Origin of the sequence: Herpetosiphon llansteffanensis (assembly GCF_003205875.1) — a bacterium.
Taxonomy (GTDB): domain Bacteria; phylum Chloroflexota; class Chloroflexia; order Chloroflexales; family Herpetosiphonaceae; genus Herpetosiphon; species Herpetosiphon llansteffanensis.
Genome location: NZ_PUBZ01000102.1, coordinates 1 through 49,209 on the forward strand (window position 1 = coordinate 1; position 49,209 = coordinate 49,209).

Consider the following 49,209-nt stretch of genomic DNA (forward strand, 5'->3'; position numbering starts at 1 on the left):
ATAAGTATCGGGGATCGGGGGTTGGGGATTGGGGATCAGAACATTTTGGATGCGTTTCGTGAATGAGCTTTAACGCAGAGGCGCAGAGAAACTTTAATTCTCTGCGCCTCTGCGTTAAGTGCTGACCCTTTAACTTTTCATCCCTCAACCCTCATACTTCATCCTTTAATTAGCGAGTTCAGCAATATCGCTTGCAGCGCGTTCAGCAACCGAGCCAATTGAAAAGTATTTGGCATCGGGGTGGTGCACGACGATTGCAGCGGTGCTTTGCTCAGGGTCAAGCTGGAAGGCCGAGGTCAAGCTAACGCCAATTTCTTGGGCTGGCAAGACGCTGAACAGCTTGGTATGCTCTTCGAGATCGGGGCAGGCTGGGTAGCCCCACGAGTAGCGTTTGGCCTGATAGCTTAATCCTAGGCCTTGGCTAATAATTTTGTTAGTAAATTCGGCCACTGCTTCGGCGTAGGTTGTGCTCAAGCCATGGCTAAAGAACGATTCGCTGTAGTCGCTGGCTTTTTGCAAGGTCTCAACGCGCTCGGCTGCGACATGACCCATCGTCACGATTTGTAAGCCAACCACATCGAACTCACCGCTCTCGATTGGCCGGAAATAATCGGCCAGACACAGGCGTTCGCGGCTTGGTTGGCGTGGGAAGGCAAAGCGCGTCAAGACGGTTTTGCGATCTTTGGGATCGTACACGACCAACTCTTCGCCAGCAGCTTGAGCAGGGAAATAGCCATAAACTGCTTGAGGTTGCAACCAGCCGTTGCGCTTGGCATCGTCGATCATGCGGCGCAAGCGCGGCTTGAATTCATCATTAACTACCCGATCGTATTCTGGGCCTTTGAGATTTTTGATGCCCCAACCCAAGCGCCAAAGTGTATTCAAATCGAGATAGGGAGTGACATCATCGAGCCGAATTTTTTTGGCAACTTGCACGCCCCAGAATGGTGGGGTTGGCACAGGATTATCGTTGCGAATTGCTGAACGCACGCCGCTTGGATTATCTTTGCCCAGTTTTTCGAGCACAGTGCGACCGCGTTCTGGCGCTTTTAACGATTCGCGGGCTGCTTCTTCCATCACGCTCATATACTCTTCGCGGGCGGTTGGGTCGGAAAGTTTATCCATCGTTTCGAGGCCTTCGAAGGCATCTTTACAATAGAAAACGCCGCCAGTGTAGGCCACTTCTGGCTCGGGGAAGAGAATTCGTTGGCCATATTGGCGATTGATCGCCGCGCCACCAACCAGCACTGGAAAGGCTAAATTGCGTTTGTGCAGCTCTTGCACGCACAATGGCATTTGCTTCGATGTGCTGACCAGCAAGGCCGAAAGCCCGATTGCATCCGCGCCAACTTCGAGCGCTTTTTCGATGATTGTATTGACTGGAACTTGCTTGCCCAAATCGTAAACGGTGTAGCCATTATTCGACAAAATGGTGTAGACCAAGTTTTTGCCAATGTCGTGCACATCGCCATAGACTGTGGCGAGTACCACTTTGCCCTTGGTCGTGCCTTCCAAGCGATCAAGAAATTGTTCGAGGTGGGCAACTGCACGTTTCATCACTTCAGCAGATTGCAACACATAGGGCAAAATCAATTCTCCAGCGCCGAATTTATCGCCAACTTCTTTCATCGCTGGCAGCATCACGCCATTGAGCACATCGATTGCAGCTTCGCCTTGGGTTTGGCCGCCAGCCTCGCGCCATGCCCGCGATTCGTCGATGTCGGCTTCGATGCCATCTTTTTTGCGATGCAGAATCTTCCAGTGAATCCGCTCTTCGGCGTTCATGGTGGCGGTTGGGTCTGCTTTGGCTTCGCCTGCAACTGCTGAATTGGCCTCGAAATATTGGATGAAGCGGGGCAACGCTTCTTCATCACTGTTGAAAATCACATCTTCGCAGACCTTACGGGTTTCGGCTGAAATCTCGGCAAATGGCATAACGTGGGCAGGGTTGATAATCGCTGCATCAAGTCCAGCCTTAACTGCGTGATACAAAAAGACCGAGTTGAGCGCTGAACGAGCGTGCGGCTGAATCCCGAAAGAGAGATTCGAAACGCCTAGCACAGTCATCGCACCGGGAATTTCGGCCTTGATCCGGCGAATGCCTTCCAATGTTTCTTTGGCCGATTCGCGCAATTCTGCTTGGCCAGTGGTTAATGGGAAGGTCAGGGCATCAAACAGCCACGCATCATTCTTTACGCCATAATCTTGACGACCCAACTCGGCCATACGCTTGGCTATAGCAACTTTGGCTTCAGCAGTATGCGCCATGCCTTCTTCATCAATTGTCAAAGCAACGATTGCTGCACCATAACGGGCGACCAACGGCATGGTTTTGTCGAATTTCTGTTCGCGCCCGCCTTCGAGCGAAGTTGAGTTGATGATTGCGCGGCCTGGATACATTTGTAGGGCTGCGTCAATCACCTCATACTCAGTTGAGTCGATGACCAAGGGCAATTCAACGCCCATAGATAACTTCTTGAGCAACTTTTGCATTTGCTCTTTTTCATCGGGACGTTCAGTTAGGGCCACATTGACATCGAGCGCATGCGAGCCACTATCGGCCTGTTCGCGGGCAATTTGTAATATCCCATCATAATCATCTTTGAGCAACATTTTTTTGACTTTGCGTGAGCCAGTCGAGTTAACCCGCTCGCCGATGATGAATGGGCCTGGATTTTGGTGCAATGGCAGGGCACGCATGGCCGATGAAACTTGAGGAACAATTGGCGCTTGATTGGGCTTTGGTGTGTAATCGTTACCAATTGAATCGACCAAGGCGCGGAGGTGAGCCGGCGTTGTGCCACAACAACCGCCAACGACACGCACGCCCAAATCCTTGACAAACTCGGTTAACGATTTGGCAAAGCCTTCTGGCTCCAAGGGGAACACGGTTTCGCCGTTGACTTCCATTGGCAAGCCAGCGTTGGGAATACACGAAATTGGCAATTTGGAATTGGCTGCCAGATAGGTAATTGCTGGCCGCATATGCTCAGGGCCAGTCGAACAATTTAAGCCAATCACATCAACATCGGCCAACGCTTCGAGCGTGACCATCGTTGCTTGAATATCGGTGCCAAGCAACATACGCCCTGAAAGATCCAAGAACACTTGGGCTTGAATCGCAATGTCGGGGCGATTGAGTTCAGCCAAACCACGCCGAATGCCGTCGATTGCTGCTTTGACTTCGAGAATATCAACACTGGTTTCGACCAAAAGCACATCAACGCCACCTTCGACGAGGGCAATCGTTTGCTCTTTGAAGGTATCCGAAAGTGCATCCCAGGTGATGTTCGAGAGCGTTGGATCGTCGGAAGAAGGCAAGAAGCCAGTTGGCCCCATCGAGCCAGCGACGAAGCGTTTGCGGCCATCTTGGGCTTGGTAGCGGTCGGCGACGCTGCGAGCAAGTTGCGCCGCTTTGAAATTTTGCTCGTAGGTTTTATCGGCCAAACCCCATTCATGCAAGCGAATGCGAGTTGATTGGAAGGTATTGGTTTCCAACACATCAACGCCAGCTTCCATAAACGAGCTATGAATTTGTTCGATAATGTCGGGGCGCGTCAGGGCGAGATAATCGCGTGCGCCGAAGTACTGTTCGCCGCCAAAATCCTCAGGCTTGAGATCGTACAAATCCAAGCTAGTACCCATTGCGCCGTCGTAAATCAGAACACGTTTCGCCAATTCGGCGATGTAAGGTTTTATGCTGGTCATGACGCATTCCCTTTGTATGGATCGCGCTGCCAAAGCGCAGAACCACAGTTAAAAAAAACTCCTCGCACACTGGCGAGGGCTTCAATCATTGAGTTGCCACTCATCTATCAGCGCGATTGCTGCTGGAAGAAGCACCTTTCTCAGTGAGACGGTTGCTGGAGCGTCATCGGGCCAGATCCCTCGGCTCCTCGTGATGAGGTATTCAATTAATCGCAGTATAGCAAATCTTAGCGAAAAATCAAAGGAAGCATAGGGATCAGTTGTTAGGGATCGGGGATCGGGACGTTTTCGTCTTTGCATGCGTTGTGGATTGATTTTCAACGCAGAGGCGCAGAGCGACGATGGCTATAGGCTGTTGGCTATGGGCTATCGGAATGAATAAGCTGGTAAAGGTGGGCAAACTGCGGCTAAAATAGGGGTCAAGGGCTGGGGATCAGTTAGTTATCCTAGAGCTACGCCCTTCGCGATCTTCGCGTACTTCGCGGTTTCGTCCTTCGTGACCTTCGTGTGCTTCGTGGTTTCGTCCTTCGTGACCTTCGTGCGCTTCGTGGATCATCATACGTTGCCTTTTGCCTTCATAATTCATCCCTCATCCTTCATATTTTTTAATTAGTGTGATATTGACAAAAAGCAGAATCGCGCTATACTACTTTGCACTTGGTGTCATAGTGACTATTAATGGAAGGAATGGCTATGCAACGGGTTGGGCTTTTGGGCGGAACCTTCGATCCCATTCATCATGCGCATTTAGCAATTGCCGAGGAAGCGCGAGTGGTGTTGGGTTTGAATCGGGTCGTGTTTATGCCAACGGCCCAGCAGCCTTTGAAGCAACAGCACTATAGCTCAGCCAACCAACGCCTTGCCATGACCGAACTGGCAGTAGCCGATAATCCCGCCTTTGCAGTTTCCAACATCGAAGTTGAACGTAGCGGCGTTTCCTATACCATCGACACCGTGCATGAATTGAACATTATTGAACCAGCTGTGGAATGGTGGCTGATTGTTGGCGCTGATAGTTTGGCAACTTTGCCACGCTGGCATGCCGCCAACGAGTTAGTTCAACTAGCCCATTTTGCTATTTTAGAACGGCCTGGCTTCGAATTGGATTGGCAAGCCTTGCTCGACCAATTTCCCAGCCTTGCCACGCGCAGCATGCGAATTCAAGGCCCACGCATGGATCTTTCGGCGACTGAATTGCGTAGTCGCTTGCAGGCTGGCTTGCCTGTGCGCTATCTCGTTCCCGATGCCGTTGCCAGCTACATTGCCGAGCAGCGGCTTTACTTTGCCCAACCTAGCGCTTAACCACGAAAGGATTTACCCGTTCTATGAACGATTATATTATTGTTGGCTCAGGCATCGCAGGCTTATACACCGCCCAATTGGCAGCTCAACATAATCTCAAAGTTGTTTTAGTAACCAAAGAGGCGGTTGAGGAATGTAATACGCGCTATGCCCAAGGTGGCATTGCCGCCGCAATTGGCGAGCACGATTCACCAGAATTGCATATTGAAGATACTTTGGTTGCTGGTGCTGGCATCAGCGATCCTGCCGCCGTGCGGGTGTTGTGCGAAGAAGGCCCAGCTCGTGTGCATGAGTTGATCAATTTGGGCGTGCCGTTTGATACCCATAATGGCTCAATTGCCTTAACTCGTGAGGCTGCCCACTCTGAGCGGCGTATTTTGCACGCTGGCGGAGATGCAACTGGCGCAGCTATCGAAACTACCTTGGCAGGTGTGGTTGCCAATACCAATGTTGATGTGCGAGCTTGGACCTTGGCGACCGAAATTATGTTGGAAAATGGCCAAGCAGTTGGCGTGCGCACGCTTGATGCGCGGACTGGCGAACGCGGCGAAGTTCGAGCCAAGCGGATTGTGCTGGCAACTGGCGGTGCTGGTCAGCTTTTCCAAGCCACGACCAACCCAACCGTGGCAACTGGCGACGGCGTAGCCTTGGCCTATCGGGCTGGGGCTGGGGTTTCAAATATGGAATTCTTCCAGTTTCACCCAACAGCTCTGCGTTTGCCAGGCGCGCCGGGCTTTTTGATTTCTGAGGCTGTGCGTGGCGAAGGTGGCGTTTTGCGCAACGCTGCTGGCGAACGCTTTATGCTCAAATTACATCCCGACGCAGAATTAGCACCGCGTGATGTGGTAGCGCGGGGCATTGCCGCCGAAATGGTTTCGACCGATGCGGATCATGTGTATCTTGATGTGACCCATTTGCCAGCCGATTTGGTGCTGTTGCGCTTCCCCACGATTGCCAAAGTCTGCCGCAGCCATGGCTTAGATATTACCAAAGAGCCAATTCCGGTTGCGCCTGCTGCTCACTACATGACTGGCGGCGTGGTGACCGATTTGCATGGCCGCACCAGCGTCCCCAATTTATTCGCGGTTGGCGAAGTTTCGATGACCGGCGTGCATGGCGCGAATCGCTTGGCCTCAAATTCGTTGCTTGAGGTCTTGGTTTGGGCTAAACGAGTGATTGAAGCTCCTGATGGCCCAATCGAAGCGCCAACATTTCCTCAAACGACCCAAGCCATCACCATGGCTGCCGAAGCCGATGAAACGCCATTTAGCCGTGCTGCGTTGCAACGCCTGATGTGGCGTAACGTTGGCATTGTGCGCGAGGCCGATGGTTTGGGGTCTGCGCTACGGCAGTTGGTGGCATGGCGTGATGTCCAAGCCGAGCCAAGCACTGTGCGCGAGTATGAAGATGCCAATTTGTTGATTGTGGCAACGCTTTTGACCTACGCTGCCTTGTTGCGTGAGGAAAGCCGTGGTGCACATGCCCGCCGCGATTTCAGCGAAACCCGCGAGGTGTGGCAACGCTACTTGGTACTAAAACAAGGCTAATTGGGGATTGATCAAGCGTAGATATTGATCATTGAACTTAAATATCTACGCTTGATTATTCGACTGCTAAGTTTAATAAATTAGCCAAAAATAGCCGAATTGCTTGAATTTCTGGAAGATTTTGCGTTTTTTCACTAATCCAACTATTATCACTTAACGATACTTGGATCGTTTTACTTGGACGCAAAACGTTCACAATACTGCCTACGATTGCTTTATTTTTGCCAGCAGGTTTTTTGAAATATTTTTTATCAGACGCGACAAATTCTGCTGAATCTAAATTAACTTCATTGATAAACTTCTCTGCTCCTGTATAAAGCGACGGATATACCTGTCGAGCACATTCAAGCAAAATGGTTTCTAAAGTACCTTGATGTTGATTATTTGGTAAAATATAGCAACCAATTTTTGGTGTGCTTTGACTTATTTCATGCATTGATTTGGGAGGATCAATCTTTTTGATTTTGAGTAAGTTAGAAATTTCGCTAAAACGTTCACTTGGGGTTTTATCATAATCACAATCGAGAATAATTCCGATACTTGCTAAGATTGCCGTATCAATTAGCGATAGACTTTCTTCAATCGTGTTTACAATACCAGAATCACCTTGAGCGCTTTGAATCGCAAGGCTATACCCTTCTTTTTGTAAAAAATAGGGTACTGGAACACGGCGTAGTAAGTCATCATTATATGGAAATTTAGTTGGCACTAATTTATGCCAATATGGATCAAGATCAGGATATTTTTTAATTTTCTGAAAATTATAAAAATATTCGAGTATTTTAACAATAAATTCAGTATCATGTGGCCCTTCAACCACAACATAATCAAATTGAGTCATTAGCGTACATCCAATCCACGTTCATAACGTAAACGCTGGAGTAAATCGCCATTATAGCGTTTAACTATAGTTTGATGATCTTTTGTATCGAGATGATACGCACTAATTGCAGAAAGATCTGATTGATTAGCACTAATCAAGGCATCAACTGCTTCTAAGCTATGGGTTGTAACAAAAAGTTGAACATCGTATTTTTTGCATAAACTGACTACTTTCGTGAAAATAGAGCCAAGTACTGACTGATGAATAGCCGTTTCTAATTCATCAATCAGTAGTACTCCGCCTTTGACTGATTGGATTGCTAAGGCAATAGTCAAAATACGGCGTAATCCATCACCAAACGTATTAATTGGTGCTAGCCCAATTTTTTTATGCTCAACATAAAATTTTGCAGCTGAATTAGCCAATTGTAAAATTTCAATATTTTTGATATTAGGCTCAATTGCGTGCAAAATATCAATAAGTTCATTCCGGTTATTTTCAACAACAATTTCGGAAAAGGTATTTTTTTGTGTTTCTTCAAACCAATGACTAATTGGTGAAATAAAGTAGCTTGAAAGTAATGTTTGGATTGGTTTTAGGCTACGATAACGAAAAGGTTCATTTTCCCAAATTTGAAATTTAGTATGAATTGGATTATACGGACTACCGCTAAATAGTGAATGTTGATTTGTATATTGATTGGCTTCAATCAATATATCAGCGCCTTTTTGCTCATAAATATCATTTGAATTTGATTCTTGATCAATCATTTTTTGATTGTAGCCGATAAACTCTTTGAAATTTGCATTTATATGATGAATATTAAATTGACCTTGACTAGATAAAGCAATTGAGCCTTCATAAAATTGATTTGAATCGATTTTTGTCTGTGGAAATAGCCATTTTATTGATTCTAAAATAGTTTCGCGCGCAAGAGAATTACCACGACCATCACGGCGTTGCGCTACCCGAATCCATTCAATTGGATTATTAGCTTGGCAGTAAACTGCTAATGCTTCTAAAATACTTGTTTTTCCACTATTATTCATACCAACAAGCAAGTTAACCTGACCTAATCCTTGAAGAGTTAGCTCACGTATGCCTCTAAAGGTATGAATAGTGAATTGATCGAAATGTTGCATACGACACACCCTTACTATGCTTATGCTTATTAGTGGTATTGTGCTTAAATTCAAAGTTATTGTACAGAATAGACTATACAGTAATTTTGGTCAACTCTTGTTGCAATCATTGCCATCAATGTTCATCTTTTGTGCGCAGATTGGTGCTTGGTTTTAGCCTCAACATCGCAGATGATGAGCGTTTGATGCGGTAAAAAAAGGATGTGGCCAATGCGGCAGTGGTGGCTATGGGTGGAATTATTGGCTTTATTTGGTGGTGTGCCATTGATGCTGCGCTTTGCTGTGCCTGCCAGTTGGTGGTTTGGGGTGCTTGGTTTGGCGGCGCTGGGGTCGTGGTTTTGGTTGCGGCGGCGCGGCGTGCCAATTGGGCTGTGGCAAGAGCGCTTGAATCCGCGCGAAAAACATAATCTTTGGCGCTTGCTTCGGCGCTTTGGGCTGGCAAGTCTGCTGGCGGTGCTGTTGGTATGGCTCTGGCAACCAGCCAATTTATTCAATTTGCCGCGCCAGGAACCATGGGCTTGGCTGATTATTATTGTGGCGTACCCGATTGTTTCGGTGTATATTCAAGAATTGGTTTTTCGGGGCTTGTTTTTCGAGCGCTACCGCGATTTGCTGAGTGCTGATTGGCTGTTGTTGCTCAATGCTGTAGTGTTTGGCTGGGCGCATATTATTTTTCGCAATCCCTACGCTGTAATCTTGACGATTATCGGCGGCTGGCTGTTTGGTGATACCTATCGTAAAACCCGTTCGCTGCGCTTGGTGTGTTTGGAGCATGCCTTGTATGGTAATTTGATGTTTACGGTTGGGCTAGGGCATTATTTTTTCAGTCGTGGCTTGGGCTAAGTGGCAATATGATGTGAAAATTGCTGCCCTTGCCAAGCGTGCTTTCAACCGTAATTGTGCCAGCGTGAGCCTCGATAATTTGCTTAACAATCGCTAAGCCCAAACCACGCCCGCCAGTATCGCGATTGCGCGAGGCATCGGCGCGATAGAAACGCTCGAAAATATGCGCTAGATCATGGGCTGCAATACCCTCGCCAGTATCCTGAATGTGCAGGCTAATCTGCTCTTGATCGCTGGTGCAGTTGAGCACAATGCGGCCATTGGCTGGGGTATGGCGAATTGCATTTTTGAGCAGATTGCCCAAGGCTTGCACAATGCGCGTGCGATCAACAGCGATGCTTGGCAGTGGCTGTTCGATCGTTAGTTCGAATTGAATGCCCGCGTTGAGTGCAGGCTGTTGCCAACGCTGGTGCGTTTCGCGCAACAACTGAGCAAAATCAAGCATTGTTTGGTTAAAATCGAGGCTCTGCGACTCAGTTTTGAGCAGCAAGGTTAAATCATCAAGCAAACTAACGATCAATTTAATCTCATGTTCAACGTGATGTGCAGCCTCGTCGGCGCTTTGTAGCTCGTCAGCCAAGCCTTCCATTTCAAGCTGAATCACGCTGAGCGGCGTATGCAATTCGTGGGTCAAATCGTGAATTAAGCGGGTTTGCAGCATGCGCTGTTGGGCTAGCGAATTGGCCATATGATTGAAGGCACTGCTCATTTGGCCAAGCTCATCGTGCGAACGAATTGGCACTTGGGTTTGCCAATTGCCAGCAATAATGTGCTTGGTGGCTTGAGTTAATGCCAAAACTGGCGCAGTAATCGTGCGCACCAGCACAAAGCCCAGGGCCAAAACAACCATACCAACGATTACGCCGCTGATAATTAATGCATGGCCTGTGCTGCGTAAAAATGCGCCTTGTTGCTCGGTATAAGCGTGGGTTCCAGTCACCATCAAGGCCGAGCCAATCAATTCGTTGCTAATTAAATCGTAGAGTGGAATCGCATGTTGGCGCAGATCGGCGGCTAATTGCTGATCATGGTTGAGTTGCTGAGCGCTATCATAGGCCACATTACCTGCTGGATCGAGAATAATCAGCCGTTCATCGCCATGCAACACCGCTTGCAAGGCCCATTGTAGCAACAAACTATCGTGGTGAGCAAAACCAAACTGTTGCGTAATTGGTCGATGCAGTGCTTGGGGATCGATAAAATTCCAGGCCGATTCAACGATCATTGGCAATTCATTCAAAATGCTGCTCAGCGAGATACTGGACATCGATTTGAGCCGTTCAAGTTCGGCGGCAACGATAGTTTGCACCAGCGCTTTTGGTTCGGTTTGGTAGTTTTGCGCCAAGGCCACAAAACCTTGGGGATGCGTCAAGCCTTGCTGAATCTCACTTGGGCTGGCAGCTAGCTTTTTTTGAATCAGATTAAGCCAATCAGGGCTGGTTTGATATTCTACAAAATAACGAATTTGCGATTTTAGCGCCGTGTCAGCGCCTATCGCCGGAACTCCAGCCATGGCGAAGGTCATTGGCATGGTGGCATGCGGCAGTTGAATTTGCTCAAGGCTTACGATCAAATCTTCAGGATTAAGATTATGCGCAATCGCCACGCTTTCGATACTGCCCGCGCTGCCAACCTCAACTTGCAAATGTTCAGGGCTGATGCCAATTGCCTCGGCGCTCTGTTGCCAAAGTTGGCCGCTACTGACGCTGATTAATGCTGGTGCAAGCGGCATGGTAACGGTTTGGCTGAGCGCTTCACTTTGTTCTAATAACGCTGGCAGCGCCGACCAATCGGCATTATAGGCATGGCTGGCTTCGAGCCATGGCGCAAGTTGGGCGGTGCGCATTTGGCTTTGGTCGCCAACAAAAATATCGAAGCGCTGCGTTGTAAGCAAATAGGCGCTTAGCCCGCTCAACAAGAGTGTTGCCCCAATGACGAGGCCAAATGCTGCACCCAATTTCCAACGTACTGATCGAAGCATAGCACCCTACCAAATTAATCAACGAATTTATAGCCAAGCCCATACACGGTAATAATATATTGTGGATTGGTGCGATCGTGTTCGATGCGCTGGCGCAAACGGGCAATATGCGCATCGAGCGAGCGATCAAAGCCAGCATAATCACCAGCAAAGACTGCCTCAAGCAATTGTTCGCGGCTGAGAATTTGGTTGGGGTGGCGCATAAAGGTTGCCAGCAAGGCTAATTGAATTTTGCTCAATTCGACAGGCTGGCGATTGACCATGCATTGATGCTGGGTCAAATCAAGCTCAATCAGGCCGCGTTTGAGGGTTTGGCTTGGTTGCATCGGCTGACTACGGCGTAAGACTGCCCGCACACGGGCCACCAATTCGCGGGCGTTGAAGGGCTTGCCTACATAATCATCGGCCCCAAGCTCTAGGCCCTGAATTCGTTCTTCGTCGCTGCTACGCGCAGTTACCATAATAATTGGCGTATTGTTGATTTGGCGAATGGCCTTGAACACCGCGAGGCCATCCAATTTGGGCAACATTAAATCTAAAACGACTAAACTTGGCTGATGCTGCTGCACCAAAGCCAAGCCAGTCAGGCCATCGCTTGCCAAATAAGTTGCAAAACCAGCTTGCTCAAGATACAACTGCATCCAATGGGCAATCCGTTCTTCATCCTCAATAATCACGATTAATTCCGCCATAGTGCTTCCTTCGCCTGCAATGAAGTTGGCTGGTTGCAGGCGTGGTATCTACTGCAACCAGCCAATGATTTAGCGACTTGGTTCGGTTACTGGTTCGAGTGGCAAGGCTGGGATTGCTTCAACGGCTTCGCATTCGACAGCTTCTTCAACGCTTTCGGTTGTACCAGCAGCGTCATCAGCAATCTTGAAGCATTGAACGCCTTCGCCAGCAACAAAACTTGGCACATTGCTCACAAAATGCTCAATCATGGTGGGCAAATCGTTGGTAAAGAGTTCAGCATCTTCGGCGTTTAGTTCGCCATCAGCCACCAATTGATTGATGTTGGCGGTTTCAGCAGCCACAATTGCATCGATAACCGCCTGCTTACTTACCCCGTTGGCTGCTGCTTGATCGGCAATGCTTTGCTCAGCTTCGATGCCTGCGTGCAGTTCTTCGCTGCTAATGCCAATGGTTGCGGCGGCTAGCTCAAACCAATCGATGCCAGCGACTGCGCCAATTGCCACAACCGTTCCACATTCGCCTTCAGCAGTTTCTGCATTGATCGTCACAAATGGCTTGGTGATTTGCTCACTGGTTGCTTCGGTCGTTGTTTTAAGCTGGTCGCTGCTTGCTGCTACACTATGCTGAAGATGCAATGCACCGCCAACAGTTTGTTTATGCAGTTGCGTTGGCTGGCTCAAATGCTGTTGGCTCATTGCTGAATGATGCAATGGCGCAACCCCAGCCACGCCCGGCACATGACATTCGATGGTAACATCATCAGCATTTGAACTAACTGTGATGCTATGCACTGGTTGATTGTTGCTGGCCGCCGAAGCCGCATTATTTGTCCAAAGATAGCCGCCACAAGCCAACGAAACAACTCCAACCGCCACTGCTAAATGTTTACGCATGTCCGAACTCCTTGTCAATCACAAATTACTTTCAATGGCGGTACTATAAAAAACAATTGTGATATAAATTCGACAATTGGCAACACGAAGTTAATAATTTGATGAGTTGCTGGTGGTTTGTGCTAAGCTTTTGCTAGTGTTTTGTTGATTAAGGAATAACCCAATGGCGATAGATGTACTGCATTCTGGCTTGACTGAACGCCAGCAAGCCTTTGTTCAACTTGGACGCGACATGGCGGCTCTGGTCAAGCCAACCGCAGCCAAGCATGATCAGGCTGCCAGCTTTCCCTTCGAGCATCTGTCGGTAATTTTTGCGGCCAAATACCAGGCCTTGAGCATTCCAACTGCTTTTGGCGGCCATGGAGCTAGTTTATTTGAGGCAATTTTGGCCCAAGAACAATTGGCCTACGGCGATGGCTCAATTGCCTTGGTTTTGGCAATGCCGATTCATGTGCTTGGCGGGATTATCGAAGGTCAGGCGTGGCAACCAAGCCAGATCGAGCGGCTTAGTCGTTTGGTAGTTGAACAGTCGGTTTTGCTCAATTCGGCGGCCAGTGAGCGCGAAATGGGTAGCCCAGCCCGCGGCGGTTTGTTTGCCACTGCTGCCCAGCCAGTTGCAGCTGGTTGGTTGCTGAATGGCCGCAAAATTTACACAACTGGCGCTCCTGCATTAACCCATGCCCTGATTAGCGCCACAATTGCCGACACCAGCGATACTGCGATCTTTCTGGTTGATCTCAAGCAGGCAGGCGTGACGATTGAACCAACTTGGCATGGCACGGCAATGCGGGCGGCTCGCAACGATGATATTGTGCTTGAAGACGTATTTGTTGCTGAAGCAAATCTTTTGCAACGTCGCCAACCAGGTTTGGTTGATCCGAGCCGTAGCAATGCTGGGGCTTGGTTTCAATTGAATATCGCGGCGATCTATTTGGGCATTGCCCAAGCTGCCCGCGATGTTGCCAGCAACTATGCCCGCGAGCGTCGCCCAACCGCGTTGGCTGGCAAAGCCATTAGCGAGCTAGAATCGATTCAGCGTCAGCTTGGCAAGGTCGAGCAATTGCTGCTGAGTGCGCGGAGTTTGCTCTATCAAACAGCCCAAATCTGGGAGCAAGCGCCTGCTGAACGCGGCAATTTGCGCACCTTGATTGCTACCACCAAAGCAACAGCGATTGAGCATGCAGTTGCTGCGGTTGAACAAGCCATGATTGTGGTTGGTGGAGCTTCGCTCTCGCCAGATTTGGCGCTCGAACGCTACGCGCGCGATGTGCGGGCAGGCCTGTTTCACCCGCCGACCATGGATGCGGCGCTCGTTGGCTTAGGGAGTTGGTTGGTCGAATAACTATTTTTGGTGGCGACTAGCCCAGCCTTCGATCGCATCGGCAACCAACGGCCAAGCTGAGTCAAACATTAAATCATGGGCTGCCTGCGGCACGATAATTAATGGTGCTTGATAGGCATTGGCCAACGAACGCTGCTCCGCGAGGGTAAATACGCGATCACGCTCGGCAGCAATCACCATGCTTGGGGTTTTGATTTGGCTTGGTTTGGGTTTATGTATGAGTGCATCAAGCAAAACCCTGAGCGATTCGTTGCCAAGTTGGCTGTGGATAGTTTGGGTTTCAGCGGCGGAAGCGTTATCACGTAAAAATAAATATTTTGCCAAGGCTGGTGTACGCACAAAACTATAGCCATTGGCCGTTGCCAAGGCACGAAACACGACACTTGGTTGCGTGCGCAGGCTGCGCAACGTAAAGCCCAACGGGCCTGTATGCGGCATGCTGGCCAGCAAAACTGCGGCGGGCAATGGGCGCTGCATGATGGCGTGTTGGACAATATAGCCGCCGAGGCTATGGCCTACGACGATTGGCGCTGGTTTGAGGGTTTCAACCAGCGCCAGCAAATCGTCGATATAGTGGTTTAAGCCAATTGTGTTGAAATAGCGCGGCATACTGCTGTAGCCATGGCCGCGTAAACTCAGCGTATGCACCACAAAGCCGCGTTCGGCAAAATCGTGAGCGGCATTATCCCAGCACCAAGCACCATGCCAAGCGCCGTGGAGCAGCACCAACGGTCGCTGATACAACAGCGTTTTCGGTTGGTAGCAACGATGTTCAAGCGTGTTGCTGGTCATTGGCTTCCTCTTGCGCCGCAGCCCGATCCCGTTCTTCGCGGATGAGCCGCAAGGTTGTGGTTTTATCATCGAGCGCATGGAAAATTGCCTGCATGATAACGGTATCAGTTGGGTCAAGATCTGCCAAAAGCCGTTGGCGATTGCTGTCGCCTGCAACCAGCAAACGGATGCGTTGAGCGAGTGCTTGCCATTGAGTTTGCGCTTCAAGCTGCGGCAAGAAGCCATCAAGGTCGGTGTAGGCGTGCTGAACTCCAAAGTAGGCGGCGGCTACGGTTAAGATAATTGGCCGCCATTCGCCGATCAGTTTGCTCAAACGCGCTTCTTCTAGGTCGGGCGTTTGGCTGACCGCCACCAAAATGGCCTGCACAATGGCTGCACTATTGGTATCGAGGCCAGCGCTGAGTTGGGCGAAATCGCGTTCGCCCGCCCAAATCCGTTCAACCGCAGCCTGAATAATCCAGCCGTTGTTATCAATTTGGGGCAATAAAAACTCGACCTCGGCGCGGCGCGTCTCGTCGCCATGGGCAATCGCGGCGATGACCTCAATTAATGGGGCAAAATGGGCAACCGCATCGCTGGTAGCGCGTTCAAAGGTCGGGTGTAGATCGAGCATGTCGAATATCCTTACTAGTAGTGAACAACACAAGAGCCTTGGTTCGCTGCACGAGTCCAATCAAGGCTCTGTGTATAATAGGCGATTGAGTGACTTTGTGTCAATATAACACCTATTAAGAACAATAAAACAACGAGCCATCCTCATTGATGCCTCGTCGTTTGTAGCTGGTTTAAGTGTAGACCACCGAATTCGCACCGCCAAACTCGTTTGGCTCGTAACGATCAGCGCTCCAATCGTTGAGCCAGCGTCCATCGGCAAGATAGCGATACTGGTAACTGTGATTGGGTGGCAGATCCATGGTGGTACTCCAGCCTTCCCCGGAACGCAACAGCGGGGTCGCCGTTTCGCTCCAATTATTGAACTCGCCAACAAGCGTGATCGTCTGGGCGGTGAGTGGGGCTGGGATGTTGAAGGTTACCCTCACGACCGTACCCTCGAGGCGTTTCTTCAGCATTAGGGCACTCCTTTGTGCGTTACAAAAATACAACGGCTTCGTTGCATTTCCTCTGCGTCCGAATCCTTGTATCTACCATCCTACTCGGCTTTCAAAGCAAGATCAATACCCAAAGCATTGGCATTTCCTAAGAAATCTAGGCCATCTTGGTCTGTACTACATAGGACTAAAGAGCTAGCACCGATGCTTGCGATTTTAGGCGATCGGCTTCACCTCTGCGAGGAATTGACGTGGTTCGATCTGACCTGCTTTGAGCTGTTCAAAGAGCGCCAAATTGTCTTGACGCATAATCTGTTGTTGAAAAGAGGCAATTCGCGAATCTAGGCTATGCACTTGACAAGGTATCTATTTAATGATACTTTGTATCATTATAAAACGTGATTCGGCACCTGGTTTATGCCGAGCACCAATTCCAACATGGAGACCTGGGTTATGAATGAGCGTAGTACTGGCACGGTGGCGTGGTTCGATCCTGAAAAATCGTATGGTTTTATCACAACTCATGCAGGAGCATCGTTGTTTGTCCATCGACGGGCGCTTGGTGATGGACGACGATGGTTGGTTGAGGGTGAAGAAGTAAGTTTTGTGGTGGTTCGCGGCATGAAGGGTGATGAAGCCAACGATGTTTTAGTGACCAACGCGTTACCGCCAACGCCGCGCATTCGGGCCTACGAGCAACGCGAGGCTGGGGGCTATGGTGGTGAACGCTCGTTCGAGCGCCGTGATCGTTTTGCTGGTCAATGCCGACCAAGCAATAACGGCCCGCGCCGCGAGTGGAGCAATGGCCCGCGCGAACGCAGCCGTTCGTTCAGTGGTAGTGCTCCTGTTGGCCTGATTAACGCTCGGGTTGATTATATCGACCCCCAAGGGCGCTTTATGTTTGTGGCGCTCAGCGATAATCACGGCGATGCCTATGTACATTCGAGCTTGTTTAATCATGGTGGCAATCGGGTGCAAGTTGGCGATAGCGTCCGCGTCAGCGTTTCGGCAAGTGATCGTGGCTTACGCGCCAACTCACTTGAAATCTAAATTTGAGTTTTGCATATCCACTCAAGCAACAAGGCCGACTCGTATGAGTCGGCCTTGCTGTTATTGGAGAAATAGCTCGAAATTTGGTTTATGGTCGCGGCCTGTGAGGCGGCGGAACCCGCGCCCGATGGCTCGTACTGTATCTTCACCCAGCGAATACGCCAAGATCGAACCGAGAATCAAGCCTAAGGCGCTGCCTGCTGCTGCTCCAAGCGCAAAGACGACATAGCGTTCGCGTTGTGTGGATTTGTTCATGATGTACCTCGCACGTGATCGTCCTTGACCCGCCGATTACTGAAGAACGACAACTGGCATAGCTTTTTGCCACAATTTATCGAGCTTGTAAAAATCGCGTTGTTCAGGGCTAAAAATATGCACAACCACATCGCCAAAATCGAGCAAAACCCAGCCAGTTTCGGGTGAACCTTCGACTTTGGGTGTCGGTGCGCCTTCTTGGACTAACTGATCATCAATTTCTTTTACGACTGCTCGCAGCATACGCTCATTGCCAGCGGTACAAATCACCAAAAAATCGGCGAACGTGGCTAATGGGCGAACATCAAGCATGATAATATCATTTGCCTGCTTCGAGTCTGCTAAATCAACAGCACGGCGGGCAAGAACTTGCGCTTCGATAGGTGGACCTCCACATTTCTAGAACAGATTTTTTCTGCTTCCAATATACCATGAAACCTTAAATTAGCTGCATACTCCGCCCAACATGTTCGAAGATAGTGAGCGCTTCCGCGAGATCTACATTGCTATGGCTGGCAGTGACAATTGTGCGCACCCGACCTTTGTCGCGGGCCACGGTTGGGAAGGCGATGCCTTGGGCAAATACGCCTGCCTGAAACAGCTGATCGGAGAATTGCATGGCCTTGGCGCTCTCGCCAACAATAACTGGCGTGATCGGGGTTTCCGAGATGCCCGTGTTAAAGCCAAGTTGTTGCAATCCAGCCTTAAAGAACTTGGTATTTTCCCAAAGTTGTTGATGCAATTGCGCGCCTTCTGGGCTTTGCAAGAGCTTAACTGCTGCAATACAGGTTGCAGCCACCGCTGGCGGATGCGATGTGCTGAACAAAAATGGCCGTGAGCGATGCTCCATCAGCTGACGCAATTTGCTCGACGTTGCCACATACCCGCCCAAAGCCCCAATCGCTTTGGAAAGGGTACCAACCTGAATATCCCAATCTTTGATGCCATAATGGCTGACCGTGCCGCTGCCGTTGGTGCCAAGCACGCCCGATGCGTGAGCATCATCGACCATGGTGATGGCCTCGTAATGCTTGGCTAGCTCGGCGATGCGTGGCAAGGGCGCAATATCGCCATCCATGCTAAATACGCCATCGGTCACAATCAGCGTGTTGCGATATTTACCTTGATTATCCTGCAAGACCCGTTCCAAATCGGCCATATCGTTGTGGCGATACACGGCACGGGCTGCTTTGGTGAGGCGAACACCATCGATGATCGAGGCATGGTTCAGCTCATCGCTGATCACCAAATCGCCATCGTTGAGCACAACCCCCAAAACCGCTGCATTGGCCGTAAAGCCCGATTGGAGCACCAACACCGCCTCAGTATGCTTGAATTCGGCCAAGCGTTGTTCAAGCTCCTCGTGGATGCTCATTGTGCCAATAATCGTGCGAACTGCACCTGAACCAACCCCCAATTCCTCGATTGCTTTAATTGCTGCTGCTTTCAAGGCTGGATGATTGGCCAAGCCTAAATAATTATTTGATGAGAGATTGATCACCGATTTGCCATCGATGGTTGAACGTGGGCCGGTTGGGCTTTGTAATTCGCGCAATTTGCGAAAAATCCCTTGCTCACGCAAACTATTCAGTTGCTCATCAAGATATGCTTCAAACGAATGCGGCATCATCGCCCCCATACATAGCTATTCGCAACTATGGCTCAGCGCCATATGTTTCAGATGCATTATAGTGCATAAGCGCGCTTTGTAGATGCGATTGAGGGCTGATTAACCTGCGTTTGGCAATTGCAATACTTATGCTGCATTGTTGCGAGGATTGTGCATGTTGCACACGCCGATTCAAGACTACACTCAATCCAACCCATATTGGGATGGTATGAAATGAGGGTGTTGTGCGAGAACTGATTAAATTTTTGATTGCAGGCTTGTTGGTGATTGGCAGTTGTATCGGCATCTCGTTCTGGGCATGGGGGCCGCCAATCCGCGACGATCTGCCTGTATCGCTCCACGAAGGTGGTTTATATGATGAGTGGCAGCAAATCGAATCAGCTGATCCGACGCGCCTTTCTTTTGAAGTTAAGCTGTATCAAACCGAATTATGGAAGAACGTTACCATCGATCCCCGCAGCAAACCAGCGCTTGATTTGCAACTAGAACCATTGGATACCGATCAGATTCGACCATATGCGGCGTTTGTTGTCCGCGGCTCAATTTTGCGCGAATTTGCCTTGTCTGAGGATTCAATTGAGTTGGCATTGCATGGAATGAATGGCCAAAAAGCCCGCACAATTTGGCTTGATCGCCAATTGATGCTTGATCAAAAGACGCTGATCTTGCGCTAGATTAAACATTCCCTCACCCCCCAGCCCCTCCTTTCAAGGGTAGGTTTTTAACAATTGATGGTGGCATGAAGCGTTCCCTCACCCCCCAGCCCCCTCGCCCACTGGACGCGGGCGAGGGGGAGTCAATGCTGGTTTCCCAGCGATCTGGGGGGAAAAGCTCCTCAACCACAAAACACGGGCGAGAGTGAGCACCCCGTTTCCCCCGATGCATTGTGCAGAACCAGCGGGTTAAAGCCCCTCGCCCGCGCACGGGAGAGGGGTTGGGGGTGAGGGGATCTTAACTACCCTTGAAAGCCAGCCCCCTCGCCCACGAAAACGCGGGCGAGGGGGAGCGCCCGTTTTTACCGACGAATTGCATAAGAATCGCCGCATTTAAACACCCCTCGCCTGCATTCAGTGAGAAATTAGGTGAGGGGAATCTGCTAATAACTCGGTTTGCTGGTGGCGTAGGCTAAGCCGCTTTGCACATCGCGGAAGGTGCGAATATGCGCAATGTCGATGCCAGTATCGAGCAGTGCTTGCACGGTTTCGCTGCGCAAGCCAACGACGACTGGCTCGGTGCCAAGCAGTCGCACCGCGCTCAAGGTTTGCACCAACGACTCGGCCACCGCTTGATCGATTGTGTTGAGACCAGTTAAATCGATCAAAATTGTATGTGGGCGGCGTTGATAAATGGTGTTTAGCAATTCATCGCTTAGCAACGCAGCCCGTGTCAGATCGATGCTGCCAACTAGCGGCAACACCAACACTCGTTCGGCAATCGGCAGCACTGGCACGCTCATTTGGCGAATGGTTTCGCTGGAGCGTTGCAGTTCATCAAGCGCTTTTTCGAGGTAGAGCGTGCGTTTTTGCACCCGCTCTTCAAGCACGGTTTGGTTGCGCTCAAGTGCTTTGCTATGTTCGATGCTACTTTTCAGCAGCTGACGTAAGCGCCGTGCCGTAAACGAGGTTGTTGCTGCTGCGGTGCCAAAACAGCCGCCAGCAAACAGCAGATTCAGAATCGTAATATTTAATGAAAATGGCTGAGGGCTAAGCAGATCGGTGCTAACAAAAATAACGACAGCAATCACTGCATAAATCATACTCCAACGCGCTGGCAACAATAATGCCGCTGCCACAATTGGAATAAACAAACCATACATCCCGCGACTGGTTACGCCAACTGGGATTGCAACCACCAAAATAAGCGCAAAGTAGGGGATAAACATCGCATGAGTTGCCAACTCTGGTTGATCGATGCTGACCAACCAGCCTGAAACTCCGGCGGCGACCAAAATGCCAAACAAACAGCCAAGCGCTATTTGATTGCGTCCAACGCTAAGATCAACGCCTAAAACATAATACAGAATCAGCAACACAATAAAACTACTGCCGGTGATCAAAATGCGGCGTAAAGCCCGCTTACGCTGTTCGCGTTCTTCATTCCATAGGGCAATCAGTGGATCAGCCATGTGTGGTACCTGTGTAAATTGGCTATGGCGCATTATATCAGGCTTTTTTTCTGATGATTCAATGGACTGCCAGCATGCGACCGTCTGTGCTATAATCGCTGTAGGAGGATGCCATGTCCGATGCGTTTGATCAAGCTCAACGAATGATTTCACCCAAGCCTCGCGAAGAGGATCAAGTGGTGGAGAAAAGTTTGCGGCCAAAAAAATTGGCCGAATATATTGGCCAAGAAAAAGTGTTGGCCAACCTTAAAATTGCGATTGCTGCTGCTCAACAACGCAAGGAGCCGCTTGATCATACGTTGTTTTATGGCCCGCCTGGCTTGGGCAAAACCACGCTTTCAACCATTTTGGCCAACGAAATGGGCGTGAATATCAAAATTACCTCTGGCCCAGCCATCGAGCGGGCTGGCGATTTGGCAGCAATTTTGACCAACCTTAAAAAAGATGATTTGCTATTTATTGATGAAGTGCATCGCTTGAATCGCGCTGTTGAGGAAGTGATGTATCCAGCCATGGAAGATTTTGCGCTGGATATTATTGTGGGTAAAGGCCCGAGCGCCCGTAATTTGCGCCTGAAATTACCCCGTTTTACCGTGGTTGGGGCGACGACGCGGCTTGCTTTGCTCACTTCGCCCTTGCGCGACCGTTTTGGCTCGGTACATCGGCTTGAATTTTACTCGCTTGAAGCCATGACCGATATTGTGCGCCGTTCGGCGGCCTTGCTGAAATCGCCAATGGATGAGGCTGGTGCGCTTGAAATTGCCCGTCGTGCTCGCGGCACGCCACGGGTGGTTAATCGTTTGCTGCGGCGGGTGCGTGATTTTGCCTTGGTTATGGCCGACAATCACATTACCCTCGATGTTGCCAAAGCCGCCCTTGCCAGCCTCGAAATCGACGATTTGGGGCTTGATGAGAATGATCGGCGGGTATTGCGCACCTTGATCGAAACCTTCAATGGCGGGCCGGTTGGCCTAACGACCTTGGCCGCCGCAACCGCCGAAGAAGTTGATGCCATCGAGGATGTCTACGAGCCATATTTGTTGCAACTTGGCTTTCTTCAACGCACACCACGCGGGCGGATTGCCACGCGCCGCGCCTACGATCACCTCGGCGTGAGCTTTCCCGAACCGCCGCGACCTGTTGATAACCAACAATCAACCTTTAATTTAGAATAATTATTGTTGTTTGACATAAAAACAGGCTGCTAGATTTGCTAGCAGCCTGTTTTCGTTTATTTGGCGATGGCCAGATCGTAGCGTCGCCCGACTTCGCTCCAATTAATCACATTCCACCAAGCGCTCAAAAATTCGGCGCGTTTTTGGCGGAATTTCAAATAGTAGGCATGTTCCCAAACATCAACGCCGAGCAAAGGCGTTAGACCTTCCATATACGGGCTATCTTGGTTGGGGTAACTGGCGAGGTAGAGCGTGCCTTTGCTATCGGTTGAGAGCCAGCCCCAACCTGAGCCAAAGCGCCGCGAAGCAATATCGTTATAGGTATTTTGGAAGCTACCGAACGAGCCATATTTGGCATTAATTGCCGCCGCCAATGCCCCGCCAGCGCTGCCGCCACCTTTGGGCGAAAGCGTTGCCCACCAAATTGAGTGATTGGCATGGCCGCCAGCGTTGTTGCGCACTGCGGTCTGGATGGCGCTTGGTAAATTGCTCAAGCCATGCAAAAGCTCAGCCACATTCATGCTTTGCAATTTTGGATAATCAGCCAAGGCCGCATTTAAATTGGTAACCATTGTATTGTGATGTTTTTGGTGATGAATGTACATCGTTTCTGCATCGAGCTGCGGTTCCAATGCACCGTAATCATAGGGCAAGGCTGGCAAGGTGAATTTGCCGTTGGTTGGCACGGTTGCCATATCAAACGTTTTGCCAACTCCGCCATATTTTTTGGCGCTTGCCTCTTTGTTGCCCCAAATTGCGGCCAAACTGCCTAAGCCGATTGCGCCCAAAAATCCCCGCCGCGATAGATTGAAACGTTCTGACATTATCACAACCTCCACTAGACCATGCGTTGGTATTGCTCCATTCGTTGAAATAAGCACTTTGGTTTTAGCAAAATCGTGATAATTATTAAATTTTGATTAAGAATGTGCTTCATTAATAAGGATTGGCTGGTTGCTTGTAGCTGCATGTGCTTGAACTTTTTGGCGAATTGCATAGCCCAAACAGAGCAAGCACAGCGGCAAGACGAGCCACGATTCCCAAGCAAAGTCGCTGGTTTGCAACGTATTGAGTGGCATACCTTGGGCTTGGGCAGTAAGGCCGAGCGCAACCCAGCGCGAACCAATCAGGCCAAGTAGCGCTGTGCTGAGGCCAATTTTGCCCCAGCGGCCAAGCGTTGGCCAAAGCAAACTGAGCACAATTAATTCAATAAATGAGAACGACCAACCAACAGGCCTACCCCAATATAATAAAATAAAACTGATGCCATACAGCAGCGGAAAACCAACCTGCTTGCGCCAAACCAGCCAACAACTTGCTGCCAACCCAAGTACCCATAAGCCAAGCGCCAACATTTGGGCAAGGTTTGGGTTGAGGCCAAGATTGATTAAGCCTTGCAATGGTGTGCGGTTCCACATGCTCATCGGGCTTTGTTCGGCCACCGCAAAATTAAACCATTGGTATTCGAGGGTATTGGCTAAATAGGTGAAGGTTTCGTGGCGCAGCGCACTATCCCAGCGCCAAATTTCAAGCCCAATCAGCCCTAAGGCTAGCGCTGCAATGCTGGCAATTCGTTTTATCAACGCTTGCCGTGCCGTTGAATCAGCCATGGTGCAATAGGCTAGGGCTGCTAGAGCCACGAAAAACAGGGCATAGAAGGGCTTAATCAACAGCAACAGGGCAATAATCAGCGCAGCAGCCAGCCGTGAATGATAGAGCGCCCAATAGCCGCCAAGCAAACTACCAAGCAGCAACAATGCTTCAACATTGCCAGAAACGATGCCCAGCATACACTCCAAACTCAGCATCACCAAGATTGTCCAAGCGCTGCTTTGCTTGGTCAGATAGAGCCAAAAGCCTACGAAGAGCAGGGTTGCCATGCTCAAAATTGCGGCCATGCCAAGGCTGTTAATCTGTAATTTGGCTACAGCTTGGGCCAAAGTGGGCGGGTACAGATATGGCCCAACAATCTGACCAACCTGATCATATTGCGCCTTAACTGCCAGCTTTGCAGCCGGATCGGATGCGTTGAGCATCCGTTGTTCCCACAAATGCACGCTGCGCCACATCGCTTGCGCCTCGGCGATTGCCGGATAGGGATTGGCCTGGTGTTGCATGCGTTCGGCAGCCAAGGCATAGCTTTGAAAATCGACAGCGGCGATGCCTTTTTGTTGGTTTTGACTAACGATCTGATACCCAAAAGCGACCCACATGCCAAAAATGATCCAGCCAATCATCGAGCCTAGCGTACGCCAAGCAAATCGCATACTCAACCTTTCGAGCGCTAAGCCTTTGGATCGACTGCGTTGAACGACTAGAATGCAAGGGCAAAATGCAACTATACAGCAGAATCTGTGGCTAGAGGTTTACGAACGGCGTTGGTCTGACAGTTTTGGCTGGGTTTGGGGGTTTTGCGTTGCTAAAGCTGCTGGAACCAAAATGCTACCTACTTGGAACAGGCTTTGGAACTGGGTCTTGCTATATTAAATCTACACACTCTCATTGCGGCGCTCCTGTGGTTTGGAAGCATCAGGGCAGTTGGCCGCTTGGTAAACGTGGGACTTTACCAAGCGGCCAGCACCGCATTTAAAGATATACTACTAGAGCTACTGCGTTATTACTTCCCAAACTTCGATTTTACCGCTATCGCTTCCTGCACTAAGTAATGTACCATCATGATTCCATTGGATAATATTAGGTGAAAATGATCCAAATTCTGCTAATTTGGCACCTGTATCGATTGTCCATATACATATCGTTTCTTGACTACACGCTGCAGCAATCAGGTATCCATTAGGGCTAATATCAACAGTTAAAGGGGGGGCATCTGTAGAAATACTAGCTTTAATAGAGCCATTATTTGTATCAAGAATTTGAATTTGCGGCTTTTCTATAGTTGTTCCTACTATAATAAGTTGACTATCCGATGTCCATGCAAACGTAAAACTATTTTGAATTTTAGTAAATTTTTGAATCTGTTGATTTGTCGTGAGATCCCAAATCCTCAGTGAACCATCATAACTTAGACTTGCTAATTTTTTGCCATCAGGACTAAATCGAACCCTTGTAATTAATCCAGTGTGGCCACGTAAAATTGTTATAGCTGTAGGTTGATGCGTATTCCATAAGCGTATGGTTCCATCATTTCCTGCACCCGCTACAATTGTATTATCTGGGCTAAAATCTCCAGTCCATGTAAAAGAAGTAAAACCTTCAAAAGTTTGTATAAGCTCTCCATCAGCAACTTGGTAGATTTGTATACTTCCAATCCCTCCTGAATCATCACCTTTCATCGCTGAAGGGACTGCGATGAGGCTGCCATCAGGACTAATGACAATATCTCCCCGTCCAACAGTTTGCTTGTTATCTAAACCATATTCATCCATTAGGTTGCCAGAAATCGGATTCCATCTTAAGATTCGATCTGTTTCTGAGGTTGCAAAAAGGCTATTATCATCAGGACTAAAGTCTAAGCCCCAAATTGGTTTGGTATATTCGGTGAAGGTATATTTGAACGAAACAGTTACATCAGTCACAGGTGGCTCTATTGAAGTCGATGGATGTGGTTCAAGTGTGGACGTAGGTTCAGGTGGCTCTGTTAAAGTCGATGGAGGTGGTTCAAGTGTGGACGTAGATGTTGACACTATTGGCGTTATTATGATAGTAGATGTCGTATTTGTTGGACTAGGTGCTGGCTTGATGGGATCGAGTTTTATCTCTGTTGGTAGTTGATCGCGATAAATATCGATATGAATATTTTTTAAATTATATCCTTCTGCTATCAAACTCAATCGAGCCTTATTATTAGCAAATGAATTGCTTAATGTGAATCTTACAAATCCTTCAGTATCCGTATATTGATCTATCGTTGCTTGTCCGGAAATTGATATACTAACTTTGACATTATTGATGGGATGATTGGTTTTGTTATCAAATACCCTAATAAAGTAGTCAAAATTGGCAATAACAGTATTTTCTGTAGGGGATTCATTTGTGCAGGCTCCAAGCGCTATGGTTGAAATAACAAGAAAGATAACTCCTATTTTTGATAATAGATATTTTTGAGTAGACATAAACGCTCCATCAAATATCTTAATCTGTACTGTAGGACTGTATTCCTGATAGAGGTATTTTATTAATAATATAACATATTTACCTATCTTACAATAACATCGACTTGCTTAACGCCAAAACCCCGCAGTTGCGGGGTTCTAGCGAGAGAAGAGAGGAGAAGGAGATAGATTGAGTATAGGCCATTGCTCCTATTCTGACATTCCCTATAATGGGTGATTTAGCGGGTGACTTAAGTCATGCTAAAGCGGCGATAAAGGCATCCCACGCTTGGTGCGGCGTGATGGTTGATGAATAAAAGGCCGAGCCTGCAATCAGATTAGTCGCCCCTGCCTGCACAATCTGGGCTATGTTACTTGGCTTAACCCCGCCATCGACCTGAATGACCGCCTCGTGGTTGCGCTGATCGAGCAAACTACGCACAGCAGCAATTTTTGCCAAGCTGCGTTCGATAAAGCTCTGGCCCCCAAAACCAGGATTAACCGACATAATCAGCACCAAATCGAGATCGTGAATAATATCTTCGAGGCTACTGACTGGCGTAGCTGGATTGAGCGCCACGCCCGCAGTGCAACCAAGCTCATGAATGCGCTGAATTGTGCGGTGCAAATGCACGCTGGCTTCTTGATGCAGCGTAATATGGTTTGCTCCAGCCGCAGCATATTCCTCAAGCAACGCATCGGGATTGCTCACCATCAAATGCACATCCAACGTGCCCTTGAAATATGGTCGAATCGCCTTGATGACTGGTGGGCCAAAGGTCAGGTTGGGCACAAAATGGCCATCCATCACATCAACTTGAATCCAGCTACAACCTACTTCGTCGGCGGCCTGAACATCGGCTCCAAGGTTGGCAAAATTGGCCGATAAGATCGATGGGGTCAGCTCGATGGCGCGGCCAGCGTGGTATCCGATTGGCATAAAACTCCTCGTTGTGTTTAATCATGCAGCTCTATTAAACCACACATCGAACCTGGCTTGGTCAAAAATCAATCCGTAATAAACGCGTTGCACTAGCCATTCCTGCCCGTTCCAAGGTTTTTTTGGAGGTATGGTTGTAATACCAGCAGCCAGCGATTGGCTGAATCTGTTGGTTTTGGCAATGGCGAATGAGCGCTTGAATGAGGCGTGTGCCATAGCCTTGTTGACGATAGGCCACATTTATCTGCATGCCAATGCTGGCAACCTGTTGATAGATGCTGCTTGGTTCAATAATGCCAAAGCCGACAAGCTCGTCATTGATACTAAAACAAAACAGCTGTTGCCACGCCACTCGTTGCGGAATTTGATCAAACAAATCGCTGGCATGCTCAGTAATGCTGGCAATATCAGCCTCTGTTGCTAGTCGGAGCTGTTCGTTCGCGCTTGCTTCGAGCAAGGTTTGGTGATTGGCTTGAAAAAAATAGGCTTGTTTCTGCAATTGACGATACTGATCAAGCGCATGGCTCAGCAACCATTGATCGTTGGTTGGCACAAAGGCAGCTTGCACATTCGCCAATTTTTTGGCTTGCTCAAAGGCTTGTTGGCCATACTGCTGATAGCCAGTTTGCAGCGAAAAATGCACCAACATACTTGCATCGTGCACTGCGGCCAAGCCAATCGCTGTCTGATCAAGCCAAATTTGATACCACGCGGCATGGAGTAGGCGATCCTCGAAGAATGAATCGACGTGAGTTGGTAGCTGGGCATAATATTCAGCGATGGCTGGTTTGATCGCAGCGAAATTAATTGGTGTAAAGCGTAAGTACATTGAAGTCCTTCATTAGTACATTATTTCCTGTAAAACGTTAATTCCTCAAAGCCTGATTGGCTTTCGATGGTAATTTTGAGTGTTCCTTCTTGTCTGATGCTGATAACCCAAGTTTCATCAGTTTTGATTAGAGTAATTTCATTGTCGCCAGAAATTACGGCATCTTGCTCATCGGTGATTGTACTATCGGCACAATTAACCTTGAACCCAATTCTAATTCCACTACTGCTCTCGCGAATATTGATATTTGTAATGTTGCGCGGCTTTCCATCGTTATTCCAACAGCCAATCAATTGTGGTGCTGTTGGTACACTTCCCACATCTTCGGTTGGTTGTGGGCTATTTGATTGATTTGAGGTAAGTTTAATTTGTTTCGGCAAGCGATCTGCTTGAATATCAACATTAAATGTTGCTGAATCATAACCAGTTTTTTCGATGCTCAATCGACCTGCTTGATCATTATATTGATCACTAATCGAGAGCCGTGCAAAGCCATTATTATCGCTAAAAGTCTCAAGTGGGGCAAGATTTGAGAGTGTGATTGTAACTTTGGCCTGACTGATAGGTTTGTTGGTCGTTTTATCAAGTACCTCAACTTGATAATTAAATGTATCATTTGATCCAAAACTAAATGTTTTGAACATTACCAGCATGCTTGCCAAGGCAGTGATTATCGCAGCTATGATGATAGCTCTTGGTTCGTTGAGTTTCATTCCAGTATAGTTTCTTTCTGTTTTGTTTTTTGGATGTTGCTCAACCTGGTAATAATCTGTATTCCCCTGATATGATTCAAAGGTAACTTCTTTCACCTTTATACCTTCTATACTCAATGTTCCTGAGAGATAAAGGCTTAACAATTTTTGGGCTGAGTCTTCTGGAAGTTCAATGATAAATCTTATACTTCCGCTAAAATACCCTAAAAATCTAATTTGACTAATATCTAAATCAAGTAAGATTGCTAATTTATATTTGAGTTTTTTAATATAAAGATCATCGACTTGATTAATATTTCCTTCAATTATTATTTGAATTTCTTTTGCTTGAACTTTTGATTTGATAAATACTGATGATTCTTGGATTTTCTCCTCATTAATTGCCTCATTAATTGCTTTTATTTGCTTTTTTATTTCCTCTCGTTCATTTATTACACTTATAGGCTGTAATAGACCATATTTAGCTAATTGAATTTCTACTATGTGTAAATTTCGCTGGTATGATACTAATAACTCTTCAAGTCGTTCAAGATTTGATTGATCATAACCAGACATAGAACAATCCCCCAACCATAACCACTAGCATAATTGACATAGTGAATCAAGTAAACTGGTGGCTTAATTGCTATGTTGTGCGATGGAATCGCCCTATCATACACTATTAGTGACAGACATAAAAGGGGGATTTTGCAGTGGGGCAAAACTAGAGGATGGATAACAGCTAGCCGATTATCATTGGAGCATATTGGGCTAGCTGTTAAATAACGCTTATAGCGGCTGAGCTAGCTCCCAGAGATGGCCAGCGGGGTCGGCAAAACTGGCAGTGCGCACGCCCCATGAGCGGTCGATTGGCCCATTGATAAACTCAACGCCACGCTCGCGCAACTCTGCATAAACTTGATCGGTATTGCTGACCGTAATCGTATACAAAGCGCGGGAGTTGGCTTTGGGCACAGCCATTGGATCAAGCAATTCAACCGCTGCGCTCTCGGTGAGCAAGTTAATTAATGTTGAGCCAAATTGAAACACCATCGAATTTTCGTCGCTGAACACCATTGGCAAGCCAAATGTTTGCTGATAAAACTGGGTCGTGCTTTGTATAACAGCATCGGGCACGAAAAGGGTAATTGCACTAATCGCTCCATCTGTCCAACTGGTTTGATTGGTCATTCATTCCTCCTTGAAAAACCACCGCTCTATTATAGAACATATTTTCGTTTTTTGATTAAAAAATAAAACCATCTGTTGTAGATGGTTGCTGGTGTTCGATTGAATTATTGCTGTTGCTGGTTTTGCTGTTGCCATTCAGCATATGAGGTTGGGCCGTGGTTGCGCTTGTGGCGGCTAATAATCAGCTGTTGTTTCGCCCGCACCAGCTCTGCATCAACCTGCCATGTAGCCTGATCATTGTATACACGTTGACGGCGCTCGGCCTCAAGCAGTTCAATATACTTCTTGCCACGCGCTTGGGCGAGGTTTTGTGAACTGGCAGCATCAGGGTTTGTACGAAATTGATGTAACGCTTGTTGGTAGCGCTGTTTGGCGGTTTGTTTGGCTTCTTCTTGCTTGGATAGATAGGCTAAGTGGACTGCGATGATCAGACCGATAACCGCAAGCGCAATGCCCCAAAACAGTGTGTCCATAACCATTCTCCCTGAATTATTTGGCTTTAATACGCCAGTGGTTGCACAACGTTACACCCTAAACTGTATCAAAGGCTGGATGATAGGAAATTGTGCCATCCAAGTCTGCCAATGACCCAACACTCAATTCTTGGGCCATAAAAAATTGCGCATCAACCGGATAATGGCAGCGCAGATGCCAATTTGCAGCAGGCTGAAAGCCAAAGCGTTGATAATATGCAGGCCCACCCAACACAATCAAGGCCTGAATTTGCGCTTGGCGGCACGCTTCAAGCCCAGCCTTGACCAAGGCCGAACCAACGCCCTTGGCTTGCTGGCTTGGCAGCACTGCTAACGGGCCTAATCCCCAAATTGTGATGCTGGTTGGCGCTTGATCATACTGCACAGGGCTGAACAAAATATGCCCAACCAGCTGATCATCCAATTCTGCAACCAAGGAAATAATTGCTGTTACTTGACGTAATGAATTGACGAGATCAGCCTCGCCAGCACGACCAAAGGCTTGTTGATTGATGTTGGTAATGGCTGGAATATCGGCGCTGGTTTCATGGCGAATCAACATTAATGTGCTCCTAAAATGCCAAGAGCTACCATTTGCAGGTAGCTCTCGATCAGAATTTGCTGAAATTTACAGGCCAGATTCGGCGCGCAAGGTTTCGGCTTTGTCGGTGCGTTCCCATGGCAAATCGATGTCCGCACGGCCAAAGTGACCGTAGGCAGCGGTTTGCCGATAGATTGGGCGGCGCAAATCAAGGTCGCGGATGATCGCGCCTGGGCGCAAATCGAAGTGCTTGTTGATCAATTCCAACAATTTTTCGTCGCTGACTTTGGCGGTGCCAAAGGTTTCGAACGAAATTGACAATGGCTTTGAAACGCCGATTGCATAGCTAACTTGCAATTCAAAGCGCTCAGCCAAGCCAGCGGCAACGATATTTTTGGCAACGTAGCGAGCAGCATAAGCAGCCGAGCGGTCAACTTTGGTTGAATCTTTGCCTGAGAATGCGCCGCCACCGTGGCGAGCAACGCCGCCGTAGGTGTCAACGATAATCTTGCGGCCAGTCAAACCTGAATCGCCCATTGGGCCGCCGGTCACGAAGCGACCGGTTGGGTTGATGAAAATCTTGGTGTTTTCATCGAGCATGCCTTCAGGAATTACTGGCTTGATCACCAAGTCGATGACATCTTTGTGGATGCGTTCGTTATCGACGTTGGGGTCGTGTTGGGTTGAGATCAACACGGTATCAACGCGCACCGGCTTGCCGTGGCTATACTCGACGGTTACTTGGCTCTTGCCGTCTGGGCGCAAGTAGCCGACTTCGCCGGTTTTGCGCACTTTGGCCAAGCGGCGGGTCAATTGGTGCGCCAACGAGATCGTCAATGGCATAAATTCATCGGTTTCGTTACAAGCAAAACCGAAGACCATGCCTTGGTCGCCAGCGCCAACTTTTTCAATTTCAGCTTCGCGGCTGGCTTGATCGTCGCGCACTTCCAAAGCCACGTCAACGCCTTGGGCGATGTCTGGCGATTGGCCGTGCAAGGCCACGATAATGCCACAGGTTTCAGCATCGAAGCCGAATTTGCCACGGGTGTAGCCGATGTCGCTGACGACTTTGCGCACAATATCTTGAACTTCAACATAGCCCTTGGTGGTAACTTCACCGAGAACCACGATCAAGCCAGTGGTGGTAGCGGTTTCGCAGGCCACCCGTGACAGCGGGTCTTGAGCCAACAATTCATCCAAGATCGCATCGGAAACTTGGTCACAAATTTTATCGGGGTGTCCTTCAGTCACCGATTCTGAGGTGAAGAAGAACTGTGGAGCACGCATAAATGTTGTTGCGTCCATTGAGTTTTATCTCCTAGCAGCAATTAAGTATTGAGGAGCAATGCAGTAAAACCAGCTTGGATAAAGTGTTTATCCGAAGTAGCGGCCTCATACAAGCCTTGTTCTTGCATTACAACAAAAGAAATACAATCGGTTAAGCCCCATTGTTTATCATCGCGTTGATGATATAATGCAACACCTTTATGAAATAATTCGGTTGTTACTGATTGTACAACAATATTCGGTGTTGTATAACAAGAGTTTATAAATCGAACAGCACTATTTCTTAGTGAGCCACTTAATGCATTGGCAATTTCAGTTAATACTGCTTCTGTGATCCAAACTTGGTGGGACTGATGGATATACGGTAATAACTTGCGTGCTTGCTGATGATACGTATCATTTTTATTAAGTAACGCTTGGACAAATGCTGTATCGACAAAAACTCGCTGAAGTGCCATTAGCTCGATGTATCCTTATCACCATAGAGATAGTGTTGATGATTTTCCGACCAATCTTGAGGCATCGTTATTGTTCCAGTCAATTCCTGTAACACATCCCAGGCATTGGTTGGTTCGAATGACTCAGCAGTATGCACAGTAATGGTATAGGTCGTATTTGGCTTAAGATCAATGTGTTCTGTGGGCCGAAATACTTCTCCATCGAAAACGACGGTCAGCTGTGCATCCATAATGATCGCTCCATTGTGATGTAGCAGAATTGGGTTGATTGCTGAACCCAATTCTGCTACTGGATTGTATCGCAGTTGATACTTCAGGTTTATACCGCAACGGCGGAATCAGACTAGGTGCCTTCTTCCCATGAGTTGAGGTAGGTTACTTGAGCTTCGGTCAAGATATCGATGCTGATACCCATGGCGGCGAGCTTCAAGCGGGCAATTTCTTGGTCAACTTCAACTGGCAAAGCGTAGACTTTGTTTTCCAATTTGCCTTTGTTGGTCAAGAGGTATTCGCTGGCCAATGCTTGGTTGGCGAATGATTGATCCATCACGGCGCTTGGGTGACCTTCGGCTGATGCCAAGTTGATCAAGCGGCCTTCGCCCAGCAAGTTGATGCGGCGACCATCGGCCAAGACGTATTGATCGATGAATTCGCGAGGTTGTTTCTTTTCAACAGCCATTTTTTCCAAAGCTGGAATGTCGATTTCGACGTTGAAGTGGCCTGAGTTACAAACGATCGCGCCATCTTTCATGGCAGCAAAATCTTCGCCGTCGAGCACGTGAATATCGCCAGTAGCAGTGATAAAGATGTCGCCGATGCGAGCAGCTTCAACCATTGGCATCACGCGGAAGCCATCCATTGCAGCTTCGAGGGCCTTGATTGAATCGATTTCGGTGACGATGATGTTGGCACCGAGACCGTGGGCACGCATTGCGATACCTTTTGAACACCAGCCGTAGCCAGCAACAACCACGGTTTTACCAGCGATCAACACGTTGGTTGCGCGGATAATGCCGTCGAGGGTTGATTGGCCAGTGCCATAGCGGTTGTCGAACAAGTGCTTGGTTTGGCTGTCGTTGACCGCAATCACTGGGAATTCGAGCACGCCTTGGTTGGCCATAGCGCGCAAACGAATAACGCCGGTGGTGGTTTCTTCGGTTGAGCCAATCAAGTTTGGCAACAATTCGCGGCGATCTTTCAAGACAGCGCTCACGAGGTCGGCACCATCGTCCATGGTGATATGAGGAGCGTGGTCAAGGGCAGCTTTCAAGTGATTGTAGTAGGTTGCGTTATCTTCGCCCTTGATGGCATAGACGGGGATTTCGTCGTATTGCACCAATGCTGCGGCAACATCATCTTGGGTTGAAAGTGGGTTTGAGGCTGCCAACACAATATCAGCGCCACCAGCTTGCAAAGCGCGCATCAAGTTTGCGGTTTCAGCGGTAACGTGCAAACATGCCGACATTTTGATGCCTTCAAGTGGACGTTCTTTGCTGAAGCGTTCGCGCAATTGGCGCAAGACTGGCATTTCTTGCTCGGCCCAGGCAATGCGGCGCATACCTTCGTCGGCGAGCTTAATATCTTTAATATCGAAATCCTTAGCCACGAAAAACTCCTTAATAAAAGTATGAAGGCAGAGGGATGAAGGATGAACTGCACCCCTGAATACCTGAATCGTAAGCTACCAGCGTAGCATTACTGACATGACCATGGTTGATTTAGCCGAATAATTCAGCTAAGAGTGGTTCGGCACCAAAATTTTCTTCGTAGCGAGCCACGAAATCGGCTTTGGTGTAGCGATGTTCTTGCGTGCCGTGATGCTCGATGGCATAACATGCCGTCAAGCTGGCGATCCGACCGGCGACTGGCATCGGTAAACCTGCCAAGTAGCCTCGCACAAATCCGGCGCGGAAGGCATCGCCTGCTCCAGTTGGGTCGGCAACCACGGTTGCCTTGGCCACTGGAATCTCATAAACTTGGCCATTGTGGTAGATTGTAGCACCTTCGCCGCCTTTGGTAACAACCGTTAGGCCAACGACTTGATGCAATTCTTCCTCAGTGCAGCCAATTTTTTCTGCCATCATGGCAAATTCATAATCGTTGCCGATCAACGCAGCAGCGCTGCGGCAGCCTGCGAGCAATTCAGGGCCGTTCATGCGGGGAGCTTGCATGCTTGGGTCATACAAGTAGGGAATATTGTTGGCTTGGCATTCGATCACCAACTGCGCCATGGCAGCAGGATCGTTGGGCGCAATAATCACAAAATCTGGGCGATGGCCATCGAGTGGCAAGCGCTGGCGATGAGCTTGGGCCATTGCACCTGGATAGAAGGCGGTAATTTGGTTGTCGGAGAGGTCGGTGTTGATAAAGCACGAGGCAGTGAAATCGCCTTCGATGACTTTGATCAAGCCAGTATCAACCCCAGCGTTTTCGAGCCAGGTTCGATATTCGCTGAAATCTTCGCCGACGGTTCCCATGACGGTGGGGCGTTCGCCAAGCAAGGCCAAGTTATAGGCAATATTTGGCCCTGTGCCGCCACGCATGCGCTTCATCGACTCTACCAAGAAGCTCACGCTCAAAACGTGAACTTTATCGGCCAAAATATGATCTTTGAATTGCCCAGGAAATACCATAATGTAATCGTAGGCAATTGATCCAGCTACAACAATCCGCACGAACAAACTCCTAATATGAGTAACGATATCGCCGCTATGCTACGTGGATAGCAGCGCTCACTGCAATTTATAGTGCGTCCGAATGACGCGGCTAACCTCGGCCAACAGGCCAAGCGCTTGATCGGCGTGGCTTGGCTCGTGTTGAGCAAGGCCCTGCGCGATAGTTAATAACGAGCCATCAAGAATGCGACTGTTGAGAATATCGCGATCGAGTGCATCACGCAATAATTCAGTCCATTCGTTGACCACATCACTGACCGTCATTGTGGCCAGCTGCGCGGGATCGCTGGGCAAACATTCCCAGATAATTGCCCCGCCGTTTTCCAAATAATCATTGATACACTTGCCACAGGCCAGCAAATCTTGGCGTTGCTCTTTGGCACAAACCAACACCCGCATGCCGCTCTTGATCAACAGCTGCCAATCGACAGCAGCTCCAGTTGGAGCGATGCCACAGGCAATCGGGCTATGCTGAATGGTTTCGGCCAGCAAGCCATAGGCTTCTGCTTGGCTGATTGGGCTAAATGATTGAGCTTGGGCATTCCAAAATGGCTCAATCAAACAGACCCAGCCTTGGATGTCGTGAATGCGTAATTCACGCGCCAGCCAACCAATCCGTAAGTGTAAGTGCTGTGTCAAGACCTCGCGCAAGCGTTGATCGGCCAATAATGGCCGTTCCTGATCATCGACCAAGGTCAGGCCCAAACTTAACGGGCCATACAATCCAAAACCCAAGGCTTGGGGCCGCAATTGGCGATCATTGAGCCACGGTGTATGATCAAGCAATTGTTCAACGCTGTCAACTGCCACATGGCCAACCGCATTTTCGAGATAAGCCAATTGATGGGCTTCAAGCTGACGTTCGAGTTGAGCTAGATCAAAATGCGGATCACTGTTCAAGCCAGGAAAGCCATGGGTGCTCAAACTCCATAAGGGTTGAGCAACAAAGGTTGGCGCAATTGGATAGCCCTGTGTCCATCGCATTTGGGCTGCCCATGCACTCGCCTGATTGGTGTAGGGCAGATCAAATGGTGCAATCGCTTGGCAACGGAACTCACTGGCGAGCGTTGGCGGCATTGGCAGTCTCGACCATGGTTTGTAATTGTTCGGCAAATGGCGGGTAGGCAATGCCTTGTTCGGTAATAATTGCCGTAACCAAGTGCGCAGGCGTTACATCAAAGGCTGGATGGGCTACCTTAATGCCTTCAGCAGCAATTGCCTGTTGCCCGATATGCGTCACTTCTTGGGTTGAGCGTTGCTCGATTGGAATCGCCGCGCCATTGGCAGTCTGCAAATCAATGGTCGATGTTGGCGCTGCAACATACAGTGGAATGTTGTGCGCTTTGGCCAAAACCGCCAAGCCATAGGTGCCAATTTTGTTGGCAACATCGCCATTGGCCGCAATCCGATCCGAGCCAACAATAATACAATCGACATGGCCTTGCTGCATAAAATAGGCAGCCATGTTATCGGTAATGAGGGTCAGATCGATGCCTGCCTGTTGCAATTCCCACGCGGTAAGGCGTGCGCCTTGCAAAAATGGCCGGGTTTCATCAACCCAAACGTGAATTGGCTGGCCATCTTCATGTACGGCCCGAATTGGGGCCAGCGCTGTGCCATAGGCGGCAGTGGCCAAACCACCAGCATTGCAGTGGGTCAATACGTTGCGCGTTTGAGCCAAAAGCGTTTTGCCATGTTGGCCAATTGCGCGACACATGGCCTCGTCTTGGTCGCGAATGGTTTCGGCTTCGGCCAATAAGCGTTGACGCAATTGATCGGGTTCAAGCTGTGCATTGGCTTCAGCGAGATCGAGCATACGCTTGGTTGCCCAAGCCAAATTGATCGCCGTAGGCCGCGCTGCATCAAGCAAGCTTTTGGCCTTCGCAAGTTTTTCGATCAATTTGCTGCTGGTTTGAGCTGTGCTGCGTTTGGCTGCAAGCGCCATGCCATACGCCGCCGTAATGCCAATTGCTGGCGCGCCTCGCACTTGCATCGAGCGAATCGCTTCGATAACGCTGTTTAAATCCTCACAACGCACAATATCCAGGGTTGCTGGCAAGCGCAGTTGATCGATCAAACAGGGCACGTCGTCCCACCAAACGGTTTTTGGTACTTCATTCATGGGTTGCATTACACAAAAAAACCTCTCAAAAGAGAGGCCCGCATGCATCAACTCATCTATCAGGCCGAACCTGCAGGATTTTGCACCTTCCAAAAAATTGGGGTTGCCGGGCTTCGTCGGGCCAGTCCCTCCGCCCATCTCGATGAGAATCGCGTATTCACTGGTATTCCACAGTTCGGTTGGCGATTATAGCATAGTCAATTGCTTGTGACAAATGGCTTTTAGCGTAGTTTGGGCAATCTGCCCAACTTGGCTTCAATGGCGATCGAGCCGAAAAATCGCTGCATCCGGGTTTGGACGTTGACATAGCCGATCGCGCAGCAGTTCGGCAGCGACAATGCTATAGGTAATGCCATTGCCACCATAGCCCAGGGCGAGCAAAATGCGCGGTTGGTCGGGCAAATGGTCGATATAAGGCAAGCCATCGCTGGTTTCACCAAACGTGCCAGCCCAGCGATAATCAACATGCAGCGGAATATGCGGGAAAAAATCATTAAAGCGCTTGCTCAATTTGGCTGCTTTGCGTTCAAGTAAGGCATCGCGCTTGGCCGGAATATCAATGCGATCATCTTCGCCGCCGATAATCGCGCGACCTTCGCTGGTGGTGCGCAGGTAGACATAAGGTCGCGCACTTTCCCAAATTAAACATTGCTCGTGCCAGCCACTGAAATCGCTCAACGGCTCGCTGGCAATTGCATAGCTGCTGCGGAATTTGACCAATGCTTGTTTGATATAGTTTTGGGCTTCGTAGCCAGCAGCCAAAATCAGATATTTGGCATGAATCTGACAGCCTGTATCAGTCGTTACGGTTACGCCAGCGCTATTGGCCTGCCATTCCTTGGCACTCGTGCGATCGAAAATTTGTGCGCCATGTTGGGCCGCATGCTTGAATAAGCCGTGGGCCAGCTGAAAAGCATCAACTTCGGCTGCATTGTAGGAGTAGAGCGCTGCGGGAGCGCTAAAACTAAAGCGTTCGCCAATTGCGCCTTTTTCCAAAAAATCCAAATTAAAACCGTTAGCTTTGCGCAGTTCATATTCTTGGCGTAATTGTTTTACATGCCAACGACTACTAGCAAGATATAAACTTGTCTTATATGAAAAATGGTCTGCTACACCGACCTTCTGAGCAACTTCGGCGACTTTATCAATCGCGTCGCGACAAAGTTGATAGGCGCGAACGGCGTTTTGCTCGCCAACCAACTTAACTAATTCGGTCAGGGGCGTATCGATTTCATATTGCAACAAGGCGGTGCTGGCACTGGTGCTGCCGCCAGCAATCTCGCGTTTTTCGAGCACAACCGTCTCGATATTGGCCTCAGTCAGATAATGGGCGATCAGCGCGCCGCTAATGCCGCCACCAATCACCACTACTTCACAACTTAAATCGTTTTCTAAGCGAGGATACGTACTTAATAAACCATTTTTAACGGCCCAAAACGGATATCCACTATTCAAATCCATGGTTTGCGTGCTCCTGATATGTGCGCTTGAGCTGGCATTAAGCAAGCGCTATGCCGCTACAGGAGGCTGATCGCTACTCTTTACTCATTCTTCGCTAGCTCATACATTGCGACAATTCGGCCATTCGCATCACATGATTGCTCCTGAAAACCGAGGGATTGATACAAATAACGCGCGGCATGGTTGTGCTCGCGATAACTTAGCCACACGTGATCGATCGTGCCCAACGCTGCGGCCTTGGCCAAAATTGCCTGCATTGCGGCACGGCCATAGCCTTGGCCTTGAAAGGCCTGATCGATCATCAAGCGAGCAACCCGATATTGGCCAGTGTTTGGACTGATGCCATAGACCGCCAAGCCAACCAGCGTATCTGCCTGGGTCATAATTGCCCGAACATGCATCGTTGGATAAAACTGCGCCTCGGCAATTGAATAGAGGTTGGAGGCGACAAAATCTTGTTGCTCAGCAGGCAAGCTCAGTTCGCAGCATGCCTGCCAATTTTCGCTGGTTACTGGGGCTAAATGAACAATGGTCATAGCTGTTCCTTGCTTCGTGATTATTGCTTGAATGAAACAGGGTTTGAATGGAAATCAATGTTAATCTAAATACAATCATCTTCGCTGAATTGGAGAGAAACGTTGGTGGATGGTTTAGTTGGAGTAATGATTACAGTCATTTCAACAATCGGACACTCCATTGAGGCTAATTCTAGCGTGCGATCTGGCTCTCTGATGAAGACTGTATCCCAGCCGCCGATTTTTGTTTCATTATAGTTATCTAAATCATAGAACAACCAAATGGATGCAAAATGGATCTTGGATGGGTGCTTGCTGGATTTTGGGCTAGCCAAAACCCTGCTGCAATGCAACAGGGTTTCGATTAGGGGCTAGATTTGGGTTGACTCAACCAAGAACAATTTTGATAGATTCGTTAGCTCAAATTATCCACCAATTGCCCTTTAGGGGGGTGCAAGGGGATGAAAACCCCCTGCGGCGGAGGGACGGAAGGGTGGCGAACCAAAAGTCTATCAAGAAGCCATGAGAATCCATCAATCCTAAGGTAACCAAGCTGGCTAAACTTAGAAATGGCGGTCGAGCACATACTCTGAGATTTCGCGCAACAGCTCTTTTGCCGCCGATGGTGGAAACATATCAAGGGCTGCGAGGCCGCGTTGGGTAATACTGCGGGCTTCGGCGATTGCTTGATCAATGCCACCAAGCTGCTTAACCTGGCTAATTGCTTGTTCAACTTGCGTATCGCTGAGTTGCTCGTATTGATCAAGCAAATTGACCAAGGGATGTTCGTGATGATCCTTGACTGCCAAGATTAACGGCAAGGTAATGGTGCCTTCGCGCAAATCGTTGCCAGCAGGCTTGCCAAGCGCTTCCTCGGTGCTGACGAAATCGAGAATATCATCGACAATTTGGAAGGCTAAGCCAATATCGTAGCCATAGCGGCCAGCAGCCTCAATTTCTTCTGGGCTACCACCACCGCAAACCATGCCCGCCGCGGCAGCAGCTTCAAACAAGGCTGCGGTTTTGCCACCGATTTTGGCATAATATTGGTCAAGGGCTGTGGCTGTGGGCAGCGTTGCCATGACGGGGTGCAATTCAGAGGCTGAAATCGTCATAACCGATTCGGCGAAAATCTGAATCACCCGTGGGTCGGGAGCTAGCGCCATTTCGCCAGCAGCAACCGCAAACAGGTAATCTCCAACCATCAATGCTACGCCCTGATCCCATTTGGCATGGACGGTAACTTTGCCCCGTCGGCGATCAGCATCATCGACGAGATCGTCGTGAACCAGACTTGCTGCATGAATCAACTCAACAGCGGTTGCTGCATGCAAGCTATCGCTCAAGCGGTACTGGCCTAATTGCGAGGCAAGCAAGACCATCATGGCCCGCAAACGCTTGCCACCAGAGCTAACAAGGTGTTGACCAGCAGCCGTGATCAGAGCCGATTGTGATTCGACCCGATGCATAATGCGATCTTCGACGGCTTGCAGATCATGGCGTAACGTGCTTGGGATTTCCAATTGTTTTAATGTGTGCGTCATAGCACGCTTCCTACATAAATTCGGTGTTTGTGAAAGTTATCGCGTAGCCAAAGCATACCCGAAAACCATACCAGCGTCAACGGATTTGCCGCTGGCTTTAGGCTCGGTTACACTAGAGGCTAGGCTATCTGAGAGCTTTGTGAGAGGTTTTGAAAGCCGCTAGGAGTGTTGCGATGTTTAATATTGAGGATATTTTGGCCACCCTGCCCCACCGCCCGCCGTTTCTTTTGATTGACCGTATTTTAGAGCTTGAAGATGGCGTACGTGCGGTTGGATTAAAAAACGTCACCATGAACGAGCAGTTCTTTGTTGGCCACTTTCCCGGGCGGCCAGTAATGCCTGGTGTGTTGATTGTTGAGGCTTTGGCGCAGGTCGGGGCATTCATCATTTTGCGCCAGTCAGAGTATGCTGGCAAGATTGTGATGTTTGCTGGCATCGATGATTTTCGCTTTAAGCGCCCAGTTACACCTGGTGATACACTGAAATTAGAAGTAAGCCTCGATAAAATGCGCCGCCGCATTGGCAAGGGCCAAGCCAAAGCCACGGTTGATGGCACGCTGGTTGCCGAAGGTGGGCTGATGTTTGCAATTGTTGATTAAATATTGAAACATTCGCCTACAGAAGGAGTCTGTTGTGGATACATTCAATGTTGAGCTACGCGATAAGCTCATTCTGGTGGTTGATGACGAACCACGGCTCGTCACATTTATGCGCGTAAACCTCGAAGCCGAGGGCTGCCGCGTAATTAGCGCCGAAAATGGCCGTAAAGCGCTGGAAAAAGTGCGCGAAGATATGCCTGACGCTGTGTTGTTGGATATTATGATGCCTGGCTTGGATGGCTACGAAACTTTGCGCCGCCTACGGGAATTTTCAGCAATTCCGGTGATTTTCCTCACCGCCAAGGACGAAGAAGATGATCGGATTCGCGGCTTGGAGCTGGGCGCTGACGATTACATTGGCAAGCCATTCAGCCATCGCGAGTTGGTAAGCCGTTTGCGGGCTGTGTTGCGCCGCCATTATGTGACTCCAACCCAAGCAGTTTCAACCACCAAAATCGACGATCGCTTGACAGTCGATTTTGATCGGCGCGAAGTGTTGGTCAATGGCGAACGGATTAGCCTGCGCCCAACCGAATATCGCTTGCTCTATCATCTGGTGCAAAATGCTGGCTTTGTCATGCCCCACGAAACGTTGTTAGCCAAAGTTTGGGGGCCAGAATATCGTGATGAAAGCCATTATTTGCGCTTATATGTTACCTACTTGCGCCAAAAGATCGAAGAAGACCCCGCCAATCCGCATTATATTTTGACCGAGCGCGGGGTTGGCTATCGCTTCGTTGATTTCAAGAAAAAGACCGAGGAATAAGAATTTGGGCAAATGCTCAATGCTCTAATCAAGCATTGAGCATTTTTTATGCTTAAGCGAGGATATTTGGATGGATACCAAGTGGATACCATTGCTGCGACCTTCAACAATTGTCCCTACTGTCCAGTTACTTAATCAATTTGCAACAGCCCTAGCAAAACCAGGAGTTTATGGCTGGTGGTTTAAAACGATTCCGCCGCTGGTTCCAAGCGAAGGCTGTTTGTACGTTGATGGCTGGACATTGCTGCATATTGGGATTGCACCTTCTGGGCATAATCCGACAACTACCAGAAATTTAGCGCAGCGTTTGCAGGATCACCTATCGGGCCCATCGAATCGTTCGACGTTACGCAAAAGTTTAGGTTGTTTGTTGAAGGAACAACTGAATTTACAGCTTACTCCCAATGGGACTAGCAAGTATTTAACGTTTGGCGCTGGTGAGGAGCGTTTGTCACAATGGATCAAGGCGCATACTGGAGTTTCATGGATTATTGATCCTCAGCCTTGGTTAATTAAACCTGAGCTTCTCCAACAATATGCTTTGCCACTGAATATCCAAGGGAATGACCACCCATTTGTTACGACCCTCAAACGGATCCGCGCACAAGCAACGCTTGAAGCTGCATCAAATCATTGAAGCAAGCGCTGATAGCGTTCGATAGTTAAATCGATGGCTTCGACTAAGTTGTAGCTTTGCTGGGGAACAAGCACCGTCAACCCAATTGGTAAGGTGATAATATGCGTTTGAGCCATCTGCCATAGGCTTCCATTGGCAAACCTCGCGTGCAATTGCGGTTTTTGCCATAACAGTGCATAATCATTGAGTTTCGCGCCAAACCATTGTGCAAAGATGGTTGAATCCTGAGCGAAGAGGATTCGTTCGTAATGGCTCGAACCTTCGCGGGCTAAATACAAATACTCACGCATGAAATCAAGTCGCCAGCGATGCTCCCGATAGCGATCAAAACAACGAAATTCGCCAGTCGTGTTTGCATAATCCAGGCTAATTGCTTGGCCTGCACTAGGCAGCGCCGCATGATTATCCTTAATGCGAAGCGCCCACCCATAATACCCACCATCATAGAATAGCTCGGCTTCAATTTCATCAGTAAGGCTTGATTGAGCCGCCTGTTGCCACGCCATGGTGTATTGTTGCCGATCAAACGTAAACGGGCCAAGCCCATTGTATACCCATGGATAGGGTCTATAGTTATTATGGAGTTGATCAAAATTGTGCCAAATAACTAACTCGTGTGTGACAGTCATATGGGTAATAATCGATGGGTTGCCGCAAACACTACAACAACGAAGGAGTGGCAATTGATCATAACAGGCTAAATAGCCACGTTGAGAATTCAATTGCTCAAAATGGTAAGTCTGAATATTGATGTGATCGCCAGCTTTTTGATACGGGTCATGGGGATCAATCAAATATTGTTCGATGTTGGCAACATAGGTGAGTAGCGGGATTCCGTTGATAATGATTTCGATCTCGTCGGAAGGTTGGAGGTGGATGAATTCGATTGTATCCATGCATGTGCCCGTGGGGAAGAATCGGGCAGCCCCATAGTTGTATTGATCGCTAGTTTAGCATACCTAGCCTGATATTGGCAAAATAAAATGTGAATTAATATTCCAAGCAAGCTGTTAATGAATCGACGTATACATTTGGAGGGAAAAGGATGGAAATTAAACCGTTGCTGATTGGTTTGGGTACTGCACAGCGACTTGGCTTGCATTTCGTTGCGCTTGATCTGCGCGAGCAATGCGTATTGGTGCGCATTCGGATCAAGGATCGTTGGCTCCAGGTTGATCATTTTGATTGTTGGTTTAATCGCGCAACCCTGAAGCGTTTTGCTGAACAGCTTAGGCCGTGGCTAACGCTCCGCACCTATGATGCGGAATTGAACAGCGATTTTGCCTATATGGAAGTTAATAACTTTCGCTTGCAGCTCCAAGTACAGGGCAGAAGTGGCGATATTCAGGTGATCTATGCGTTAAATTCAGCTGATCATGATAGGATTGAAGCAGCTGGCAATTTTTGGTTTAATAATGATTTTTTGCTGCAATTAATTGATGACACACAACAAATTAATGCACTATTCGATCAGATCTGGAATGATCCAGCCATTTTAGCGGCCTATCCTGAGTCGTATCCTTTATTTGAGCCATTTGAATAAGCACGAATAATTAAGCGGCTTCCATAATTTTCATGGAAGCCGCTTAATCAATTAATGTTGCTCGGACTGAACAGGTTGTTGCTCAATGCGCAAAATACTGGGCGATAGAAACCCAAGCATACACACGAGCGCTGCTAGAAACCCACCTGCAATAAAGATCATACGAATGCCAATTAATTCGCTGAGCGGCCCGACAAAAATCAAGGCGATTGGCCCTGCAAGCCCAATCATGGTTGAATAGAGTGAGAGCACGCGGCCTTGCAGTTGGTTGGGCACAATTGTTTGAATGATGGCGATAATTGGCGCATTGCCGATGGTGTAGGTTACGCCGCTGATAAACCACAGCACAACCGCAATCCAAAAAAGTGCGCCTGGAACCATCCCAGTGAAGCCAACCATGGCCGACGAAAGCGCAAACATCACCAGCACCAACACAATTCGGCGCATTGGGAACTGAATGAGGCTAATCATCACGCCACCAATCAACATTCCCAGGCCACCAATCCCTTCCATCAAGGCAACTCGCTCAACGCCGCCGCCAAATTCTTGCTGAATTAAGAGCGGGGTGAGCACGAAGCCTGGAATTAAGACCGCAACCATCAACAAGGTAACGCCATACAACAGCACTAAGCCGCGATTGTTCATAACCATGGCGAGGCCGCTGCGAAAATCTTGCCACATGCTCACTTGCTCTGCGCTGGTTTGCATGGTTTGGGGAATTTTATAAAACAACAATGGCGTAATTGCGAGCAGCGCCGTGACCACATCGATCATCAATGCACCTTCGAGCGAAAAGACACTCATGGCCAAGGCCCCCAGTGGCGCGGCGGCTACGCTCATCAAGCCATAGATCATCTGATTCATGCCAGCGGCGCGGGTTAGCCAAGCGGGCGGCACAAGTTGGCTGGTGCTGGCGGTCGCAGCGGGGCTTTGAAAGGCCTGCATTGTGCTGCGCAGAAACATCAAGGTATAAATATGCCAAAGCTGAATCTGCTCGGTGGCGAACAATACAATCAAAATGACCATACTGAGTGCTGAGATGAGATCGCTGCTAATCATAATGAAGCGCCGATTCCAGCGGTCGGCGATAATGCCGCCGATTGGCCCAAAGACCGCTTGGGGCAAGAGCGCCATCATGCCTGCGATTGCGAGCGATTGGGCCGAGCCAACGGTTTGGGTGATCCACCAGATCAGCACAAATTGGGTTAGGGCGCTGCCAACCAAGGAGCTGGCTTGGCCCAGCCAAACTGCAAAAAAGCGCGGCTTCCAATTAATCTGCGACCAATCTTCGGTTGAATTGTTTGCTGTGAGCGTATCACTGCTCATAGGTTAACCTCAATAATTCGGCGTAAAGTGCCTGTTGGGTGGCTGATGGCATTGTTGGCAAGCCAATTAATTCGCTAAACCACAGTGCATCACATGCCAATTGAATCGTTAATGAGCGCCCTAAGGCTAGGCGATCGTCGGGGGGAATGGAAATTGGTTGGGCGTAGGCTTCGCGCCAAGCCTCAAATAAACTGGGATAGATTGAGACCACCCGCCGCATGGCATGCAAGATTTGAATATCTTGGGGCGTTTGGTTGAAGCTGGCATGGATATAGGCGCGATGCCAATAGCCAACCTGTGCGCTTGAATCTTTGCTTAATTCAGCAGCCAAGCAAGCCTCCCAAGCTTGTTTGGCAAATTCCAACAAGCCATGAAATAGGGCTTCTTTGGTTGGAAAATGATGCAGCAAGCCACCTTTGCTCACCTGTGCCGCTTTGGCAACTGCTTCAAGCGTCAGATTAGCAGCACCATCGGCCATAACCACCTCAACTGTGGCATGCAAGAGCTTGGCCTTGGTTGCTTGCGGATCTTTTTTGGTCATGCAATCCTCCAAACCGTCCAGTCAGACGGTAATAATACCGTCCAGTCAGACGGTTGTCAAGAGTCAATGTTGTGGCGTATTTTATCCACAAAGGCTTATTTTTTTTTTCGCCACGAATTACACGAATTGCACGAATGAGTATTTTTAGCCACAGATTGGCACAGATTGCCCAGATTATTCATTCCTGTAGCCCAGAGCCAACAGCCCATAGCCAGCGTTCCTCTGCGCCTCTGCGTTAAACATCTGAGCCACGAAGCATGAAACCACGAAGAGCGCGAAGGACGCGAAGATTAATTTTTTAGCCACAGATTCACACAGATTTTGCTGATTATGTTTCCGCTAGCCCAAAGCGCAGATCAAATAGCCTAATCGCTGACTCCTCGCCCCTGAACCCTAACCTCAACTCCTATGTTCTCTGCTCTCTGTTCTATGTTCTGTGTTCTATGCTCTTCATCCTTTACGTTTGCTGGTGCTGGCGCTACACTTAAAAAGACTGATTTTGGATGTGTTTGTGAGGCTGCAATGGAGCAACTGCTCACGCGGGTTGATCATCTTGGGTTGGCTGTGCACGATTTGGAGCAAGCAATTGCCAGCTATCGTGATCAATTGGCGCTTGATCAATGGGAAATTATCGAAATGCCCGAACGCCATATGCGGGTAGCGGTTGGTATGGTTGGCACGACGCTGCTCGAATTAATTGCGCCAACCAGCCCAGAAGCGGCGTTTGCCAAATTTTTGGCCGAGCGTGGCGAGGGTATTCATCATATTGCCTACACGGTTGAGAATATTGACCATGCCTTAGAACGCTTGCAATCCCAAGGTGTGCGCTTGATTGATCGAGAAGCCCGGCCTGGAATTCATGGAACTCGGATTGCCTTTCTGCACCCCAAAGCGCTGCATGGCGTGTTAACCGAGCTGGTCGAACATCCTAAGCCCATAATCTAACGCAGTGTGCCAACATGGTGCGTCATAATGGCCTATTTTAGCAACGAATGTTGGGCAGCTTATGTTACAATGACACACCAATCAGAATTTTTGAGGCAATGTCGCCTCAGCTTTGTTCTAAGCTTTTAGGAGGTCGCTGGTGACTAACAGCTTGACGATCACCGATAATCGTACTGGGAAAACTTACGAATTGCCCATCGTCGATGGCACCATCCGCGCCCTCGACTTACGTCAGATTAAAGCCGATGCTGAAGATTTTGGGCTGATGACTCACGATCCAGGCTTCAATAACACCTCATCATGCCGTAGCGCAATTACCTATATCGACGGCGACGCTGGGATTCTCCGCTACCGCGGCTACCCAATTGAGCAATTGGCCGATAGTAGCAGCTACCTCGAAACCGCCTACTTGATTCTCAACGGCGAATTGCCAACCAAACCACAACTTGATGGCTGGGTGCATGAAATTACCCACCGCACCATGGTCCACGAAAATATCAAAAAGTTGATGGATGGTTTCCACTTTGATGCCCACCCAATGGGGATGTTGATTAGCACGCTGAGCGCGATGTCAACCTTCTATCCTCAAGCAAAAAACATCAAAGACCCTGCTACCCGCCGCTTGCAAATTGCCCGTTTGATTGCCAAAGTAACCACGATCTCGGCGTATGCCTATCGCAAACGCATGGGCTTGCCCTATGTCTACCCCGATAACTCGCTGAGCTATACTGGCAATTTCTTGAAGATGATGTTCCAAAAGGCCGATCCATATCAACCTGATCCAATTATGGAAAAAGCCTTGGATGTCTTGTTCATTTTGCATGCCGACCACGAGCAAAACTGTGGCACGAATGCAATGCGCTCGGTTGGTAGCTCAAACGTCGATCCTTATTCGGCGATGGCTGCTGCTGCTGCTGCTTTGTATGGCCCGCTGCATGGTGGCGCAAATGAGCAAGTGCTGCGCATGTTGCAAGAAATCGGTTCCGCCAGCAATGTCTCCGATTACATCCGCCGCGTCAAGAATCGTGAAGTCTTGTTGATGGGCTTCGGCCACCGCGTCTACAAGAACTACGATCCCCGCGCTGCGATTGTGAAGAAGCTGGCCTACGATGTGTTTGAAGTCGTTGGGCGCAACCCCATGATCGACATTGCCTTGGAACTTGAAAAGATTGCGCTTGAAGATGAATATTTCGTTTCACGCAAACTTTATCCTAATGTCGATTTCTACACGGGCATTATCTACCAAGCAATGAAATTCCCTGTCGATATGTTCCCTGTATTGTTTGCCATTCCACGCACGGTGGGTTGGTTGGCCCAATGGGATGAAATGCACAACGACAAGGAAACCTCAATTGCGCGTCCCCGCCAGATCTACACTGGCTACGATGCTCGCGATTTCGTCCCAGTCGAAAAACGCGGCTAAACCTCGATTGCAACGGTGATCGTAACGCCCGCTGGAGTTTGCTCCGGCGGGCGTTTATTTAAACTTGTGAGCCTTTCGGCAAAAAATGCAGGTATCGCTGGCAGATAGAATACGTCTGATGTGAGTTATCACGAACGTATTCCTTGACAAAAAACGACGGAAGTCCCACGATGGAAGTGCTTACCCACCATCAGAAGGAGTTCCGTCGATGTCCAGTATACCATTGTCTGATGTGATGACCATCCTCTCTGTCCTCGTTGATGATTGGTATCAAGCGTCACCGCATGCCACCAGCGCAC

48 protein-coding genes and 2 riboswitches are annotated in these 49,209 nt (G+C 48.8%); of the genes, 13 read left to right on the forward strand and 35 right to left on the reverse strand.

Annotated features, from left to right (window positions below):
• Window positions 1-165: 165 nt before the first annotated feature.
• Window positions 166-3,708 carry a methionine synthase gene (metH, locus tag C5S61_RS14635; RefSeq protein ID WP_110515847.1) on the reverse strand — a complete coding sequence of 1,181 codons (3,543 nt, stop codon included), beginning with the start codon at window positions 3,706-3,708 and terminating at the stop codon, window positions 166-168.
• A gap of 97 nt (window positions 3,709-3,805) precedes the next feature.
• Window positions 3,806-3,908: riboswitch (SAM riboswitch) on the reverse strand.
• A gap of 493 nt (window positions 3,909-4,401) precedes the next feature.
• On the opposite strand from metH, the gene nadD reads away from it, so the two are divergent.
• Both nadD and nadB read left to right on the forward strand, forming a co-directional pair.
• Window positions 4,402-5,010, forward strand: a complete 609-nt coding sequence (gene nadD, locus C5S61_RS14640; protein ID WP_110515849.1) for a nicotinate-nucleotide adenylyltransferase — start codon at window positions 4,402-4,404, stop codon at window positions 5,008-5,010.
• 23 nt (window positions 5,011-5,033) lie between these two features.
• The gene (gene nadB, locus C5S61_RS14645) at window positions 5,034-6,557 is read left to right on the forward strand and encodes an L-aspartate oxidase (protein ID WP_110515851.1); all 1,524 of its coding nucleotides are present in this window, start codon (window positions 5,034-5,036) and stop codon (window positions 6,555-6,557) included.
• A 55-nt stretch (window positions 6,558-6,612) separates the two neighbouring features.
• Here nadB and C5S61_RS14650 read toward each other — a convergent pair whose 3' ends face one another.
• A complete protein-coding gene (locus C5S61_RS14650; RefSeq protein WP_110515853.1) occupies window positions 6,613-7,398 on the reverse strand; it encodes a DUF3226 domain-containing protein in 786 nt (261 codons plus the stop codon).
• Window positions 7,398-8,522: an AAA family ATPase gene (locus C5S61_RS14655; RefSeq protein WP_110515854.1), complete on the reverse strand. Its 1,125-nt coding sequence runs from the start codon at window positions 8,520-8,522 to the stop codon at window positions 7,398-7,400. The genes C5S61_RS14650 and C5S61_RS14655 overlap by 1 nt, the downstream gene beginning before the upstream one ends.
• Before the next feature lie 210 nt (window positions 8,523-8,732).
• Between C5S61_RS14655 and C5S61_RS14660 the strand changes: the two genes are divergently transcribed.
• The gene (locus C5S61_RS14660) at window positions 8,733-9,365 is read left to right on the forward strand and encodes a CPBP family intramembrane glutamic endopeptidase (RefSeq protein ID WP_164689499.1); all 633 of its coding nucleotides are present in this window, start codon (window positions 8,733-8,735) and stop codon (window positions 9,363-9,365) included.
• Here C5S61_RS14660 and C5S61_RS14665 read toward each other — a convergent pair.
• The 3 genes from C5S61_RS14665 to C5S61_RS14675 form a co-directional block, all read right to left on the reverse strand.
• Window positions 9,346-11,346 (reverse strand): sensor histidine kinase, encoded by a 2,001-nt coding sequence (locus C5S61_RS14665; protein ID WP_110515858.1) that lies wholly within the window; start codon window positions 11,344-11,346, stop codon window positions 9,346-9,348. The genes C5S61_RS14660 and C5S61_RS14665 overlap by 20 nt on opposite strands.
• 14 nt (window positions 11,347-11,360) lie before the next feature.
• A complete protein-coding gene (locus tag C5S61_RS14670; RefSeq protein WP_110515860.1) occupies window positions 11,361-12,038 on the reverse strand; it encodes a response regulator transcription factor in 678 nt (225 codons plus the stop codon).
• A 69-nt stretch (window positions 12,039-12,107) separates the two neighbouring features.
• Window positions 12,108-12,932, reverse strand: coding sequence for a hypothetical protein (locus C5S61_RS14675; protein ID WP_110515862.1), 825 nt, complete (start codon window positions 12,930-12,932; stop codon window positions 12,108-12,110).
• A 163-nt stretch (window positions 12,933-13,095) separates the two neighbouring features.
• Between C5S61_RS14675 and C5S61_RS14680 the strand changes: the two genes are divergently transcribed.
• Complete coding sequence (locus C5S61_RS14680) at window positions 13,096-14,274, forward strand: acyl-CoA dehydrogenase family protein (RefSeq protein WP_110515865.1); 1,179 nt, start codon at window positions 13,096-13,098, stop codon at window positions 14,272-14,274.
• On the opposite strand, the gene C5S61_RS14685 is transcribed toward C5S61_RS14680, so the two are convergent.
• The 3 genes from C5S61_RS14685 to C5S61_RS14690 all read right to left on the reverse strand — a co-directional run bounded on the left by C5S61_RS14685 (window position 14,275) and on the right by C5S61_RS14690 (window position 16,136).
• The gene (locus C5S61_RS14685; protein ID WP_164689501.1) at window positions 14,275-15,066 is read right to left on the reverse strand and encodes an alpha/beta hydrolase; all 792 of its coding nucleotides are present in this window, start codon (window positions 15,064-15,066) and stop codon (window positions 14,275-14,277) included.
• Window positions 15,047-15,679, reverse strand: a complete 633-nt coding sequence (locus tag C5S61_RS26890) for a hypothetical protein (RefSeq protein WP_164689502.1) — start codon at window positions 15,677-15,679, stop codon at window positions 15,047-15,049. The genes C5S61_RS14685 and C5S61_RS26890 overlap by 20 nt, the downstream gene beginning before the upstream one ends.
• Window positions 15,680-15,851: 172 nt before the next feature.
• Window positions 15,852-16,136, reverse strand: a complete 285-nt coding sequence (locus tag C5S61_RS14690; protein WP_041304451.1) for an isoamylase early set domain-containing protein — start codon at window positions 16,134-16,136, stop codon at window positions 15,852-15,854.
• A 432-nt stretch (window positions 16,137-16,568) separates the two neighbouring features.
• Between C5S61_RS14690 and C5S61_RS27695 the strand changes: the two genes are divergently transcribed.
• Window positions 16,569-17,165 carry a cold-shock protein gene (locus tag C5S61_RS27695; protein WP_110515869.1) on the forward strand — a complete coding sequence of 199 codons (597 nt, stop codon included), beginning with the start codon at window positions 16,569-16,571 and terminating at the stop codon, window positions 17,163-17,165.
• Between the two features lie 60 nt (window positions 17,166-17,225).
• On the opposite strand, the gene C5S61_RS14700 is transcribed toward C5S61_RS27695, so the two are convergent.
• The 3 genes from C5S61_RS14700 to C5S61_RS14710 are packed head-to-tail and all read right to left on the reverse strand — an operon-like array spanning window position 17,226 to window position 19,047.
• Window positions 17,226-17,420 carry a hypothetical protein gene (locus tag C5S61_RS14700; RefSeq protein WP_110515871.1) on the reverse strand — a complete coding sequence of 65 codons (195 nt, stop codon included), beginning with the start codon at window positions 17,418-17,420 and terminating at the stop codon, window positions 17,226-17,228.
• Window positions 17,421-17,456: 36 nt separating this feature from the next.
• On the reverse strand, window positions 17,457-17,801 hold the full coding sequence (gene rsfS / locus C5S61_RS14705; RefSeq protein WP_110515873.1) for a ribosome silencing factor: 345 nt from the start codon (window positions 17,799-17,801) through the stop codon (window positions 17,457-17,459).
• 58 nt (window positions 17,802-17,859) lie between these two features.
• A complete protein-coding gene (locus C5S61_RS14710) occupies window positions 17,860-19,047 on the reverse strand; it encodes a glycine C-acetyltransferase (protein ID WP_205701406.1) in 1,188 nt (395 codons plus the stop codon).
• A 227-nt stretch (window positions 19,048-19,274) separates the two neighbouring features.
• Here C5S61_RS14710 and C5S61_RS14715 point away from each other — a divergent pair, with 227 nt between their 5' ends.
• Window positions 19,275-19,724, forward strand: coding sequence for a hypothetical protein (locus C5S61_RS14715; RefSeq protein ID WP_110515877.1), 450 nt, complete (start codon window positions 19,275-19,277; stop codon window positions 19,722-19,724).
• Between the two features lie 422 nt (window positions 19,725-20,146).
• Here C5S61_RS14715 and C5S61_RS14720 read toward each other — a convergent pair whose 3' ends face one another.
• Window positions 20,147-21,175, reverse strand: coding sequence for an STAS domain-containing protein (locus C5S61_RS14720; RefSeq protein ID WP_164689504.1), 1,029 nt, complete (start codon window positions 21,173-21,175; stop codon window positions 20,147-20,149).
• 143 nt (window positions 21,176-21,318) lie between these two features.
• Between C5S61_RS14720 and ruvB the strand changes: the two genes are divergently transcribed.
• A complete protein-coding gene (gene ruvB / locus C5S61_RS14725; protein ID WP_439109052.1) occupies window positions 21,319-22,350 on the forward strand; it encodes a Holliday junction branch migration DNA helicase RuvB in 1,032 nt (343 codons plus the stop codon).
• Between the two features lie 56 nt (window positions 22,351-22,406).
• Here the strand turns inward: ruvB and C5S61_RS14730 are convergent, their stop codons facing one another.
• From C5S61_RS14730 to C5S61_RS14820, 19 genes are all read right to left on the reverse strand, one after another.
• A complete protein-coding gene (locus C5S61_RS14730) occupies window positions 22,407-23,045 on the reverse strand; it encodes a Fe-Mn family superoxide dismutase (protein ID WP_110515930.1) in 639 nt (212 codons plus the stop codon).
• Window positions 23,046-23,270: 225 nt separating this feature from the next.
• On the reverse strand, window positions 23,271-24,617 hold the full coding sequence (locus C5S61_RS14735) for a DUF2029 domain-containing protein (protein ID WP_110515884.1): 1,347 nt from the start codon (window positions 24,615-24,617) through the stop codon (window positions 23,271-23,273).
• 339 nt (window positions 24,618-24,956) lie between these two features.
• Window positions 24,957-26,423 (reverse strand): WD40 repeat domain-containing protein, encoded by a 1,467-nt coding sequence (locus C5S61_RS14740; protein WP_110515886.1) that lies wholly within the window; start codon window positions 26,421-26,423, stop codon window positions 24,957-24,959.
• Between the two features lie 235 nt (window positions 26,424-26,658).
• Window positions 26,659-27,342: a ribulose-phosphate 3-epimerase gene (gene rpe, locus C5S61_RS14745; RefSeq protein ID WP_110515888.1), complete on the reverse strand. Its 684-nt coding sequence runs from the start codon at window positions 27,340-27,342 to the stop codon at window positions 26,659-26,661.
• A 61-nt stretch (window positions 27,343-27,403) separates the two neighbouring features.
• On the reverse strand, window positions 27,404-28,171 hold the full coding sequence (locus tag C5S61_RS14750) for a GNAT family N-acetyltransferase (protein WP_110515890.1): 768 nt from the start codon (window positions 28,169-28,171) through the stop codon (window positions 27,404-27,406).
• A gap of 20 nt (window positions 28,172-28,191) precedes the next feature.
• Entirely contained in the window at window positions 28,192-29,439 is a 1,248-nt protein-coding gene (locus C5S61_RS26610) for a hypothetical protein (protein ID WP_124033433.1), read from the reverse strand.
• Between the two features lie 213 nt (window positions 29,440-29,652).
• Window positions 29,653-30,054, reverse strand: coding sequence for a VOC family protein (locus tag C5S61_RS14760; RefSeq protein WP_110515894.1), 402 nt, complete (start codon window positions 30,052-30,054; stop codon window positions 29,653-29,655).
• 104 nt (window positions 30,055-30,158) lie between these two features.
• Window positions 30,159-30,527, reverse strand: a complete 369-nt coding sequence (locus C5S61_RS14765) for a hypothetical protein (protein WP_110515896.1) — start codon at window positions 30,525-30,527, stop codon at window positions 30,159-30,161.
• A 58-nt stretch (window positions 30,528-30,585) separates the two neighbouring features.
• Complete coding sequence (locus C5S61_RS14770) at window positions 30,586-31,089, reverse strand: GNAT family N-acetyltransferase (RefSeq protein ID WP_110515898.1); 504 nt, start codon at window positions 31,087-31,089, stop codon at window positions 30,586-30,588.
• A 66-nt stretch (window positions 31,090-31,155) separates the two neighbouring features.
• Complete coding sequence (gene metK, locus C5S61_RS14775) at window positions 31,156-32,373, reverse strand: methionine adenosyltransferase (protein ID WP_110515900.1); 1,218 nt, start codon at window positions 32,371-32,373, stop codon at window positions 31,156-31,158.
• A gap of 23 nt (window positions 32,374-32,396) precedes the next feature.
• Window positions 32,397-32,813: a type II toxin-antitoxin system VapC family toxin gene (locus C5S61_RS14780; protein WP_110515901.1), complete on the reverse strand. Its 417-nt coding sequence runs from the start codon at window positions 32,811-32,813 to the stop codon at window positions 32,397-32,399.
• Window positions 32,813-33,043: a hypothetical protein gene (locus C5S61_RS14785; protein WP_110515903.1), complete on the reverse strand. Its 231-nt coding sequence runs from the start codon at window positions 33,041-33,043 to the stop codon at window positions 32,813-32,815. Before C5S61_RS14785 ends, C5S61_RS14780 begins: the two co-directional genes overlap by 1 nt.
• A 113-nt stretch (window positions 33,044-33,156) precedes the next feature.
• Window positions 33,157-34,419: an adenosylhomocysteinase gene (gene ahcY, locus C5S61_RS14790; RefSeq protein ID WP_110515905.1), complete on the reverse strand. Its 1,263-nt coding sequence runs from the start codon at window positions 34,417-34,419 to the stop codon at window positions 33,157-33,159.
• 112 nt (window positions 34,420-34,531) lie between these two features.
• Window positions 34,532-35,488: a carbohydrate kinase family protein gene (locus tag C5S61_RS14795; RefSeq protein ID WP_054532513.1), complete on the reverse strand. Its 957-nt coding sequence runs from the start codon at window positions 35,486-35,488 to the stop codon at window positions 34,532-34,534.
• A gap of 57 nt (window positions 35,489-35,545) precedes the next feature.
• Window positions 35,546-36,565: a hypothetical protein gene (locus C5S61_RS14800; protein WP_110515907.1), complete on the reverse strand. Its 1,020-nt coding sequence runs from the start codon at window positions 36,563-36,565 to the stop codon at window positions 35,546-35,548.
• Window positions 36,543-37,610: an S-methyl-5-thioribose-1-phosphate isomerase gene (gene mtnA, locus C5S61_RS14805; protein WP_110515931.1), complete on the reverse strand. Its 1,068-nt coding sequence runs from the start codon at window positions 37,608-37,610 to the stop codon at window positions 36,543-36,545. The genes C5S61_RS14800 and mtnA overlap by 23 nt, the downstream gene beginning before the upstream one ends.
• A 49-nt stretch (window positions 37,611-37,659) precedes the next feature.
• Window positions 37,660-37,759: riboswitch (SAM riboswitch) on the reverse strand.
• Between the two features lie 106 nt (window positions 37,760-37,865).
• A complete protein-coding gene (locus C5S61_RS14810) occupies window positions 37,866-39,071 on the reverse strand; it encodes an NAD(P)/FAD-dependent oxidoreductase (RefSeq protein ID WP_110515909.1) in 1,206 nt (401 codons plus the stop codon).
• 80 nt (window positions 39,072-39,151) lie between these two features.
• Window positions 39,152-39,607: a GNAT family N-acetyltransferase gene (locus tag C5S61_RS14815; RefSeq protein WP_110515911.1), complete on the reverse strand. Its 456-nt coding sequence runs from the start codon at window positions 39,605-39,607 to the stop codon at window positions 39,152-39,154.
• Between the two features lie 542 nt (window positions 39,608-40,149).
• The gene (locus C5S61_RS14820; RefSeq protein WP_110515913.1) at window positions 40,150-41,130 is read right to left on the reverse strand and encodes a polyprenyl synthetase family protein; all 981 of its coding nucleotides are present in this window, start codon (window positions 41,128-41,130) and stop codon (window positions 40,150-40,152) included.
• A gap of 173 nt (window positions 41,131-41,303) precedes the next feature.
• On the opposite strand from C5S61_RS14820, the gene fabZ reads away from it, so the two are divergent.
• The 3 genes from fabZ to C5S61_RS14835 all read left to right on the forward strand — a co-directional run bounded on the left by fabZ (window position 41,304) and on the right by C5S61_RS14835 (window position 43,132).
• Window positions 41,304-41,729: a 3-hydroxyacyl-ACP dehydratase FabZ gene (gene fabZ, locus C5S61_RS14825; RefSeq protein WP_110515915.1), complete on the forward strand. Its 426-nt coding sequence runs from the start codon at window positions 41,304-41,306 to the stop codon at window positions 41,727-41,729.
• Between the two features lie 34 nt (window positions 41,730-41,763).
• Window positions 41,764-42,495, forward strand: a complete 732-nt coding sequence (locus C5S61_RS14830; protein ID WP_110515917.1) for a response regulator transcription factor — start codon at window positions 41,764-41,766, stop codon at window positions 42,493-42,495.
• Between the two features lie 70 nt (window positions 42,496-42,565).
• A complete protein-coding gene (locus C5S61_RS14835; RefSeq protein ID WP_110515920.1) occupies window positions 42,566-43,132 on the forward strand; it encodes a GIY-YIG nuclease family protein in 567 nt (188 codons plus the stop codon).
• Here C5S61_RS14835 and C5S61_RS14840 read toward each other — a convergent pair.
• Window positions 43,126-44,028, reverse strand: a complete 903-nt coding sequence (locus C5S61_RS14840; protein ID WP_110515921.1) for a hypothetical protein — start codon at window positions 44,026-44,028, stop codon at window positions 43,126-43,128. The genes C5S61_RS14835 and C5S61_RS14840 overlap by 7 nt on opposite strands.
• A gap of 149 nt (window positions 44,029-44,177) precedes the next feature.
• On the opposite strand from C5S61_RS14840, the gene C5S61_RS14845 reads away from it, so the two are divergent.
• Window positions 44,178-44,675 carry a hypothetical protein gene (locus C5S61_RS14845; protein WP_110515923.1) on the forward strand — a complete coding sequence of 166 codons (498 nt, stop codon included), beginning with the start codon at window positions 44,178-44,180 and terminating at the stop codon, window positions 44,673-44,675.
• Between the two features lie 51 nt (window positions 44,676-44,726).
• Here C5S61_RS14845 and C5S61_RS14850 read toward each other — a convergent pair whose 3' ends face one another.
• Window positions 44,727-46,001 carry an MFS transporter gene (locus C5S61_RS14850; protein WP_110515924.1) on the reverse strand — a complete coding sequence of 425 codons (1,275 nt, stop codon included), beginning with the start codon at window positions 45,999-46,001 and terminating at the stop codon, window positions 44,727-44,729.
• On the reverse strand, window positions 45,991-46,542 hold the full coding sequence (locus C5S61_RS14855) for a TetR/AcrR family transcriptional regulator (protein WP_110515926.1): 552 nt from the start codon (window positions 46,540-46,542) through the stop codon (window positions 45,991-45,993). Before C5S61_RS14855 ends, C5S61_RS14850 begins: the two co-directional genes overlap by 11 nt.
• A gap of 522 nt (window positions 46,543-47,064) precedes the next feature.
• On the opposite strand from C5S61_RS14855, the gene mce reads away from it, so the two are divergent.
• Together mce and C5S61_RS14865 are read left to right on the forward strand one after the other, a co-directional pair.
• A complete protein-coding gene (gene mce / locus C5S61_RS14860) occupies window positions 47,065-47,487 on the forward strand; it encodes a methylmalonyl-CoA epimerase (RefSeq protein ID WP_110515928.1) in 423 nt (140 codons plus the stop codon).
• 139 nt (window positions 47,488-47,626) lie between these two features.
• Window positions 47,627-48,910, forward strand: coding sequence for a citrate synthase (locus tag C5S61_RS14865; RefSeq protein ID WP_054532525.1), 1,284 nt, complete (start codon window positions 47,627-47,629; stop codon window positions 48,908-48,910).
• The last annotated feature ends 299 nt before the right edge of the window (window positions 48,911-49,209 follow it).

Bases quoted from the DNA above. Each gene is read 5' to 3' on its own strand.
- C5S61_RS26890 (WP_164689502.1), bottom strand. From the start codon at position 15,679: ATGCTCGATCTACACCCGACCTTTGAACGCGCTACCAGCGATGCGGTT.
- C5S61_RS14855 (WP_110515926.1), bottom strand. From the start codon at position 46,542: ATGACCAAAAAAGATCCGCAAGCAACCAAGGCCAAGCTCTTGCATGCC.
- C5S61_RS14655 (WP_110515854.1), bottom strand. From the start codon at position 8,522: ATGCAACATTTCGATCAATTCACTATTCATACCTTTAGAGGCATACGT.
- C5S61_RS14840 (WP_110515921.1), bottom strand. From the start codon at position 44,028: ATGGATACAATCGAATTCATCCACCTCCAACCTTCCGACGAGATCGAA.
- C5S61_RS14665 (WP_110515858.1), bottom strand. From the start codon at position 11,346: ATGCTTCGATCAGTACGTTGGAAATTGGGTGCAGCATTTGGCCTCGTC.
- nadD (WP_110515849.1), top strand. From the start codon at position 4,402: ATGCAACGGGTTGGGCTTTTGGGCGGAACCTTCGATCCCATTCATCAT.
- C5S61_RS14720 (WP_164689504.1), bottom strand. From the start codon at position 21,175: ATGGCTGATCCACTGATTGCCCTATGGAATGAAGAACGCGAACAGCGT.
- C5S61_RS14740 (WP_110515886.1), bottom strand. From the start codon at position 26,423: ATGTCTACTCAAAAATATCTATTATCAAAAATAGGAGTTATCTTTCTT.
- nadB (WP_110515851.1), top strand. From the start codon at position 5,034: ATGAACGATTATATTATTGTTGGCTCAGGCATCGCAGGCTTATACACC.
- C5S61_RS14810 (WP_110515909.1), bottom strand. From the start codon at position 39,071: ATGGATTTGAATAGTGGATATCCGTTTTGGGCCGTTAAAAATGGTTTA.
- C5S61_RS14835 (WP_110515920.1), top strand. From the start codon at position 42,566: ATGGATACCAAGTGGATACCATTGCTGCGACCTTCAACAATTGTCCCT.
- C5S61_RS14785 (WP_110515903.1), bottom strand. From the start codon at position 33,043: ATGGATGCACAGCTGACCGTCGTTTTCGATGGAGAAGTATTTCGGCCC.
- C5S61_RS14760 (WP_110515894.1), bottom strand. From the start codon at position 30,054: ATGACCAATCAAACCAGTTGGACAGATGGAGCGATTAGTGCAATTACC.
- rpe (WP_110515888.1), bottom strand. From the start codon at position 27,342: ATGCCAATCGGATACCACGCTGGCCGCGCCATCGAGCTGACCCCATCG.
- C5S61_RS14750 (WP_110515890.1), bottom strand. From the start codon at position 28,171: ATGTACTTACGCTTTACACCAATTAATTTCGCTGCGATCAAACCAGCC.
- C5S61_RS14800 (WP_110515907.1), bottom strand. From the start codon at position 36,565: ATGCCGCCAACGCTCGCCAGTGAGTTCCGTTGCCAAGCGATTGCACCA.
- mce (WP_110515928.1), top strand. From the start codon at position 47,065: ATGGAGCAACTGCTCACGCGGGTTGATCATCTTGGGTTGGCTGTGCAC.
- C5S61_RS14765 (WP_110515896.1), bottom strand. From the start codon at position 30,527: ATGGACACACTGTTTTGGGGCATTGCGCTTGCGGTTATCGGTCTGATC.
- C5S61_RS14845 (WP_110515923.1), top strand. From the start codon at position 44,178: ATGGAAATTAAACCGTTGCTGATTGGTTTGGGTACTGCACAGCGACTT.
- C5S61_RS14710 (WP_205701406.1), bottom strand. From the start codon at position 19,047: ATGCCGCATTCGTTTGAAGCATATCTTGATGAGCAACTGAATAGTTTG.
- C5S61_RS14650 (WP_110515853.1), bottom strand. From the start codon at position 7,398: ATGACTCAATTTGATTATGTTGTGGTTGAAGGGCCACATGATACTGAA.
- C5S61_RS14670 (WP_110515860.1), bottom strand. From the start codon at position 12,038: ATGGCGGAATTAATCGTGATTATTGAGGATGAAGAACGGATTGCCCAT.
- C5S61_RS14770 (WP_110515898.1), bottom strand. From the start codon at position 31,089: ATGTTGATTCGCCATGAAACCAGCGCCGATATTCCAGCCATTACCAAC.
- C5S61_RS14735 (WP_110515884.1), bottom strand. From the start codon at position 24,617: ATGCGATTTGCTTGGCGTACGCTAGGCTCGATGATTGGCTGGATCATT.
- C5S61_RS14780 (WP_110515901.1), bottom strand. From the start codon at position 32,813: ATGGCACTTCAGCGAGTTTTTGTCGATACAGCATTTGTCCAAGCGTTA.
- C5S61_RS14685 (WP_164689501.1), bottom strand. From the start codon at position 15,066: ATGACCAGCAACACGCTTGAACATCGTTGCTACCAACCGAAAACGCTG.
- C5S61_RS14680 (WP_110515865.1), top strand. From the start codon at position 13,096: ATGGCGATAGATGTACTGCATTCTGGCTTGACTGAACGCCAGCAAGCC.
- ruvB (WP_439109052.1), top strand. From the start codon at position 21,319: ATGATTTCACCCAAGCCTCGCGAAGAGGATCAAGTGGTGGAGAAAAGT.
- C5S61_RS14730 (WP_110515930.1), bottom strand. From the start codon at position 23,045: ATGGCAACCGTGCCAACCAACGGCAAATTCACCTTGCCAGCCTTGCCC.
- C5S61_RS14820 (WP_110515913.1), bottom strand. From the start codon at position 41,130: ATGACGCACACATTAAAACAATTGGAAATCCCAAGCACGTTACGCCAT.
- C5S61_RS14675 (WP_110515862.1), bottom strand. From the start codon at position 12,932: ATGCGTAAACATTTAGCAGTGGCGGTTGGAGTTGTTTCGTTGGCTTGT.
- C5S61_RS26610 (WP_124033433.1), bottom strand. From the start codon at position 29,439: ATGTCTGGTTATGATCAATCAAATCTTGAACGACTTGAAGAGTTATTA.
- C5S61_RS27695 (WP_110515869.1), top strand. From the start codon at position 16,569: ATGAATGAGCGTAGTACTGGCACGGTGGCGTGGTTCGATCCTGAAAAA.
- metK (WP_110515900.1), bottom strand. From the start codon at position 32,373: ATGGACGCAACAACATTTATGCGTGCTCCACAGTTCTTCTTCACCTCA.
- metH (WP_110515847.1), bottom strand. From the start codon at position 3,708: ATGACCAGCATAAAACCTTACATCGCCGAATTGGCGAAACGTGTTCTG.
- mtnA (WP_110515931.1), bottom strand. From the start codon at position 37,610: ATGAATGAAGTACCAAAAACCGTTTGGTGGGACGACGTGCCCTGTTTG.
- fabZ (WP_110515915.1), top strand. From the start codon at position 41,304: ATGTTTAATATTGAGGATATTTTGGCCACCCTGCCCCACCGCCCGCCG.
- C5S61_RS14700 (WP_110515871.1), bottom strand. From the start codon at position 17,420: ATGAACAAATCCACACAACGCGAACGCTATGTCGTCTTTGCGCTTGGA.
- C5S61_RS14850 (WP_110515924.1), bottom strand. From the start codon at position 46,001: ATGAGCAGTGATACGCTCACAGCAAACAATTCAACCGAAGATTGGTCG.
- C5S61_RS14690 (WP_041304451.1), bottom strand. From the start codon at position 16,136: ATGCTGAAGAAACGCCTCGAGGGTACGGTCGTGAGGGTAACCTTCAAC.
- C5S61_RS14660 (WP_164689499.1), top strand. From the start codon at position 8,733: ATGCGGCAGTGGTGGCTATGGGTGGAATTATTGGCTTTATTTGGTGGT.
- C5S61_RS14815 (WP_110515911.1), bottom strand. From the start codon at position 39,607: ATGACCATTGTTCATTTAGCCCCAGTAACCAGCGAAAATTGGCAGGCA.